This window comes from Enterococcus sp. DIV0970a (assembly GCF_051711265.1).
Lineage (GTDB): Bacteria > Bacillota > Bacilli > Lactobacillales > Enterococcaceae > Enterococcus_D > Enterococcus_D casseliflavus.
The window spans coordinates 2,742,410-2,800,080 of the sequence record NZ_JBIOMF010000001.1 but is presented as its reverse complement, the minus strand read 5'-3'; the positions used below and the strand labels follow the sequence as shown (position 1 = coordinate 2,800,080).

Here is a 57,671-nt window from a genome sequence, read left to right as displayed (position 1 = left end):
CGAGATGTAGACCAGCTGCGACATAGCGATCACTACACCTAAACTCAGCGCCATGGACAAAAGAAACAAGAACAAGGCAACGATGTTTGCTGGCAGAATTAAACGATAAGGTGCTGGCAGTAAAAAGGCAATCACAAAAATCGGTCCGCAACGCAAGACGGCTTTTGCTAAGCGATTGGCAGCCGATTGGCAAAACCAGCGATTGTATAGATCCATCGGCCGCACAAGTTCATAGGCAATCGACCCTGTGGTGATGGTGTTGAAAATTTCTGCCTCAAAGAACCACAACATAAATAAAGACAAGAAGGCTTGCTGGAGCCAAACATAGGAGACGGTTTGTTGAAAGGTCATGGGAAAGGCACTAGGATCTGCTTGGTAAAAGGCGTGGAATGCCAGAATTTCCATCAAGCCCCAAGCTAGTTGCGTAGCCATCCCGGCAATCGCCGCCGAGCGGTATTGCAAGGTGTTGATAAAGCGGATGCGGAAAAATGCCTGATACTTCCTCATATCTGATACTCCTGATACAGCTTGGCGACCATTTCTTCGGCGGTGATACTGGCAACGGCCAAATCGGTGATCTCGACTTGATTGCTGAGCAGACTGAGCAGCTGAGCGACTGACACTTCTTTGGGATCAAGTTTCAGAACAAGGCGACCAACGTCTTTTTGAAGCAGCTGGACGTTTTCTGGCAGATGAGGTTCATTCCCTTGATAGTCGATCTCCAGCGTTTTGACATCAGAAAAACGATGCTTTAGTTCATCGAGGCGACCATCCAGCAAAATTTGCCCTTTGCCGATTAACAGAATTCGCTGTGTCAGCGCCTCGATATCTTGCATATCGTGGGTCGTCAGGATGACTGTGGTGCCTTTTTCTTGGTTTCTTTTTTTAATAAACTGACGCACGGCAATCTTTGATACAGCATCTAAACCGATGGTGGGTTCATCAAGAAATAAGATTTTGGGGTCATGGAGTAAGGAGGCGGCGATCTCACAGCGCATACGCTGACCGAGACTCAAGGACCGAGCAGGGGTTTTTAAGATCTCACCTAAATCTAGTAAGGTGACTAATTCTTCTAGGTTGCGCTGATAACTAGCAGCGTCGACTTTGTAAATATCACGGATCAAATCAAAGCTGTCATTGACGGGGACATCCCACCAGAGTTGACTGCGCTGCCCGAAGACGACGCCGATGTCTTTGACATGTTGAATACGTTCTTGCCAAGGCGTACGACCATTGATGTGACAAATGCCTTGATCAGGGGTCAAAATCCCGCACATGATTTTTATGGTGGTACTTTTTCCAGCACCATTAGGCCCGATGTAGCCAACCATTTCGCCTTCATTGATGGTAAAGCTGATGTCTTGCAACGCATGGACGGTGGTGGTTTCACGAGAAAGAAAGGCTTTGGCTGCTTGGCGAAAGCCGCTTTTTCGCTTGGATACTTGGAAGGTCTTGCTGAGGTGTTCTACTTGGATCATTTGGATTCACTCACTTTCTTTTGACAAACGCGACAAAAAGAGCATTCGAAATCGAATACTCGCAACGAGTTGGTCCAAACGAACATGGTTGGGGCAGCGGTTCGTCAGCCAAACAAAAGTAGGAACAGTGTAGCATAAGAGAGCGCTTTTTTCAAATACTACTTATATTTTTTTGAGAGCAGCGAAAGAAAAAACGTGGTTTGTTGGATAAAATACGCAAAATAACTGTTTTTATTTTTTATTTGTTGTAAATACTGAGGAAACTCAGTATCATTAGAAACAAGCCGATAGCGGCTAAGCAGTTTCTGGATATATGGGGAACCAAGTGATGGGCTGTGTCATGGTTTGTCGTAACCCAATCCTGCAAAATGCAATGAGCAAACGATGGAGGAGAGCATGAAAGCAGTAAAGAACTTATTTATTTTGATTGGCTTATTCTTACTAAGTCAAGTAGGGATGACCGTATTCAGTGTGGTAAAAATCTATTATTTGGAAGCCGGAGAACCGAGGATTCCTGCGATGATGAGCTATGGGTTGATTGCCTTGCTTTTGGCAAACATTGGCCTACTGATGTATTTGGCTCGGAAGCTAGGACTTGCCACCTTTGACTTTGGCTGGTCAACGAAGCGCAACTGGCTATGGATCATCGGTGGTTTTGTTTTAGGTCGAGTCGTTGCTGTTGGTGGTACCATGTATCTGCAGTATATATCGGATCAAGAGGCGACCGCGAATGATGCATTGTTAGGGGAACTGTTTACAGGCGAAAATCCGCTTTTGATCTTCCTATTGATCGCTGTGGCGGCGCCAATCATGGAAGAAATCGTTTTCCGTGGTGGGTTTATCGGCCTTTTATTCAAGAAATACCCGATAGTCGGGATCATTTCAAGTGTAGCCGTTTTTAGTATCATCCATTCCGTCACCAATCTGGTCGAGTTTTTGATTTATGGTGCTATGGGACTGATAATGGCGTTGATTTATGTAAAAACTAAGCGTCTAGAAACAGCCATCGCCATGCATTTTCTCAATAACGCCTTGGCGGCGATCGCAATGATCTTGCTAGGATAAGAAAGTCAGCAAAAACCACCAAATCAAAACGATTCGGTGGTTTTTGTTTACTCTGGCAGCTGTCCTTGTTCAAAGGGCAATTGCGCCAGTTCTTCTGCAGTAAAGAGGAGGTCGCCTTCATCTTCGATAGAAAATGCGACACCAGCTGCTGATTTTTGATAGACGCGCGCTTTATTCATATTACGAAGATAAAGATCCTTGCCTGCATTTAATTCTGGTGCAGCTAAATTGTCTTCGCGATTACTGCGAATGACGATTTTGCTTGTTTGCGTGCCAAAATGAAAACCGCGATGACCAAAAGCCGTTAATTGACTGGCATTTTCGCTGCTGTATTCTTTATAACCCGACAGACGGCCCGTTTTTACCAGCGGCCGATCGATCGTATAAGTGATCAAGTATTCCGTATCTTCAGGCAGCTGAATCACTTGTCCGGTTTCCTGATTCGTTATCTCAGTGGCAGGCAAGTGGTACTTTTTAATAGAAGTGATCGCTAGGTCTTCTTTTGTGAAAAAGACTGGATCGATCCAAAATCCTGCCAGCAAAATCGTACTTAAGCTAATACTGAGAACAGTCAAAAGGGCGATCAATACGAGGCCAATTCGTTTGCGGTGGGTGGTCAGATTGAGTTCTTGGACCATCTGTTTGTCTTCTTTTAATAAATAGTCCAAGGTCAATTCAAAATAGTTGCTCAGCTTGACTACTTGATCTAGATCAGGATAGCTCTTGCCGTTTTCCCATTTTGAAATCAGTTGCCGAGTGACAAAAAATTCCTGCGCCAATTGTTCTTGCGTGAGATTTCGTTTGGTGCGTTCTTCTTTAATAATTTTCCCAATATCCATGTGTCTGTTTTGCCTCCATCATTCTTCTTATATATTATAGCAAACTCTTTTCTATGCGAACGAGGATCTATGAAATTAACGATGCAACAAAGGGTAACATCCTTTATTTATCAATGTTTCTACTTGTTGCACTGTCTTTCTATTCTGGAAGCTTTCAGTGCTGGTCATAAAAAGAAAGGGCCAGTAAAGTGAAGGATGTTTGATCAAATTTGACAGAGAAAGGAGAAACGATTGAATGAAGACAAAACAACCTATGGTTCCAATTGGCTACATCCAATTCATCGCTTCCTTACTGGTGATTCTCGTTCACTGTGGTCGACTGGCAGAAAACAACGGGCTTCATTTTTTGTTAAAGAGTCTCTTATGTCGTTTGGCAGTTCCTTTTTTTCTGCTGCTGAATGGCTATTTTTTTCAAAAGAGTACCTGTTCATGGCAGCAATGGTGCAAACGACAACTCAAGCTTTACTTGCGTTGGTCGATCGTGTATCTTCCCTTAGGCTGGTTTTATTTAGGGCAGCAAAATCTTGCTGATTCATTACGGGTCATCGGTTTGGCTACTGGCTTTTTTACAGTAGGGGTCTGGTACCATCTTTGGTATTTTCCAGCGTTGCTCTTTGGCATGTGGTTAGTACGAAAAACTCGCTTTCTTGGCTATCGGCGGCAGTTTTTACTGGCGATCAGTTTGTATGTGATTGGCTGTCTTGAAACGTACAGCAGTTATTTAAGTGGACCTTTATTGGTATGCTATCAAAGCTATCGGACACTATTTTTTACAACGAGAAACGGACTCTTTTATGGGTTTTTATTTTTACTGTGTGGGGTTTGTTTAAGAGAACACCAAAAACACCCTTTTTTTACGAAGCATCTTGGCAGAAAACTCGCGGTCTCTCTTTGCTTATTAGGCATTGAAGGTCGACTGGTGTATCTCAATCAGGGGGACGATAAGAATTTCATGCTGTTTTTTGTGCCGACGACTCTTTTTTTCCTTGCTTGGCTGATCAAGCAGCAACCCCCAAAGCGGACTTGGCAAGCAAAACAAGCAGCTGAGGCTAGTCGATTGATCTTTCTGAGTCACCCGCTGTTTCTAGAAACCGGGAAGGTCTTTTTTTCACTCGCAGGGTTTCCGTTGTTCTTTTATACGATAGCATTAACGGGAGCCTTTCTTGGTTTGAGGAAAGTGGGCAGCCGTTTGAAATCCTATACTGTTGGTTTTGCTAAAAAAACAGTTGATGAAAAGAAAAGCGTCTAAAGTATTGCTGTACCAAGGATAATACCAAAGTACGCCTTTTTTAAATAGCAGTAGAGTTCTAAGTTTTTCTTCATTTCAGACCCTAGACGTAGGCTTTGCAAGAAAACCTATAGTACAATTACAGCAGTAAGAGGGAAAAAATCCCTGAAAAAGAGATCAACACTTGGAGGATATAGTGATGAAAAAACAGACTCGAAAACCAGCGATGATTTTAGCGACTCTCTTGGTATCTAGCCAAGTTTTATTAGCAGCACCACAAGTTTTTGCTGACGAAACCAATTCAACGACCAGCAGTTCCACTGCAACGAGCAATTCTACCGCAACGACAGCCACTACCGATAGTCAAACAAGTACTTCTGACAGCAGTTCAGATCGTTTGCAAGTCAATGCCGTGGCGATCGGAAATGCCTTGACGAAAGCACAAGAAGACTACACACTTGAACGTCTGGGCATTCAAGGCGAAACACCGATTTATACGACAAACGGTGCTGACTTGATGAAATACATTCCCGATGGTGGCTTTACCGCAGATTGGGCGGTCTATAGCTCGGTCAGAATGCAGACGCTAGAAAGCGGGGCAGGAATCACTGTCGATATCGCGACACCAGATAACATTACCCGCATCACCGCAGCCCAGTATCAAAATGCGGCGCTGACGGCAGGGATCACTGATGCGAAGTTAACGGTTGCTTCTGCTGTACCGATCGACGGTTCCGGTGCGTTAGCTGGGGTTTACAAAATCGTTGAAGAATCAGGCGGCGTCATCAATCAGAATCGAGTAGCTGTAGCTCAAGATGAGATGGATGTGCTTTCTACGATCACCGAAGAGAACAAAGACAAAGAAGGCTATTCCGATGAAGCTTTGAATGCTGCGCAAGAACAAGCGAAAACCGATTTGGCTGCTCAAACCGCAGATGGTACGGAATTGACTCAAGCAGACATTCAAGAGACAGTAGAAAAAGCCTTGAAGGACAACGGACTTGAAGGAATCGTTACGGAAAATCAAATTTCTGAATTGACCTCTTTAATGAGCGACATGCGAGACAACAATATCTTCGATGACTTCATCAAAGAATTGGATCTGTCAGAAGCTCGCAAGCAAATCGAAGAAACCTCTAAGGGCCTTTGGGAAAATATCAAGAGCTTCTTTAGCGGCATCTGGTCTTCGATCACCGGTGTCTTCGGCAATGACTCAAATGAATCAAATAACAGCAGCGAATCAACCGTTGATTCTGGACAATAAGCATTTTACAAAATAACGTATTTCGCTTGTATTAAGAAAAAAGAGAAGCGCGCAGGGGAAGGTGCAGGGACGCTAGTGCACATCTGAGTGCTAACGATGTCCTCTGCTTTCTTTGCTAAAACAGGAGCAGTCTTTATTAAAAAAGAAGGAGGGTAATCAGATGAATTTTTTAGGCAACGTGATTTGGTTTGTCTTTGGCGGTTTAATCGGTGCGATCTCATGGTTTTTGGCTGGGTGTTTATGGTGTATCACCATCATCGGCATTCCCATTGGTCTGCAATGTTTTAAGTTTGCGACTTTGTCATTAGCACCATTTGGGAAAGACATCGTTTACCGTGGCGGTGGCGTGTCCGTGATTCTCAATATTTTATGGTTGATTTTTTCTGGTATACCACTGGCTTTAGGACATTTAGCTAGCGCAGTCATTCTAGCCATCACGATCATCGGCATTCCATTTGCGGCGCAATCATTGAAAATGGCGCGCTTAGCGTTGATGCCCTTTGGAGCAGAGATTGTGTCTAGTCGTTATTGATTTACCTAAAAAAAGATAGTCTTAAAAAACCACATTACAGAGCGGATAGCTTTGTGATGTGGTTTTTTTGCGAGAGTAAGGGACAAGATTTTTGGCAGGCTCAGCGCATTTGAGATTCAGAACTGAAAAAGTTGATAAGAAACCAAAGAAGAGTACAGAAAAAAGCACAAGTTTTTTTGCATATCAACTGTGATTCACAAAAGAATTAGCGAAACGCAGAAAAATCTAAGTTTTTTCTTCCCTTCTCAGGGTTCTTTGATTTTTGAAATGGAGCGCCGAATTTTGGCAATCGATTGTTGTGCTTTGTCTCGATTAATAAACATTAAGATGACATAGAGGGAATCCATGATGCTCAGTTGAGCGATTCTGGATGCCAATGCCTCTGAGCGAAACTCAGTTTCTTCGGAAATAGAGATGAAAACCACGTCGCCGAGTTTGGCTAAAGGGGAAGCAGCATGGCTAGTAATGACGATAATTTTGGCACCATTGTTTTTGGCAACTTGAGCTAGTTCAATGGTTTCTCTTGATTTTCCAGTATGAGAGATAAAAATGCCGCAATCATCTGGCGTCAACAATGAAGCCTCCATCAGTTGGATGTGATAATCACTGCTGTGAAAAACAGTGATCGGCGAGCGCAAAAATTTGTGATAGGCATCGGTTGCCACGATCTCTGAACCACCAACGCCGAAGAAAAAAAGTCGTTTAGATTGATTGATCATTGCAGCAGCAAGCTTTAAATCTTCTTCTTTCAAAAGATTTTTGGTATCAGTCAATGTGGTCATATTGGAATCAAATACTTTTTGAGCCATAGTCAATTCATTATCAGACTTCTGGATATTTTCATGGATCGAAATGGCAGAAAAATCATTTTCCTGCATCAGCATTGCCATTTTGAAGTCTTTAAATCCGTTGTAACCGAGTTTTTTTGTGAATTGAAAAAAGGTCGAATCAGCGATGCCTAATTCATTGGATAAATCACTGATTGAACTGTGGCTGACTTTACTAGGATTTTCCAAAATGTAGTCGGCAATCGCTTGTTCTTTGAGACTTAAGTCTTTATAAAGCGTTTTTATTTGCAGGCGAATCGAAACAGTCAAAGACGGTTACCTCCTTTATATGAACATTATTATCTTTGTATTGTTACGTTACCTCTTTTAAAGAAAAAAAGCAAATAAAAATTATTTTTATTTTTTATATTTACAAAAAAATATTTTTTTGTATAATGAAAGTATGAAATGGAGGCGCTGTTATGGAGATAGGAATTATCGGACTTGGAAAAATGGGATTGAACTTGGCCCTCAATTTAAAAGATCAAGGTTATCAAGTAAAAGGGCTGGATCTTTCGATACATGCGCAGAAAACAGCGCAAGAAGCTGGAATTACACTCTATCAAACGCTAGCTGATTTGACGAATTCTTTTAGCGGCCGACGGGTTTTATGGTTGATGCTTCCTGCGGGAACTGTGACTGAGGGGATTCTTGAAGAACTATGGCCCCTTGTATCAGCGAAAGACATCGTGATTGAAGGCGGAAATTCTAATTACAAAGATTCGATTCGCCGAGCAGCCTGGTTTAAAGAAAAAGAGGTGCATTACTTTGATTGTGGGACTTCTGGTGGGGTTTCCGGAGCTAGAAAAGATGCATGTTTGATGATTGGCGGGAATGAAATCGCTTTTTTAGAGGTGGAATCTTTGTTTGCAGATGTGGCTGTTTTAGGAGGCTACCTTTATGCAGGGGAATCAGGAAGCGGTCATTTTCTAAAGATGGTCCATAACGGTATCGAATACGGAATGATGCAAGCCATTGGTGAAGGCTTTCAATTGATTGAACAAAGTGCCTATGACTTTGATTTGGCTTCCGTCGCAGAGGTATGGAATCATGGATCGGTTATTCGCAGCTGGCTGATGGAAATCGCAGCGGCCCAATTTAATGAGAGCCCTAAGTTGGAGGAATATCGCGGGGTTGTTGCAGCTTCTGGTGAAGCTAGGTGGACAGTGGAAACGGCTTTGGAGATGAATGTTGCTGTACCGACGATCGCTATGAGTTTGTTTATGAGAAATTTGTCCCAAGAAGAAGACAGTTTCTCAGCAAAAGTCGTCTCTGCGCTAAGGAATGGTTTTGGTGGTCACGAGATTGTTGCAAAAGAATAAGGAGGAAGAATATGGAACAGTTTAAGATCGCTATAGTGAATTCCAGCAGCTTTGGAAAAATCTTTCCGCAACATATCGAGCGGTTGAAAGCAATCGGAACTGTCAGTCATTTCACGTTCGATAGCGAAATCAATGGGAAAGAATTGGCAGAAAAGCTTAAGGGATACAACATCATTATAGCAAGTGTTACCCCATTTTTTACCAAAGAGTTTTTTGAGTATAAAGATGAATTGCTACTGATCACACGCCACGGGATCGGCTATAACAATATTGATTTAGAAGCAGCGAAGGACCACCAAACGATTGTTTCGATCATTCCAGCTTTGGTCGAGCGAGATGCAGTAGCAGAAAATAATGTGACCAATCTATTGGCGCTTCTGCGCTGTACAGTTGAATCGAATACAAAAGTCCGCGAAGATCAATGGGAAAAACGAGCGAACTTTGTCGGACGGGCTTTATTTAACAAGACGGTAGGGGTGATCGGTGTCGGCAATACTGGAAGTTGTGTAGTAGAAATATTGAGAAATGGTTTCCGCTGCGAGGTTTTGGCATACGATCCATATAAGTCCGCTTTGCATATTCAAAGCTATGGCGGAAAAAAAGTCGAGCTAGACGAGCTGCTAGCAAAATCAGATATTATTTGTCTATGTGCTAACTTGACGGAGGAAAATTATCATATGATTTCCTTTGAAGAAATTTCAAAAATGAAAGATCAAGTATATCTCTCCAATAGTGCCCGTGGCGCACTTTTGAATGAAGAGGCAATTGTAAGCGGATTAAAAAGTGGGAAAATCGCTGGTCTTGCCACCGATGTCTTAGAGGAAGAGCCTGGTCATAAAGATCATCCGTATTTAGCTTTTGAAAATGTAGTTATGACACCGCATACATCGGCTTATACTATGGAATGCTTAGAAGAGATGGGAAACAAATGTGTAACGGATATTGAACGAATCGTTAAGGGGCTGCTGCCAGACCGTGCTGTTCAAGCGGAAAGTCGGTTTTTGGCTGTATAAAGGAGAGTGAAACTCGTGCTAACGGATTTAAAAGTAAAGGTTGGACCGCAAGTTTATCGTTACCATGAAGGCGCGATCGACTATGTGCCGGAAGTATTAAAAGAGTACAAAGTAAAACGACTGCTGCTCGTACATGGAACGGTTTCATGGGAAAAAGCAAAACCAAAATTACTCTTTTTAGAAGATGCGCATTTGGAAATTTTTTATCATCGCTACACGGGAGAATGCAGCTATTATGGCGCTGGGCTGATTGCTGATCTTGTTGAAGAACTGGCGATCGATTTTATTCTGGGGGTTGGCGGCGGGAAGTTAGCCGACTTAGTGGGATATGCAGCACATGTAGTCAATCGACCCTTTGGACTGATCCCAACATTGGCCAGTAATTGTGCACCATGGACACCCTTGTCTGTCATGTATAAAGAGTCGGGAGAATCTGAAGGAAAGTCGGAACACTATTTAAGACAGGCTGCTTTTTTGATTACCGATCCGACGTTAGTGATCGATGCACCAGTCTCCTACTTCATCGCCGGTTTAGCAGATACGTTGGCAAAGTGGATTGAATCGGAAGCAATCTTAGCCCAACCACATTTGAAAAATGAGCCCTTCTTGCAAATGGCAGGCTATACAGCAAAATTATGCGAAACAGCTATTTTGACACAATCGAAACAAGCGATTGAAGATATGAAGCGGCAGGAAGTGACAGACGCCTTTTGTCACTTGTCGGAGATCGTTATTGCAGTTGCTGGAATGGTAGGCGGGCTAGGCGATAAATATGCCCGCAATGCAGCGGCGCATGCGATGCATGATGCCATCAGTAAATATCTGCCTGAAAGTCATCGTTTTCTTCACGGGGAAAAGGTTGCCTATGGGATGTTTTATCAATTAGCCCTTGAAGAAAAATGGACGGTCATCGATCAGTTGATCCCCTTTTATCAAGAATTGCACTTACCAATGAGTTTACATCAAATGGGTATTTTTCCTGAAGATGCACAAGTCATCGATCAGTTGGTGCAGTTCATAGATTCGAAAGAAAAAGTACACTTGATTCCAGTCTTAATCACCAAAGAACGCTTGAAAGAAGCTGTTCTTGATTTAGAAAACTATTTGAAAGAAGTTTAGGAGGAGGAAAAATGGATACATTAAGTGTTACACAAAGTTTACTGATTGCGCTATGGGTTGCAGCAGTCATGTCTCGTTGGCTCGGCGGAGGCGCCACACTGACTTTACGTTTTTCACCATTGATGACGGGATTAGTTGTCGGACTGGTGATGGGAAATGTGGCTCAAGCCATGATCGTTACTGCCGCTTTACAAATGATTTACATGGGGGTATTTTCTCCTGGCGGATCCATGCCAGCGGAACCTTCAATTGCTGCGGCGATTGCCGTACCGGTAGCTTTGCTAGGAAATCTGCAACCAGAAGCAGCGATTGCTGTTGCCGTTCCTGTTGGGTTGCTAGGGAGTTATTTGTATCAGTTCCGTTTCTTTATCAATACCTTCTTAGGAAAGTATACGGATAAAGCAGTAGAAGATCTTAATGCCAAGGCCATGACGCGTTCAATTATTTTATACCCAACGCTGGCTTCATTTATTTTATTTGTTCCGCTGGTATTTATTGCACTTTATTTAGGCGCTCCGCTGATTGCTGATGTCATCAATGCTCTTGAGGGGACAGTCGTTATTCATATTTTAGAAGTAGTCGGCGGCGGATTGGCAGCGATCGGGATTGCAACTACCGTCTATGTGATCGGTCGAAAAGATTATATGGTCTTTTTCTTCTTGGCCTATTTCATGAGTGTAGTTTTCAGTTCGCTGGAAATTACCATGGTCACCTATGCGATTTTTGGCATTTTGATCGCGTTGATTTTTGTTCAGTCACAAAAAGGAAAATTGGTCCCAGCCCCAGAAACGAATACAGCATCACCATCCTTTGATGATGACGATGACTATGATGACGGGTTCTAATCGATAAGGAGGAGCAGTAATGACCGAAACAATTCAAAAAGCGCAAGGCGCACCAGAAGAAATCACGAAGAAAGATGTCACAAAAGCATACCTAAGATGGCATTTCGCCAATGAGATCCCGCATTCATTTGAACGGTATTTATCACCCTCGCTTTTATACGCCATGATGCCGATTTTGCGCAAACTTTACAAAGACGATGAGGCACTGAAAGCTGCCTACAAACGCCAACTGCTGTTTTTCAATACCCAACTGAGTTGGGGGGGCGGAGTCATCACTGGATTAATGTCTTCGATGGAACAGCAGCGAGCCGAAGAAGAGTATGAGAAAAAAGAAATTTTGATGCAAGATGATTTGATGTACAACACGAAAGCTGGTTTGATGGGTGCTTTAGCAGGAATCGGGGATGCCATCGACTCAGGAACCGTTCAATATATCTTTATTGCGATTGCTGTTCCTTGGGCACAGCAAGGAAGTCCACTAGGTGCGTTGTTCCCATTCATTTGCTTTGCACTGTATCAAGTTTCTCTAGGAATGTTTTTCGCCTGTCAAGCATTTTCGATGGGGCGCAATGCAACTGGTTTGATGCAGAGTACAGGCGTCCAAACCGCAATTGAAACACTGTCGGTTCTCGGTTTGTTTATGATGGGGGTTCTGGCTGGAAACTATGTCAAAGTCAGTTCTTCGCTACAGTTTGATATTTCTGGACGAGAATTTATTATCCAAGATATCCTTGATCAGATTGTACCAGGGATTTTGCCGTTAGCAGTTGTAATGGGCATCTACTGGTTCTATACAAAGAAAGGATTAAAAGTCACGCAAGCATTACTATGGCTGACCTTGATTCTGATTATTTTAGCCGGTGTCGGTATTTTATAAGAAAAGGAAGTGGAAAAAATGGGTGTAGTAAATTTAGCACGAGTAGATGAACGATTGATCCATGGGCAGGTCATGATGACCTTGTCACAAAAAAGCGGAGTCAACTCGATTTTTGTAGTGGATGAGGTAGTAGCTAAGGATAAGTTCATGCGGGAATTATACAAAAATGCCGGTAGCCGCACAGGGCAAAAAACGATCGTCGTTACACCAGAAAAAGCCAAATTTTACTGGGATGAATACAACTTCAAAGATTACAACTGTATTTTGATCGCTAAAACCATCAGTGTGATGTACGACTTAGTCAAACACGGCGTGCCAATGAAAGAATTGAACATAGGCGGTATCGCCCAAAAAGATCCCGAGAAAGATCTCTTGGTAACAAAATCTGTTTATTTAAATCAAGCTGATGCGCAAAAACTCAAAGAAATGAACGAAGCGTACGGTGTGGAATCAATCTATTTTCAAGCAACACCTTCTGCACCGAAATCAACCCTTAAAGATGTGTTGAAGCAGTTCAATTTGTAATCATTGAGCGCGTTCGTCATCTGTTGAAGAGGAAGGCGGAGGATCTTATAAAAATAGAGTTCCTCCTTCCTTGTGAGTAATTTGTGAATAGGAGAATTCACCATGAATCAAACAGAAACATTTCGTGATTGGCTTTTTCGTTATCGGTATGTCTACCGATCGCGTTCCACGGATAAAAGCAAACAAAGATTTTTGAAGGCACTCATCGCAGATATCATCCCGTTTCGCAAAGATCTTCAGGTGATCGAGTATGATCACACGAAAAAAAACGCCTCACGCAATTTGTATGTTGGCGATCTGACCAAAGCAAAACGGATCATCTGCACATATTATGATACACCGCCACAGCATTTCGGCGATTACCATTTTTTTGATCGGCAGGAGCAAGGCCGTAAAACAAATCAATTTATTCTGACTGCTTCAGCAGTGATGATTCTTTTAGGGCTGTTGGGAACTTGGCTTTATATCCACTTTGCTTCAGGGAGATTTCCCTTGCTGTCTTGGCAAACAGCACTTTTTGCTTCAGGGGTCGGTATTTATTTTCTGCTATTAAATCGCGTAAGCCGCGGGGCAGGATTTCAGCAAAATCTAACCCGCAATACCTCCTCTATCTTAGCGCTGCTGTCCTTGATCAGTCAAAACAGTCAAACAGCGACGGCCTTCGCATTTCTTGATGAAGGAAGTTACGGAGAACGCGGGTTGGAAGTGTTACGTGATTCAGTAAGGCCGAATGCGAAGATTTATTATTTAGATTCTATTGGTGCCGATGCTCCGATTCGAGCTATCGGCAAGCAATTCAATGAAGGGCAACTGCAGCAGTTGGCGATCGAACACAGTAGTGAAGCAATAGGCAGTATTAACTATTTATTTTGTGCAGAAAAGCAGCAGGATCAGACGTATGTGCTGCCTAGAAAACAATTAAAGCAAAAAGAGCTGAATCTGAGGAATATGCAAAAAGTTCTTGCGTTATTTGGTTAGGAAGCTAAAAAGGAGGAATAACATTTGTTAGGAATCGTATTGGCAACTCACGGACAGCTGAGTACTGGTTTTAAAGATGCTGCAGAGGTGATCATGGGCAGTGTCGAAAATATTGCGGTCGTTAATTTGAACCACGGAGAGGATATTCAACTTCTGGGAAACAAAATCCATGAAGCGATTCATGAAACAGATCAAGGGGACGGTGTCTTGGTGTTTGCTGATCTATTGAGTGCGAGTCCCTACAATCAGTCGGTTGTAACGATCAATCAATTAGAAGAACCACTTCAGGAAAAGACGTATGTGATCGGCGGAGTGAATCTACCGATGGTATTAGAAGCAATCAATCATCAATTTTTGGCGACACCGATTGAACAGGCGGTGGCAGCAGTGATCCAGCAAGGAGAAAACAGTGTAGCGCTTTGGCACAATTCTTCAGCAGATGATAGTAGCGAAGAAACTGATGAGGACGATGATTTTTAAAAACGAAAGGATGACAGCAAATGCAATGGGGGTTTCGATGGTACGGGGAAGGGGATACGATCCCGTTAACGAATATTCGACAAATTCCAGGAATGCACGGCATTGTAGGAACACTTCTGAATAAAATGCCCGGAGATGTATGGGAGGTTTCCGAAATCAACGCACTAAAAGCATCAATTGAAAAAGAGCATCTTTCGCTATTAGGGATTGAGAGTGTCGCGATCCACGATGCGATCAAAGCTGGAACAGAGGAACGGGATCACTACATCGATCAATATATTCAAACGATTCGGAATTTAGCAGCTTGTGATGTACATATGATCTGCTATAGCTTCAAACCGATCTTCGGCTGGGCAAAAACAAATCTATTTTATCAAAACGAGGATGGCAGCTTCTCTTTGCTCTATGATCAAGCCGTTGTGGATGATATGGAACCTAGTGAGATGTATACGCTGATCCATAGCCAATCAAAAGGCTTTAAATTACCAGGTTGGGAAGAAGAACGACTGAAAAAGTTCCAGCGTTTGATGGCAACTTATGAAGGGGTCACTCAAGAGATCCTCTTTGATAACTTAAGCTATTTCTTAAAGCGGATCATTCCTGTGTGTGAAGAAGTAGATGTGAAAATGGCGATCCATCCGGACGATCCACCTTGGGAAATTTTTGGTTTGCCACGGATCACCAAAAATTTAGAGGACTTGAAAAAAATCATGGCCATCGTGGATTCGCCTTATAATGGGGTGACGTTGTGCACCGGTTCGTTAGGTGCCGATCCAGAAAACGACATGGTGGAGATCGTTCATGGCTTAAAAGGCCGCATCAACTTTGTTCATTTTCGCAATGTGTTGTTTATGGGGGAACGCAAATTTAAAGAATCTGCCCATCTTTCCACTGAAGGATCGTTAGATATGTATGCCATTATGAAAGCCTTGGTTGAGGTCGGTTTTGATGGTGTCATCCGTCCTGATCACGGGCGGACGATCTGGGGGGAAGTGGCGATGCCAGGCTATGGTCTGTATGATCGCGCGATTGGTATCAGTTATCTTCAAGGGCTTCATGAAGCCGTCTTGAAAGAACAAATGCAATCGAGGGGAACGAAGGGAGGAGAGAGCGTATGACACTCTATGAACAATTGGCAAAAACAAGGGTGTTGCCTCTTTACACTGCAACAGACCTTACCTATTTGCCAGTAGTAGAATCACTGCTGATTGAGTATGAACTGTATTTTATTGAAGTGACCTTCCGCAGTGACCTTGCTTTAGAAGCGATTGAAAAACTCTCTCAATCGGGCAAATTGATCGTAGGCGCAGGCACGGTCCGCACCTTAGAACAAGCGAAAGCAGCGGTTGAGAAAGGGGCGCGCTTTATTGTTTCCCCTGCTCTTGTACCTGATGTGGTGGAATTTTGTCTTGCCGAAAACATTCCAGTGTTTCCAGGGACAGCTACGCCAAATGACATTCAACGGGCAATGGATTATGGCTTATCAGTTGTGAAATTTTTCCCTGCGGATATCTACGGGGGCTTGCCGGCAATCAAAGCCCTCAGTGGTCCGTTTTATGATATTCGATTTGTCCCAACTGGCGGAATCAACCTCGAAAATATGCAAGACTATTTATCTGATCCGCAAGTGCTAGCAGTTGGCGGCTCCTTCATTCTTTCAGAATCACTAGTAAAAGAAGGTCGGGAAAAGGCTGACAGCCATTTGGCGCATGTAAAATCATTGCTAAGTTGAGCAGTCAGCTGTAAATAAACAAGGTGAAGCAATGGGTTCCAGAGGATTTTGGTACCATTGCTTTTTTATTCGCAGAAAAGTAAAGGAGGCTATAGGATGAAAAAGATAAAACTGGTGATTTTTGATATGGACGGTTTGATGTTTGAAACAGGTCGTCTAGCTTACCGCGCTTATTTAAGAGCCGCGGAGGAATATGATTTTGAAGTTTGCCAAGAAGTTTATTATTACCTGACTGGCAGAACGGAAGCAGATATTCGTAAAGGGATGCAGGAACTTTATGGCAGTACGGTACCAACGGATCGATGGCGAGAAGCGATGAATCTTCAGAAAGAAGTGATTTTAGCTGAAGAAAAACGGGTATTCAAAAAGCCCGGCCTTCTTGAACTGTTGGAAGCATTAAAAAAACAAGATTGCTTGATGGCCGTGGCATCCTCTTCATCGAAAGAAAAAATCAAGGCGTACTTTGAAATGGAACAGATGCCAGATTGGTTTGATACAGTGGTTTCTGGGGATCAAGTGCGAAAGGGCAAACCTGATCCAGAAATCTTTCTAACAGCTTGCCAACAATTAAGCGTAAAGCCTGAAGAAGCCTTGGTATTAGAAGATTCTCTAGCTGGCATAAAAGCCGCAAAACAAGCCGAAATCCCAGCTTTTCTGATTGCGGATGATTTGAGTGCTTTGCCAGTCAAGAAAAATGGGAAGTATCCTTTGCTTAAACAGCCAAAACTTGAGCAAGAAGTAGCTGCACAGGTGAAAACTTTTTCTGATCTGACGGAAGTTAAAGACTGGCTAGTCGTGAATCATTTTTCTTGGGATTGATCAAATCGTACGGATTTTCCTGCATAGCATCTCGCAAAAACAGGTAGTCAGCGATCAATAAGTTTTTGGATGACTTTTTTCTATTGAAGTATAGAATTGGTATTATAACTGTCGCAGGATTCAAAGAATAGCGAAAGTTCTTTACTGTGAAAAGAGAAAACGCTGGACTGCTCCTTCAGTCCAGCGTTTATTTAGCGTATCAGTTGCTACAAATCAAGTGCCGCAAAGCGCAAATCGTTGATATTCAAGAAATGTTTCGCCACTAAAACGTTGCCGCCAAACAGCGGGGCCTGATCGCCTAATCGACTGTTTTTGATCTTCGTGTTTTTGGTGAACTGGCTGGTCAATTTTTGTTGCAGCGCCAGTAATAAATCAGGAATTTTGCGATAGACCGAGCTGTTGATATAGACTTCTTCGGGATCAGAAAAAGTGATGACATTGTTTAGCCCAATACTAAGAAACTCAACATTTTGTTGCGCCAATTCGACTGCTGACTTTTCTCCGACATGGTAGGCTTGTGCAAAGGTATCCGAATTAACGAACGCAGTTTTTGTATAGTGACTGTAGGTGTCAAACAAGACTTTGTTCGAGGCATATTGCTCTAAGCAGCCTCGATTGCCGCAAGGACACAAGTTGCCGTGAGGAAAGAGCGTAGAATGGCCAACTTCCCCCGCCATGCCGTGAGTACCGGTTTGTAGCTGCCCATCAACGATGATTCCGACACCGATCCCACTATGGACGCTGACGCTCAGTAAATTCGTGGAATCAGAAGAAAAACAGTACTCGCCTAAAGCCGTCAGATTGGCTTCGTTCTCTATATAGACCGCCGTATTGTATTTTTGGCTCAAAGGGGCGATCAAATCAAAGTGTTCCAAGTCGTAGTAGGGGGCAAAGGTGATCGTCTGATTGTGAACGATGCCGTGGATCGCCAAACAGATTCCTACTAATCCATGAGTGGTTTGCGGCATTTGCGGCCAAAATTCTTTCATCATAGAATCGATCGTCGCCAGTACATTTTCTTTGGTGATCAATTCATGGGAATGATCGGCGGAGGCGATCATCTCGCCATTGATATAAGAGAGCATTCCACGAACATAGTTATAGCCGATGTCAAAGGTAACAGCTAAGCTACTGCGGTGGTTGAATTGCAATTGAATCGGTTTGCGACCACCGATCGAAGTGGAATCCCCAATGCCGACTTCGCGCACGAAGTCCGTGTCGATCAGTTTTTTGGTTATTTGAGAAACAGACGCTTTATTGAGATGGGTCAAATTTGACACTTCCGCTCGTGACACATTTTCATTGTCAATGATCGTCTTCAATACAGCCGCTTCATTTTGTTCGCGTATGCCCATTTTATTGATAATCATGTATTCTCCTCTTCGTAGATGTGATTAGTGTTAGTTTACCGTGCAAATTAATATTGTGCAAGCTGAAGAATAAAGAAAAGACGCAGAATGTAGGAGCAGCAGTTTGAGAAGGAAAAACCATGAAAGATTCGTTGAAAGCGCTTGACAGGAATGCGAGAATCGTTTACTATCCAATTAGTTAGTTTTGAATGCTAATTAACCGATTAAGGGTCAATGGTTAACTGCTTCAAACAGAGGAAGGAGAGAAGAGATGGCTTATTTTTTGGGGTTGGATCTAGGAACAAGTGCGTTAAAAGGCTTAGTTTTTGATCAAACCGGGGAACTCCAAGGAACAGCAAGTGCTGACTATCCATTGTCATCCCCTAGACCGGGGTTCAGTGAGCAAGAGCCGGTGCATTGGCAAGAGGCGGCAGATAAGGTGATCAAAACCTTGATCCAGCAGCTTCCAACGCTGCAAAAGGAATTGATCGGCGTCAGCTTTTCTGGGCAAATGCATAGTCTTGTTTTATTGGATGAAGAAAACCGAGTCATTCGTCCGGCAATATTATGGAATGACGTTCGAACCACCAAACAATGCCAAGCGATCATGGCATCCTTTGGAGAGGAAATAAAAGCAATCACCAAGAATGTTGCTTTGGAAGGGTTCACCTTACCAAAAATTTTATGGGTCCAAGAACACGAGCCTGAACATTGGCAACAAGTTCGTCACATGATGCTGCCAAAAGACTACTTGGCTTTTTGGCTGACTGGGAACTATTCGATGGATTATTCCGATGCAGCGGGTACGTTACTGCTGGATATCGAAAAGAAGTGCTGGTCTGAAGCCATTCTAGAAAAATTCGCAATCGCATCGGATTTACTGCCGCCGCTTTTTGAATCAGCAGCGCCTGTGGGGCAAATGCGAAAAGAGCTGCAAGAAGCCTTTGGGTTTGAACAAGAGGTGACGATCTATGCAGGTGGCGCAGACAATGCCTGTGCTGCATTAGGTTCAGGGATCATCGCCGAAGGTGTCGGCATGGTGTCGATTGGCACGAGTGGTGTGTTCTTATCCTTTGAAGAAGCGCAAGAGGTTGATTATCAAGGAGATCTACACCTTTTCCGTCATGCGATCAAAGACAAGTTGTATTCAATGGGGGTCACGTTAGCCGCTGGAAATTCCTTAAGCTGGTATCGTGATACGTTTGCCCCCAACCAATCGTTTCAGGAATTGCTTTCAGCGATCAGTGAGGTAAACCCAGGGGCAGAAGGCCTGCTGTTTACGCCTTATATCGTGGGCGAACGCACACCGCATACCGACAGCCAAATCAGGGGTAGTTTTATCGGCATCGACACACGGCATCGCGAAAAGCATTTCAGTCGTGCCGTCTTAGAAGGGATCACCTTCTCTTTGAAAGATTCCCAAATGATCATGGAAGAACGGGCACAGCGGAAATTCACCCAGATCGTTTCTGTGGGGGGCGGTGCGAAAAATGCCGAATGGCTGCAAATGCAAGCCGATATTTTTAATGCAGAAATGCTGACTTTGTCTACTGAGCAAGGTCCAGGTATGGGCGCAGCAATGCTGGCAGCAATCGGCAGTGGCATTTATCCAGATGCAGCTGCCTGTGTTAACGCCTTTGTCAAATACGGCAAGGCCATTGCACCGATTCCTGAAAATGTCGCCAAATACCAAGAAATCTATGCGATCTACCGCACCGTCTACCAACAAACCGCACCTATCTGCCATGCATTGGCGCAAATCGAGTAGCGTAATGGCAGCAGGCAATCTACTTGATCAAAGCGAGGAATCGTTTTTGGTTCTAAATGATTGGAAACAAGTAAGTTAGTTTATTACACTAAAAAACATAAAATGGAGGCAACAACAATGACTTATTTCCCAGAGATCGAAAAAATCCGCTACGAAGGTCCTAAAACAGACAATATGTTTGCATTTCGCCACTACGATGCCGAAGAAGTTGTTTTAGGCAAGAAAATGAAAGATCATCTACGTTTTGCAATCGCCTATTGGCATACGATGACGCAAGACGGTTCTGATCCTTTTGGCGCACCTGTCAACAAACGGACGTGGATTGGTGACACCGAAATGGAAACGGCGAAAAATCGAGTAGAAGCCTTCTTCGAGATTTGCGAAAAATTAGGGGCAGAGTTCTTCTGTTTCCATGATGTAGACGTGGCACCTGCAGGAGAAACGTTAGAAGAATTTTTCCAAAACTTAGACGAAATCACCGATTTGATCAAAGAAAAAATGGAACAAACGGGGATCAAACTATTATGGAATACAGCAAATATGTTCTCACATCCTCGTTTCAATAACGGCGCTGCTTCCACCAATAATGCGGAAGTTTATGCGTATGCGGCAGCCCAAGTCAAAAAAGGCTTAGACATCTCGAAAAAATTAGGCGGCGAAAACTATGTCTTCTGGGGTGGCCGTGAAGGCTATGAAACCTTGTTGAATACAGACATGAAATTTGAACAAGACAACATCGCCCGTCTATTCAAAATGGCGATCGCTTATGGCGAAAAAATCGGTCATAAACCTCAGTTCTTATTAGAGCCGAAACCAAAAGAACCATCAAAACATCAATATGATTTTGATGCAGCGACAACGATGGCCTTCATTCAGCACTACGGCTTAGAAGGAGATTTTAAATTAAACCTAGAAGCCAATCATGCAACATTAGCTGGTCATACCTTTGAACATGAAATCGCTGTTGCCCGCAGCTATAACGCATTAGGCTCACTGGATGCCAACCAAGGAGATATGCTGTTAGGATGGGATACGGATGAATTCCCAACCAACGTCTTTGACTCGACACTTGCTTTATACGAAGTCTTAGAAAACGGCGGCATCGCACCGGGAGGAATCAATTTCGATTCTAAAGTCCGTCGTTCGTCATTTGAAATGGAAGATCTGTTGTTAGCCCACATCGCTGGTATGGATACGTATGCCAGAGCGTTGAAAGCAGCAGCGAAACTAAAAGAAGACCGCTTCTTAGACGAGTTGAAGGAAAAACGGTATGCTTCTTTCCAAGAAGGCATCGGAGCGAAGATCGTTGCTGATGAGGAAAACTTAGAAACACTGACAGATTACGCATTGGCTCATGATCAAATCGAATTAGAATCCAGCCACATTGAATATGTGAAATCTCGTTTGAATGATTACCTGTTTTAATAAGAAACGACTGTCGTTCTGAGGAGCGGCAGTTTTTTCACCTAAAAAATATCTTTTGGCAATTGTTACGAATCAACCAAATTATGATACGATAAAATGTAACCGATTTATTTCGGTTTAGGAAATGAAGGAGGCAACTTGATGTTTCACACAAACTTAGATCCTTTCCCAGAAAACTTCTTATGGGGGGCAGCTTCGGCGGCCTATCAAATTGAAGGAGCATGGGCAGAAGACGGCAAAGGTCCGTCGATTTGGGACACCTATGCCCAAATTCCTGGCAATACTTTTGAGGAAACCAACGGCAAAGTGGCGATCGATCATTACCATCGGTACAAAGAAGATGTTGCTTTGATGAAGCAAATGGGCTTGAAAGCCTATCGCTTCAGCGTGGCGTGGTCGCGAATCTTGCCTGATGGCGAAGGCGCGATCAATGAAGCGGGTGTGGCGTTTTACGAAAAGCTGGTGGACGAATTGCTTCGGCAAGGAGTAGAGCCGATTTTGACGCTGTATCATTGGGACCTTCCCCAGGCTTTGCAAGACAAATATCAAGGATGGGAAGGCCGAGAAACAGCAGAAGCATTTGAACGGTATTGCCGGATCCTTTTTGAACGCCTAGGAAAGAAAGTCACCTATTGGGTCACCATGAATGAACAAAATGTCTTCACTTCTCTTGGGTACCGTTGGGCGGCACATCCGCCGGGCTTGAAGGACTTAAAACGGATGTATGCAGCCAATCATATCATCAACCTTGCCAATGCTAAGGCGATCAATTTGTTCCATGAGCTGGTTCCTCAGGGCAAGATCGGTCCAAGTTTTGGCTATGGACCGATGTATCCGTTTAGCTGTGACCCAGAAGATGTGCTAGCAGCAGAAAATGGCGAAGCCTTCAACAACGCATGGTTTTTAGATGTCTATTGCAAAGGCGAATACCCGAAATTTGTGTACAAGCAATTAGCCAAAGTTGGCTTGGCTCCTGAAGTCACTCCAGAAGATCAAGCACTATTAAAACAGGCAAAACCTGATTTCTTAGGAATCAATTACTATCACGGTGGGACGGCCCAGCAAAACAATTTGCAAAAGCAGTCAGCTGAAAAGAAAGAATTTTCTAAAGTCGATCCGTATTTGATGCAAGCGGCAGCTGGTGAGTTCTCACCCGAAGAAACCATGTTTGCGACAGCAGAAAATCCTCACTTGAAAAAAACAGATTGGGGCTGGGAGATCGATCCCGTTGGTTTCCGTGTAGCCTTGCGGCGCATCCAAGCCAATTATGACTTGCCGATTTTTATTACTGAAAATGGGTTAGGCGCTATCGATCAATTGACAGAAGACAAACAGATCCATGACCCATATCGCATCACCTATTTGCAGGAACATCTGGTGGAACTGCAAAAGGCCATCACGGATGGGGTTGAGCTGATCGGCTATTGTGCTTGGTCCTTTACAGATCTACTGAGTTGGTTGAATGGATACAAAAAACGCTATGGGTTTGTTTATGTTGATCGCGACAATCAAAGCGAACGTCAGTTGGCGCGCATCCCGAAAGATAGTTTTTATTGGTATCAAGAGGTGATTCGCACCAACGGGGCAAGTTTGACAAGTGAAACATGATGTAACGAAGGAGTAGCTGAAAATGGAGGTTGGAAAATGCGTAAAGTGTTGATCGTTGACGATGAAGCATCGATCCGAAATGGGCTACCTCTGATCATCGATTGGGAACGTCTGGGGTATCAAATCGTCGGGTCGGCGGAAAACGGCGAAGCTGGCTTGGCAATGATCCGCGAATTGAAGCCAGATGTTGTGATCGCTGATATCCGTATGCCGGGAAAAAATGGTCTTGAGATGGTGCAAGCAGCATCGGAGGAAGGGCTTTTGTTTTTTGCCATTATTTTATCCGGCTACTCAGATTTTGACTATGCCAAGCAAGCTTTGCAACTGGGCGCTGTGACCTATTTGCTGAAACCAGTTGACGAAGAAGAGCTGATCGGTATTTTGACGAAAATCGATCAAAAAGCCAAGACCGATCAGCAGAAAAATCAGAAGAGTCAGTTGATGGAGAAATTGTTTGGCGGGGATCAAACGGGACTCAAAGACGCACAAGCCATCAAGCTATTGCGTCTTTCCGAGGAGGCAGATGCCCAAAAGCTGGTTGAGAAATTGCAGGAGCAAGTGGCGCAAGTCGTCACCTTGATCCATCGGCATCATCGGTATTTGGTTCTGTTGAACGAGGAACGCTTTCCTGACGAGGCGATCGATGCGTGGTGCCGTAAAAAAATGGCTCACCATGAAATCTTGATCTCCCGCTGGTTTGCGGCGCAAGATAACTTGAAGCCATTGATGATCGATATCCAGACATTAAGTAAATTGATTTTCTTATTTCCCAATCAAGTCATTTCTCACCATGTTTTGGATACGACGCAAGAAGCAGAAGAACGAAGCGATTTGCGTGAAGAATTAGTTAAGGCGATTTTGGCAAACAATCCGTTAGAACAGCCGTTATCCCGCTATTATCAAACCTTTTATCATTCATTGGCATTGGAAGAAGAGATCAAATGGCAAATCAATGGTGACATCGAATGGCTGCAGCATCAAATCAGTGAAAAAGTAGCCTTAGCAATCGAATGGTCGACAGACGAAGTACATCAGCAGATTTTTCTCGCCCAGACGTTTCCAATGCTGCAAGAGGTGATCACCGCAAAACTAGCTGACTTGCAAGCAACAGTCGCCAGCAGTTTGAACCAAATCGATATCATTGCAGAATTGATCCAATACACGAAAAAGCATTATCAAGAAGATTTGACCTTGAAAAAAATCGGGGAACGTTTCAATTACAATAGTGCCTATCTAGGCAAGAAGTTTCGCAAAGAAACTGGGAAAAATTATTTGGCGTTCTTGGATGAAGTACGAATGGAAAAAGCGGTGGAAATCTTACGTCATTCCAATCTAATGGTCTACGAAGTTGCTGAATTGGTGGGCTACAGCAATGTTGATTATTTCTACAAAAAGTTCAAACAATACCATCAGGTTTCACCGAATGAGTTTCGGAAAACATAAGAAAATTCGCTGATACATGAGCAGCTATTTTTCAGGAAAACAGTCCATCGCATAGGCAATGAAAAGAGAAATTTGTGAAAAGAAAAAGCGGCATTACAGGTTCGCATGGCGGCAGCAAGAGACAACACGTCTTTTTTTGTCGCCATTTTTTGAATAATCTCGTCAGAAGCTCATACAAGAAAATGCTTTAAAAAAGCTATTGACGTCGTTTTCATTTTGAAGTATAGTAAGTGCATCGGATCGTTACTGATAATGCAGGCGTGACCACAGGTATGAGATTTTCTCCATTCGTTTGTTTTGGAAAAAGATCATAGCTAGTTGGTGACGTTATTTTTTTGTTTTATTTTAGGAGGTGTTGACCATGGAAATCGTCAAAGTATTTAATAATAATGCTTCATTAGTCCTGAACGACAATCACCAAGAAGAAGTTGTGATGGGGAGTGGCATCGGCTTTGGTTTGAAGCCAGGCGACACTGTCGATCAAAAGAAAATAGAAAAGCGATTCATCATTAACGACCAAAAAAGCATTGCAGATTTGGAACAGCTGCTTAAACGGATTGAATATCGTGATCTGCAACTGGCCAGCGATATTTTAAAATTGTTTGAGGAAGCGTTTCAATGCGAAAGCAATCCTGCACTGCTAGTGGCACTTGCAGACCATATCGGTTTTGCTCTGACGAGAGCAAGAGAAGGGATGAAAATTCAAACACCCCTAGAATGGGAATTAAAGCAGGTGTACCCGAAAGAATATGAAATTGGTCTTCAAGCGGTTGAGCTGATGCAAAAGCGAACACATCTGAATATTCCGCAAGATGAGGCTGCTTTTATTACGCTGCATTTCGTGAATTTTTTAGGCGATAACAACGGAATGGAAGAAACAATGCTGATTTCCAAAGTCATGAAAGATATTTTGACGATCATCAATTATCATTATGGCAAAGAATTCAGACAAGACTCTATTTATTTTTCCCGATTCATCACTCACATTCGCTACTTTGTTAAACGACAGATGAGCAATGAGCTACCAGCTCAACCAGCGTCTAGTTTATTAGATGTGATTCAACTGAAATATCCGTTGGATTATGAGTGTGCTATGAAAATCAAGCAATTTCTGGAAAATAGGTATCAGTGGGAAATCACTGAAGATGAAGTGTTGTATTTAACCTTACATTTAAATCGATTGGCATCTTAACGGATCGTTACTGGTAAAGCAGGCGTGACCTAGAGTGAGCACTCAAACGAGTCTTTTGTTTGAGGTGTCTTCTAGATCACGCTTTTTATTATACGCAAAAGGAGAATAACTATGAAATTTGAAAACGAAAGTGCCGCGATCATTCGCTTGATCGGTGGTGAAAAAAATATCGATAGCTTGGTTCATTGTGCAACGAGATTGCGTTTTGGCTTGAAGGATGACGCCAAGGCCAATAAAGGGGAACTTCAAAAACTACCCTATGTGATGTCCGTTGTACAAAGTGGAGGACAATATCAAGTCGTAATCGGCAGCAATGTATCAGATTACTATGCGACGATCTCAGCTATGGCTGGGTTATCAGATCAAGAAACAGGTTCTTCGAAAAAAACAGGTTTTAATTTGAACGCCGTATTTGAAATTATCTCAGGTGCTTTTTCTCCTTTAATTCCTGCTCTAGCAGGTTCGGGGATGCTAAAAGCACTGCTGACGGTTTTGACCCAATTTAATTGGTTATCAGCAGAATCTTCTACTTATATCATTTTGAGTGCCGCGAGTAATGCAATATTTTATTTTTTACCGATTTTCTTAGGGATCACGTTGTCGAAAAGATTAGGTGCCAACATGTACGTTGGCGGCGTGATTGGTGCAGCATTGTTGGAACCTCAGTTTACTGGGTTGATTGGCGTGGAAAATACAAATTTCTTAGGGATACCAGTTCAAGCCGTGGACTATGCCACAACCCTATTTCCGATTTTTGCGGCTATTTTCATTTATCAATTTGTAGATAAATTTTTGAAAAAGATTATTTATAAAGACATTCAATTGTTTGCCGTACCAATGCTTAGTTTGATGATCATGATTCCATTGACCGTTATCCTTTTTGGTCCATTCGGCACCTTTTTCGGGGATCTTTTATCAGGAAGTGTAATGTGGTTATTTGAAAAAAGCCGAATCCTTTCAGGTATCGTTTTAGGGGGCGGGATGACCTTCATGGTTATGTTTGGTTTGCACTGGGGCTTTACACCTGTAACGTTAGATAATCTGACAAGATTAGGTGGAGACCCCATTGAAGGAATGGCATTGGCCGCTGTTTTTGCTCAAATCGGGATTGCAGTTGGCTTCTTCTTACGAGCGAAAAAACATTCGAAAATGCGGGCTTTGGCAGGCCCAGTTGCATTGACTGGCTTCTTTGCCGGCGTGACAGAGCCCATCGTCTATGGGATTATTCTTCGTTACAAAAGACTTTTGCCGATCGTAGCTATTTCCGGTGGTTTAGGCGGAGCAGTGTTAGGCGCTTTTGGTGTGACGATGAATGCGTATGTTTTCCATAATATTTTTTCCTTACCTGTTTACAGTCCTTTGGTGGGTTATCTGATCGGAATCACCGTTTCATTGTTGTCAGGAGCTCTACTGGCTTATTTCTTCGGCGTGAAGGAAAGTGAACTAACAGAATTTGAAGCAGAGCCTGAATCAGAGGTAGAAAGTATCTTAACCAATGCAGCAACTCCGATTTATTCACCGGTAAAAGGACAAGTGATGCCTTTAGCAGAAGTGGAAGACGATGTCTTCGCCAGCGGAATCGCTGGACAAGGAATTGCGGTCATCCCCGATGAAGGAATCATTCGGGCACCTTTTGCAGGTACTGTTGTTGCTGTTTTCCCTTCTAAGCATGCGATTGGTATCAAATCTGATCAAGGGGTTGAATTATTGATCCATGTCGGATTGAATACCGTGAATCTAAATGGTGAGTTTTTTGATGTTAACGTCGAAAATGGTGCGACAATTGCACGAGGAGATCGTTTGTTGACCTTTGACCGGCAGGCGATTCTGGATAAAGGCTATCAATTATCGACACCCGTGATCGTTACAAATTGTGGACCAGATACAGTAATCGAGTACGAAACAACGGCCGGAACAATTGAAGCAGAAGGGATTCTGTTTACCGTAAACAACGAAGGATAGGAGTTTGAAAATGAAAGAAAACTTTTTATGGGGCGGTGCGATCTCCGCTCATCAAGTGGAAGGTGCTTGGCAAGAAGGCGGGAAAGGGATCAGTATTGCCGATGTGATGACAGCAGGAACGAAAGACCGGCCTCGGAAAATTACCAACACAATCTTGCCTGAGGAATATTACCCGAATCATGAAGGCATTGATTTTTACCATCGTTACCCGGAAGATATCAAACTTTTTGCGGAAATGGGTTTCAAAGCTTTGCGAATCAGTATCGCATGGACACGAATTTTTCCTTTAGGAGATGAACAACTACCGAACGAAGAAGGGCTGTATTTTTACGATCAGGTCTTTGACGAGATGCAAAAATATGGAATAGAACCTGTTGTGACGTTGTCTCATTTCGAGATGCCCTATCATTTAGTTGAAACCTATGGGGCTTGGCGCAACAGAAAGATGATCGGATTTTTTGAACGTTTTGCGCAAACTGTAATGGAACGCTACAAAGAAAAAGTGCGGTATTGGCTAACATTTAACGAGATCAACAATCAGCGGATCATCGATAATCCAATTTACAGTTTTACCAATTCTGGTGTGATCTTTGACGAGGATGAGGAGAAACTAGCAGGCATGTACCAAGCCGCTCACTATCAGTTTGTTGCTTCAGCTCGGGTCGTCACAGCTGCGAAAAAAATCAATCCTGAGTTTCAAATTGGCTGCTGTTTAGCTGCCACACCTAATTACCCGCTGACTTCTGATCCTCGTGATCAATTGTTAGCACAACAAGAAGATAATAATCAACTCTATTTCACAGATGTACATGTCCGTGGACACTACCCAAAAAGAATTCTCAATGAATGGCAGAAAAAAGGGTACACGATCGATGTGACAGAAGCCGATCTTGATGATTTGGCAAACGGCACCGTTGATTATATCGGTATTACTTATTATTTAAGCAATACAGTATCTACCCGCTCAGATGCAAACTATCTACATGATCCTTTGTTGGGCAGCAGTGTGCTAACAACGAATCCTTATGCAACGATGACGGAATGGGGCTGGACGATTGACCACATGGGATTGCGCTATATGCTGAATCTCTTGCAGGACCGTTATGAACTGCCGATTTTTATTGTGGAAAATGGCTTTGGTTTTAATGACCAAATGACAGAAACCGGCATTCATGATCCCGAACGGATTGACTATTTAGCTGAACACATCAAACAAATGATGCTTGCCATCGAGGAAGACGGCATTGATGTGATTGGGTATACAGCATGGGGCTGTATTGATCTCATCTCATTTACTACAGGTGAAATGCGAAAAAGATATGGGTTCATCTATGTAGACCGTGACAATGAAGGGAATGGTTCGCTTGATCGAATCAAGAAAGATTCTTTTGATTGGTATAAGGAAGTCATTGCTTCAAATGGAGCAATGCTTAAATAAAAAAGAAGTATCCTATTGCCTATCGGAGACAGAAAAAAGCTAATTTTTATAGTAAGAAAGTCTATTCTAAGAAGTAGGCTTTCTTTTTTTTCTTTTATATAATTTAAATGAAACTGTAAGCGCTTTTCGAACGGAGGAGGAGAAATGACAGATGTACGCCTGTGCTTTGATGTAGGGGGGACCTATATCAAATTCGGGGTTTTTACGGAGAAGAATCAATGGCTGGACCGAGGCAAAATCAAAACCCCGAGTAATACGCGGGATGAATTTTTTGCTGCCTTAGCTGCCAAAATAAAAGAAGTCGAGCAAGTGCATGTCATCGAAGGGATCGGGCTGAGTTTTCCTGGTTTCATTGATTCAGTCAATGGCCGAGCGATCATGGCGGGGGCGTTGGCTCCTTTACACGGCTGTGCTGTTGTACAAGAGCTGCAGCAGCGTTTAAACAAGTCCTATCCGATCTGGATCGAAAATGATGCGAAATGTGCTGCTTTAGCAGAACTTTCTACCGGCAATGCTGCTGACGTACAAGATTTTGTCATGATCACATTAGGCACCGGTATTGGTGGCGCGCTCGTTCATCAGCGCCAGTTGATTCACGGACATGGGTTTCGGGCAGGAGAATTCGGAATGATGATCACTGATTTTCAAGCATCTTCTTTTGCGACCCTCCATGATCTAGCTTCAACGAGAGGACTGATTGCTGCCTATCGGCGGGCAAAAGCGATTCCTGAATCAGAGGAGATTTTAGGCGAAACCATCATGCAACAGCGGTCGAGTGATCCTGAAACGCAGGAGATCCTGAAACAGTGGGCACGTTATGTCGCACTTGCGATTTACAACCTAGCTGTCACGATGAATCCCGAAAAAATACTGATCGGCGGCGGCATCAGCCAACACCCTGATCTATTAGCTATAATCAAACAAGCAATCAATGAGAACCCCCATTGGCCAGATTTCCAAGTGCCGATCGAGACTTGTCGTTACTATAATGATTCTGGTCTGTTAGGGGCGTTGACATTGATCCAACAAGGAGGAAAAAAATGAAATTTTCAGATGGCGGTTGGTTATTTCGTGAAGGATTTGATGTGAAATTTGCGGTGCATGTCTACGATGCCCGTAAAGAAGAAAACAAATTGGTTTTATATCTGCCTTATAGCTATGTCGGACATAAAGGGGCAACGCTGGATGGCGGATTGTTAACGATGGAAGTCACTACCCCTAGAAGCAATATCATTGGGATCACCCTCTATAACTATAAAGGGGTCCAAGCCAAAGCCCCCGATTTTGAATTGATGACAGAAGCGATCACTCCTGATATTTCAGAAGACGAGCAATCATATGTTTTTCGCTCGGGAGACTTGCAAGTCGTAATCACCAAAGAGGAAAATGTGACAGCTTCGTTTTATTACAAAGAACAGCTGATTACCCAAAGCAAGCCTCGCAGCAAAGCCTTAGTGATCGATCCGCAAGCAAATACCCATATCAGCGAACAGTTGACCCTGGATGTGGGAGAAACGATCTATGGTTTAGGGGAACGCTTTACAAATTTCGTGAAGAACGGCCAGAGTGTTGATATCTGGAATGCCGACGGGGGCACTGGTACAGAGCAAGCTTATAAAAATATTCCTTTTTATGTAAGTAATAAAGGGTATGGCGTCTTTGTCAATTCACCAGATCGGGTGCAATTCGAAGTGGGGAGTGAAAAAGTTTCGCGTGTTCAATTCAGCAATCCAGGACAATCGCTGCAGTACTTTGTGATTGCCGGCGATGAGTTAAAACAAGTGATTCAGCGCTACACTGATTTGACGGGGAAACCGTCGTTGCCGCCTGCGTGGTCCTTTGGTTTGTGGCTAAGTACCTCGTTCTTGACGGATTATGATGAACAAACCGTGACGTCTTTTGTAGACGGTATGGCAGAACGTGATATCCCTCTTGAGGTCTTTCATTTTGACTGCTTATGGATGAAAGAATACGAGTGGTGCAACTTCACATGGGATGAACGAACTTTCCCAGAACCTGAAAAAATGCTGCAGCGCTTGAAAGCCAAAGGATTGAAAATCTGTGTCTGGATCAATCCTTACATTGGGCAAAAATCACCCTTGTTTGATGAAGGGATGGCCAATGGCTACTTTTTGAAACGCGCCAATGGAGATGTCTGGCAATGGGACAAATGGCAAGCCGGTTTGGCGGTCGTCGACTTCACCAACCCTGAAGCGATCGCTTGGTACAACAGCAAGCTGCGTGCCTTATTAGACATGGGGGTGGATTGCTTCAAAACGGATTTTGGTGAACGGATTCCCACCGATGCGGTGTACTATGATGGCTCTGATCCAGAAAAAATGCACAATTATTACGCCTATCTATACAATAAGGTCGTCTTTGACTTGCTGAAAGAAGTCAAGGGAGCAGAAGAAGCCATCGTTTTTGCGCGGGCAGCTTCGGTTGGTTCACAACGCTTGCCTGTACACTGGGGCGGCGACAGTACCTCAGATTATCCATCGATGGCAGAGTCGCTGCGGGCAGGTCTGTCCTTTGGGTTAGGCGGCTTTGGGTATTGGAGCCACGATATCTCAGGGTTTGAAGCTGGCTCAACTCCAGACCTCTACAAGCGCTGGACACAATTTGGTCTGCTGTCTTCCCATAGCCGTTACCATGGCAGCTGGGAATACAAAGTGCCATGGGTCTATGACGACGAAGCCGTGGCGGTAGCTAAAGCCTTTACCAAGTTAAAACTGTCCTTGATGCCTTACTTGCAAGCCCAATCGGTGCTAACCGCTCAAACGGGGATTCCGATGATGCGGGCAATGGTCTTAGAGTTTCCTGAAGACGAGATGACCCATCATTTGGATCGCCAATACATGCTGGGGGAACACCTTTTAGTGGCGCCCATTTTTAATGATCAAGGAACAGTCTCCTTTTACGTACCGAAAACGAAGGGGCATTGGATCGACTATTTATCTGGCAAAGCATACGAGGGCGGACGCTGGTACCAAGAAACCTATGACTATTTCCACTTGCCACTGTTAGTCCGACCAAATCAAGTCATTATCGAAGGCCATGAACAAACCAAAGCAGTCTATGACTATGCCCAACATCCAACGATCCATCTTTTTGATCCGCAAGACAAGACCGCTGCCGCTATCTATGATCACCATGGTGAGTGGATTGGTGAGGTGGCTGTCGAAAGAGTCGATCAAGAACTGATCGTCAAGCTGACTGGCATCCAGCAAGCATTCTTGCAGATACACACGACTGCTGGAAAAACGAGCCATGAGCTGACGGCTGACCAAACCACGATAAAGGAGTTCTAGATGCCCATGCGAACCATCACGAATCCAATTTTACCTGGATTTCATCCAGATCCCAGTATTTGCCGTGTCGGTGAAGACTTTTATCTGGTGACGAGTACCTTTGAATATTTTCCTGGATTACCAATCTATCACAGTAAAAACTTGGCAGACTGGCAGCTGATTGGCCATGGACTTTCGCGACCTGAGCAGTTGCAGCTACCGACGAAAAACCCCAATGCTTTTGGTCTGTATGCCCCAACCTTGCGTTTCATCAAGGACCGCTTTTACCTCGTTTGCACCAATGTTGGCGCAAACGAAGGAGGAGAAGGCAATTTTCTGATTTGGACGGATGACATCGCTGGTGAATGGTCTGACCCGATTTGGCTGGACACCCCTGGGATCGACCCAACAATTTTCGCAGATGACGATGGACAGACCTATTACTTAGGCACCCATAAGGAGATCTATCTGCGGACGATCGATTTGGCTTCTGGAGATCTAGGCCCGCGGCAAAACATTTGGACGGGCAGCGGAGCGGCTGATCCAGAAGGCCCCCACTTGTATAAAAAAGACGGTTATTACTACCTGTTGATCTCCGAAGGCGGAACGTCCTATGGGCATATGCTGACCATGGCCCGCAGCCGTTCCTTGACGGGACCCTATGAAGCATGCCCCAACAATCCAGTGATGACCAATCGCAGTACGAATCTGCCGCTGCAAGCCGCAGGGCATGCGGATCTCGTGCAAGATACTAAAGGCAACTGGTGGGCAGTCTGTCTAGCAGTACGCCCCATCAGCTATCCTTTGAGGCATTTGTTAGGGCGGGAAACATGCCTGCTGCCAGTAGACTGGTCAAACCCATGGCCGGAGTTTGGCGAAGAAGGTCATTTACCAGAAAGCATTCAGGTAGACACAGCGGCGGCACCAAAGGAAACACAAAAGAAGAGCAGCAAGCCTGATTACGTGACTTTATTCGAATGGGACCCGACGTTGATTGAAGAAGAGCCGCATGGCTTCTTGCTGCATCCTAATCAGACGGGTCTGTCTGATCAAGGCAAACTTGCGGCTGTGTTCCAACGGCAAACCGCCTTTGATCAACAATTTCAAGCAACCTTTGATTGTCGGCAACTAACGGATGGACAAGCGGGATTGACGGTTTTCTTAAATGCCACCCATCACTATGAGGGCTACTTGGAAAAAACGGCGTCCAGTCAGCAGCTAGTTTTCCGCCGACAAATCGGTTCCCTATGGAAAGTGGAAAAGAAACTGACTTATGCAGCAGATACAGTCACCTTGCAGCTGAGCGCCGATAAAGAAACTTATCGTTTTTCTGTTGTTGATGAGCAAGGACAAGCACAGCCTTTAGGTAGGGGAGAAACAAAATATCTGACTACTGAAGTTGGTGGTGTCTTTACTGGGATCATGGTAGGCTGCTATGCCAGCGCCTCTTCATCCCAACAAACCGTTCATGTGCGGGATTTCTAATCAATCAAAAGCCCCCCTTCGATTCCTGTTTCAGAAATCGAAGGGGGGCTTTGCTGTTTTAGTGAGGAGAAGATGAATCTTGGCTTAGATCGTGGATCCGCAAGGTGACTTGTGTGCCGCTGCCCAACACACTCTCGATCGTCAAGCCGTATTCAGGTCCATAAAACATTTTGACCCGATGATTGACGTTGGCTAGCCCAATGTTCTTTTTGGCATGGGTGGAGGGCGTCTTGATTTTTTGCTGCAAGTGTTCGAGTTTTTCTGGCGGTATCCCGCTGCCGTTGTCTTGTACCACGATCACCAGATCATGGCCGTCTTTGGTGATCGTCAAACGGACAAACCCTGGATAGGTGATGCCTTCCAAACCATGGGAGATGGCATTTTCCACCAATGGTTGAATCAGGAGGGGCAATATTTGGACTTCTTTTTGGTCGATCTCATTGGAGACTGAATAGGAAAAGTTGACTCGATCGCCAAAGCGCATCCGCTGGATCTTGACATACACGTGAACCGCATCTAAGGACTCTTCTAAACTCGTTCGCTTGGTTCCGTGGGCTTCTAGCGTATAGCGCATCGATTTTGCCAGTAACTTGATGGCATAAACGACGTCAGAATTGCCAGAAGTCAGCGCCATCATACGAATCGTTTCTAATGTATTGAACAAGAAGTGGGGGTTGATCTGCCCCGCTAAGATATTAAATTCCATTTGCTGCTGCTGAGTCAACAGCTCTTGCTGTGCCAAACGTGAACGGTAGATCTCTTCTTCTTTTTTCTTGATTCGTTGAATGATCTTGTGGAAATCAAGAGAGATCTGTGAAATCTCGTCTTCGCCGCTGATATTTTGAAAGAAATCATAATCCTCGATCGAGGCAAAGTAGACCGCCTGCTGCAGTTGAGAGATTCGTTTAGTAAAGAATCGAGCAAAGAGAAAGACGATGATGAAAGTAGTGATCAAAATCACCAAAACGATCGTGCTCCACCGGATCAGATTGGTGCGTAGATTGCTGTAGGCATTGGTATCCGCACTATAAATCGTGATGATGTCTTCTTTGTTACTCATGGGTAAGGTGCTTTTGGTGAGCATCACCTTGGTACCATCATTTTTTAAAAAGGCAGCACTCGATTGCGGCTCAGAAAGAGCTGTCAGCTGTCCCGGTTCCCCAACTTGATTGATTTTGTCGCTATAAAAGATGACATCATCATTTAACTGTAATTCCAATTCATAGGATGAATTACGAAGTCGGTTGCTGAGATAATTGTAATCGACTTGGATCTCCAAAACGGCTGTTTCTTTTGATAAAGGCAAAGGTAACGTTTTATAAAGACTCAAACGATTTGCTTTGTAATCCTCTGGCATCGTCATCAAAAAAGCATCGGGTTGCTTGAGCGCTCGTTGGTACCAGGCGGTCGCTTGAATCGTGTCATCTGCCTGTTGAAAATATTTATAGTTCGGAATGGTTTGATTCGTCGTATAGATAGTTAATTTCGCAATCGAGGTTTGAAGATTTCTGATCTCATCTAGCTGATCATAGCTATTGATGTCCACAATCGCTTCTTGATCGTCAAGGTAATTGGCAGTTAAAAGTTGACGTAGATGGGTATCGTTTGATAAGGAACTCGCCGTGTTGGTCAGCGTGTTTGTTGTATCAAAAAGAACAGATTTGACACGCTGAGCATTCAACTCTGCCAAGTGTTGGTAATTGCCTGTCAGCTGTTTGGTTGAATCGTAGACCAATAAGAGACCTATAGTCACTGTGGATAAAAAAACAACAGGTAGATAAAGAATGAACAATTGTCGCCGAATGGAAAACTGACTCAGACGACGAAAAAGTGAGAGATGACTGATTCTTTTCATGCTTGTTGATTACGAAAGATAGAAAGCAACAGGAACGAACTACAATAAATAACAAAAGAAAAGCCGAAAATCAACAAGAGAAATTTAAACAACGGAAATAAAACAACAAAACAAAACGCAGCGATAGGAATAAGTGCGAGAGCTAACGAACGGACAGGGTCCGCGATCGGTAACAGAAACGCATTTTTTAGTGTTTGCCTAAAACTGTTTTCATAACGTCCAATTAAGGCAAGGCAATAGACTAACACAATAAACAGATAAATAGCTGTAACAATTAGAACGAAAGCAAAAATACTGGCAAGAATGGTTTTTGAGGAAAACCAAAACAAGCTACTATACAGTAGTGCTACCATGGGGAGCCCAAGAAGGAGAAAACTACCGGTGGCTTTCATAAAGTTTGCTCGTAGCGCTCGCACATAGCCTACGATCAATTCACCACGCTCCTCATCCGCATAACGAATCGTCACTTCATAAAGGGCAGCTGTCGCAGCACCAATCGTAATAATTGGCAAACAGCTAATGATATATAGTAAATTTAACAATGTAAATTGTGAAAAAACGGTGGTTATTTTGTACAGTTGACCATCAGGATTGTACTTCATTTTTATCCCTCCAAAATTGATATATTCCTATAGTACTCGCAAAAAACAAATTTTGAAAGCCTTACCATTCGAGCGGTTTCTAGCGAAAACATTGATAGATCAACGTTCTTTATAAATAAAAGAAAAATGAAGTCTAAAATGTACGGATTGACCTCTATTTTTCACAGGTGGCAAATAAGCATTCAGGTGCTAGTATTAAAAATGTAAAAGCGGTTACAAAAAAAGGGGGAGGAAAATGGAAAGTAAACTAAGCAGTGTCCCAAGAAAAAATAAGCGGGTGACACGAGAAGGGAAGATTTTGTTTTTATGTATCGTTCCCTTTCTGATTCTCGTGTTTTTGTTCTCTTATTTTCCTTTGCACGGATGGATTTATTCACTTTATGATTACAAACCAGCATTAGGTTTAGCGCGCAGCGAGTTCGTAGGCTTCAAATGGTTTCGACTTCTTGTCTCTAGTCCAACACAAGTGGATCAGATCGTACAAGTAATGAAAAACACCTTTGCCATGAGTTTTTTAGGGATCGCCACTTCGATCCTACCAGTAGGCTTCGCCATTTTACTGAACGAAATCAAGTGCAAATGGTTTAAAAATTTGGTCCAAACGCTGACCACGCTGCCGAATTTTATCAGTTGGGTTTTGGTGTATACGATCGCCTTTAGCTTGTTTTCTTCAACAGGGCTGGTAAACACGCTGCTGCAAGAATGGGGCTTCGTTACCGATCCAGTCAAATTTTTGGATAGCGGCAATCATACGTGGCTGATGATGTGTCTTTGGAATATTTGGAAAGGCTTGGGCTGGGGTGCAATCATGTATCTTGCAGGCATTTCAGGAATTGACCCCGAATTGTATGAATCGGCACGAATCGATGGGGCGAATCGTTTCCACCTGATGCGTCATATCACACTACCTGCTTTGATGCCGACGTTCCTTGTGATGTTGATGCTGTCTATCGCCAACTTGCTGAATAACGGAATGGATCAGTACTTTGTCTTCCAAAATGCATTCAATCGAAATACGATCCAAGTCCTCGATTTGTATGTCTACAATTTAGGGATGGGCGGAAATAGTCTATCGCTAGCGACCGCGATCAGTATGCTAAAAAGTGTCATTTCTGTTGCCTTGTTAGCCATCGTCAATATTGCTTCGAAAAAAATTCGGGGGACATCCATTATTTAGAAGAGGAGGATATCAATGGAACTATCGATTAGTGAAAAGAAAAAGGCGAAAAAAGTACGCAAACGTGAAAACCTGACGTTTAGTATCCTCAACTATACCTTTTTCTTTCTGATTACGTTAATTTGCGCGTATCCCTTTTATTACTTGATCATTAATTCAATCAGTAATAATGAGTTGAGTGCGTTAGGCCAAATTCGCTTTTTTCCACAAGAGATCCATTTTGAAAACTATAGTCAAGTGTTACAGCTAAAAGGATTGCCTCTAGCCGCAACGGTTTCGGTGGCTAGAACGGTGATTGGTACCGCCGCGACTGTCTTAGCTTCAGCCTTCTTAGGCTTCATGTTTACCCAAGAAAAAATGTGGAAACGAAAATTTTGGTATCGCTTTGTCGTGATTACAATGTATTTCAATGCAGGGTTGATTCCATTATTCATCACGATGAAGACATTAGGTTTAACGAATAACTTTTGGGTCTATATTTTGCCTGCTGTCGTTCAGCCCTTTAATATCATCTTGGTGAAAACCTATATTGAGTCGATCCCCAAATCATTGCAAGAAGCAGCTGAAATGGATGGAGCTGGCATCATTCAAGTATTCTTTCGGGTAATTTTACCCAACTGTACGCCGATTTTAGCAACAGTAGCGATTTTCTCGGCAGTGGGTCAATGGAATTCCTTCCAGGATACATTGATTTACATTACGGATCAAAGTCTCTACTCCTTGCAATACCTTCTTTACACGTATATCAATCAAGCCAATTCGTTGGCACAAATGGTCAAAAATACCTCGGGATCACTTTCTAGCATCGCTTCAGCAGCAACAACGCAGACGCCGACGTCGATCCGCATGACCGTTTCAGTCATTGTTGTTTTACCAATCATGTTCATTTATCCGCTATTCCAGAAGTATTTTGTTAAAGGAATTATGTTGGGTGCGGTGAAAGGCTAATAAAAAGAAAGAGGGAAGAAAATGAAAAAAATGTCCAAATATGTAACAACAGGTTTGTTAGGCATGACATTGCTAGGTAGTTTAGCCGGCTGTGGAGGAGCGGCTGAATCTGAGACAGACGCTGCTTCCAGCGAAAGTGGCTACGATGAAACGATCACGATCGATGTCTATAATGGGCTAGCCAACTATATGGGGATGCAAGAAGGTTGGTTTGCCAAAATCGTGCGGGATAAATTCAATATGGAATTGAACATCATCGCACCAAACGTTGCTGGAAACGGTGATACCCTTTATCAAACGAGAACAGCAGCAGGCGATTTGGGTGATTTGATCATTGTTGATAATGGCCAACAATACAACGAATTGGTTGAAGCAGGTTTGTTGACCGATGCGAGCGAGTATTATGAAACTATGGAAAACGTTCAGCGCTTCGATGCGGCTGTTCAAAATCTAAACAAAGATGCCGATGGGCTGTATGGCTTTCCAACTTCTGTTTCTACCTTAAAAGCCACCGATCCTTCAGAAGGATTAGACCCTACATTTGGTGCTTACGTGCGTTGGGATCTTTATGGGGAGCAAGGATATCCAGAAATCGGTACATTGGAAGACCTGCTTCCTGTGATTCAAAAAATGCAAGAAGACAATCCAACAACAGATTCTGGCAAAAAAGTTTATGGGTTTTCTCTATTCAGCGATTGGGACGGCAACATGATGAATGCAGGCAAACAGCTTGTCACCTACTATGGGTACGATGAATCAGGATTTGTCTTGGCAAAAGCCGATGGATCTGATTATCAAAGCATTCTCGATAGTGACTCTGAATATATTCGTGCACTTAAGTTTTACTTCGAAGCCAATCAAATGGGCTTAGTTGACCCAGAATCAACGACGCAAAATTACGATACACTTTTTGCAAAATTTCAAGAAGGACAAGTGTTATTCTCATGGTGGCCTTGGTTAGGTCAAGCGGCCTTTAATACGACCACGAACTTGACTGAAGGAAAAGGCTTTATGTTGGCACCGATCCAAGACCAAAAAATCTTCTCTTATGGTGCGGAAGTATACGGGGGCAAACAATTTATCGGGATCGGTTCTAATGCCGAAGACCCAGAACGAATCGCAGCCTTCATTGACTGGCTCTACTCATCAGAAGGTGTGTTAGCAAATTCTTCTCAAACAAGCGGCAGTAGTGGTCCAGAAGGGTTGACTTGGGAAATGAAAGACGGCGAGCCTGTCTTAACTGAGTTCGGAAAACAAGCATTGCTAGATGGTGATGGGGATGTGCCAGAAGAATACGGTGGCGGAAGTTACAAAGATGGCGTATCTGCACTCAACGTCAATACGGTATTACCGATCGATGTCAATCCTGATACAGGCTTCCCTTATGCTTATACGATGTGGGAAAGCTACCAAAATGAAACAACCGATCCTGTAAAAGAAGATTGGTCAAAAAATATGGGTGGTGCAGAATCCACCATTGGCTATTTAGAGGAGAACGACCAATTGTTAGTTGCCCCTGGTGCCAGCTATGTAGCGCCAGAAGATAGTTCAGAGATCTCTACGTTGCGTAACCAAGCCAAAGCGACGATCATCGAGTACTCTTGGCGAATGGTTTTTGCCAAAGATGAAGCAGAATTTGATCAATTGCTAAAAGAAATGCAAGAAACAGCAGATGGTCTTGGCTATCAAACCGTTTTGGAATTTGACATGAACAATGCAAAAGATCAAAACGAAAAACGGATAGAAGTAGCGAAAGAATTTGGGGACTAATCAAAAACAAACAAAGAATCGCTCGAGTGATTTGCCAACGGTTCCTTGGCAAAAGTGAGTATACAGCCTTTGGATAAGCAATCACTTAAGAAGATTGATCCAGCACCAGCGGATCAGTCTTCTTTCTTTAAGGAGGAAAACAATGATAGTGGATAAAAAAGATCGTTTGCTTTTTATGGGGGATTCGATCACAGATAGCAATCGAAATTATCAAGCGATACCCGCAGGTTGGTCTTCATGGGGGGACGGCTATGTTCATCTGATCAACGCCTATACCACAGCATTACTCCCGCAAATGGAATTAATGATCGTCAACCGGGGTGTCAGTGGGGATACGGTTGTCGATTTGAAGAAGCGCTGGAAGGATGATGTGTTGGCATTTCATCCAGATTGGGTAACGATCATGATCGGTGTGAATGATGTGTGGCGGCATTTTGATGGAACCTTTGCTCAAACGGAACTAGTGGGGATCGAGAGATTTGAATCAGAGCTGCGTGATTTGATCGAGCAGACCTTGCCAAATGTCAAAGGGATGATTCTTTTGAGCCCGTTTATGGTTGAAGCCAACAAAGAAGATCCATTAAGAAAAATGCTTGCCAATTACCAACAAGTGCTTGCCAAAGTAGCGCAAGAGTATGGTATCCTTTTAGGGGATACGCAGGAAAAGTTTGATGATTTTTTGCTTTATCAATCATCCTATGTCTTAAGCAGTGATCGCGTGCACCCCTCGACTGCAGGACATGTGTTGATTGCAAAAACATGGCTGGAAACAGTCGGTATTTTGGAGGAAAAACAATGATCACAGTAGAAACGATCCAGCAAGTCGCACATCAAGGCCCCTTTTTTCCAAATTGGCAGTCATTGGGCGCTTTTGTTCTACCGGAATGGTTCCGCAAAGCAAAATTTGGGGTCTTCATTCATTGGGGACTGTACAGTGTTCCAGCCTTTCACAATGAATGGTATTCAAGAAATATGTACATCAAAGGCCATCCAGAATACGATCACCATATTGAAACCTATGGTCCACAAAAAAACTTTGGCTACAAAGACTTTATTCCGATGTTTACCGCAGATAAATTTGATGCAAATGAATGGATTCGCTTGATTAAACAAGCCGGTGCCAACTATCTTTTTCCCGTTGCAGAACATCACGACGGGTTTCAGATGTATAAAAGCGAACTGTCTGAATGGAATGCGTCAGTTATGGGGCCGAAAAAAGATATTCTTGGGGAACTAAAAGAAGCAGCAGAGGAGCAAGGCCTGCATTTTTGTACCTCATCTCATCGTGCCGAACATTGGTTTTTTATGGGACACGGTAAGGATTTTGACAGTGATATCAAGGAGCCGTTGGCAAAAGGCGACTTTTACTGGCCAGCGATGCCAGAGCCAGACCATGAAAGTCTCTTTAGCGAGCCATACCCGTCAAAAGAATTTTTAGATGATTGGCTGCTTAGAACCTGTGAACTCGTCGACAACTATCAACCAGAGCTGCTGTATTTTGATTGGTGGATCCAACATGAAGCCTTCAAGGAGCATTTGCAACTTTTCGCTGCTTACTATTACAATCGTGGGGCTGAATGGGGCAAACAAGTTGGTATTTGCTACAAGCACGATGCCATGATGTTTGGTAGCGGTATCGTGGAGATTGAACGGGGGAAATTTGCCGAACCACAACCTTTTTACTGGCAAACAGACACAGCAATCGCTCGTAATTCATGGTGCTATACCACGACATTGGATTATAAAACAACACGTGAGATTTTACAGGATTTGATCGAAGTCGTCAGTAAAAACGGCAATCTCCTTTTGAATATCGGGCCGAAAGGGGATGGTTCGATCCCAGAAAAAGATCAAGCGATCTTAAAAGAAATCGGTGCGTGGCTGGATGTAAATGGTGAAGCCATTTATGAAGCGAAACCATGGCGCAAAGCAGGGGAAGGGCCCACGACCGTAGTTTCGGGCCAATTTCAAGAAGCACAGGCGACGACATACACGAGCCAGGATTTCCGCTTTACGGTTCAGGGGGATTCGTTGTATGCGATTGGCATGGCAAGTCCTGAGAATGGACACGCAAGGATCCAAGCACTGGCACAATCCAAAGACCAAAATTTGCCAGAATTTCACGGCATCATCAAAACCGTCACGATTCTAGGATACGAAGAACAGCCTGTTGATTGGCAAGTGACCGATGAAGGCTTGCAACTAACTTTTGAACCAATTGAAACCGACCAACCAATTGTCTATAAAATTACAATGAAATGAGGCGCAACCCGTGATACATGAAAAAAGATCTGCACTTTTACCAGAAAGCCAAGCAAGTTTAACTACCTATGTCATCGAAAATTCTCCTGAAATGGAACCAGATCGTGTCCGACCAGCGGTCATCATCTGTCCTGGCGGCGGCTATGAAATGTTGTCGGATCGAGAAGCGGAACCTATCGCCATCAAAATGATGAGCTTTGGTTTCCAAGCCTTTGTGTTGCATTATAGTATCAAACCGGCTGTCTATCCGTTAGCCTTAAAGGAATTGGCTGCTGCCGTTCGTCTTGTCCGCACCAATCATGACACCTGGCACGTCGATCCTGAAAAAATCATCGTTGCTGGTTTTTCAGCTGGTGGCCATTTAGCTGCTAACTTGGGTGTGTCTTGGCAGCAACCTTTTCTAGCAGAGGCTTTACAAGGAGCCAATGAAGAATGGCGGCCTAACGGGTTACTGTTGAGCTACCCGGTATTATCTAGTGGAGAACTTGGGCATCAAGATTCCTTCCGTTCATTATTAGCAGATCGCTACGAAACAGAAAAAGCCGCCTTGTCTTTAGAGACTTTAGTCAATGAACAGACACCACCAACGTTTCTTTGGCATACGTTAGAAGATGGATTAGTCTTGGCGGAAAACAGCCTCCTTTTTGCCGAACAGCTGCGCAAATTTAATATACCTTATGAGCTACACATTTTCCCTCGGGGCGGTCACGGGTTAAGTTTAGGAACGCCAGAAACCGCCAACAGCGATCAACACGGGATCGAAGCGTCGGTTGTCCGTTGGCCAGAATTATTTGCTGATTGGGTAAAATGGAATTTTTGAGAAACGTTTAATGATCGAAAGAAACAAGCCATTGTCTGCTGAGTTCAGACAATGGCTTTTCTTTTCGTTGTTATCAGATAGTTTATTCAGCTGAAAAGACAACCGTTCCTTGATAAAAACTTTTGCTGACGAAGCCTTTGCGGGCGACAAATTCTGCCGTACAAGCAGCTGGTGTCAGCAAGAAATCAGCCGAATCACCAACCTTAGGCCATTGCTGCGCACCGTTTTTATCTAATGGCACTTTGCCATCAGTAACCAGACCTAGGGCTTGCGTCAAGTCTTCCTGACTTTTGACAGCAAAAATCTCTAAATAGCGCGCCAGCTTTTCTTGTAAAGAACCGTCGCCAAGAGAAGACCAAGAATCATAGACATTGTCGCAACCGATATGAACAGCCACGCCATAACTTTGCAATTCCTTCAGCGGCGGGATCGTTCCTAGGCTGATGGGAATACTTGAAATGATGTGGATCTCTAAGTCTGCTAAGGCTTGAAAGATTTCTTTGCGTTCTTCTCCCTCAAAGTCATTTAGACCAAAGGCGTGACTGATCGCCACTTTTCCTTGCATATTGAATTCCTTTGTCAAACGAATCATTTCTTTAACGGTCGCTCTGCCAGCTTCTTGCCGATCATGAAGATGGAGGTCAATACCGACATGCCCTTTTTGAGCAAGTTCAAAAGTTGTCCGTAAGGAAGTTTTATAATCTTGATCGAGTGTATAAGGATCAACACCGCCAATATAAGAAGCTTTGCCCGTTGCTAAGGCTTCTTCAATCAAAGAAGCTGCATTTGAGCGCAATAAGCCATGTTGTGGGAATAAGACCAACTCCGAGCCAAAAGGTTGTTCGGCGACTAATTCAGTGATCGCATCAAAATAACGCAGCTGAGTCATTGGTTCAATATCGATATGTGAGCGGAACATCACCGCACCGTGAGGTAGTTCTAAATCAATCAGCGCTTGTCCGCGTTCTTTGATCGATAACGGTAAGGCATCTAATTGGGGAATCTCAGTTTCAAATCGTTCCACCAAGCTAGCTGCTGGCGTTACTGGACGCCAAGGAGTACCTAATTTACTTTTGTCCAAATGACAATGTTTTTCGATCAATCCTGGCAACAATAACTGATTTTCCCCATCAATGATCGTCGCTCCGCTTGCTGCCTGCCATTCGGACATCGGCACGATCTCCGCTATTTTTCCATCATTGATCCCGATTGCTGTATTTTCTGTTTTGGTTCCATAAGACCAGTCGCCTTCTTTTAAATAACTCGTCTCAAGTTGTACATTTGTAAGCCATAAATCCAAGAAATCGCCTTCTTTCGTGTTTGCTTCATGGTATCATACATTCGCTGCTCGGCTCTAAAGAGATGCTTGTGGCAAAAGGACTAAGAGCTGAGCCTTGCAATCATTGGCTAGAAGTGTAGGATAGAAACTAAGTGAAGATAACGAGGAATAAACCAAAAGACTTGGAGGATAAAGGATGAAGAAAAACGACTTTCTATTGACAGCTGATGAGCTGTCCCATCAGAAAATGGAGTATCTAGAAACATTGTTCGCTTTAGGAAATGGGCAAATCGGCGTCCGTGCAGGGCATCCTTTGAAGGTCAATCAACTGTATCCAGGAAATCCTGGGGCGTTTGTCAACGGCTTTTTTGACAGCGAGCCGATTCAGTATGGCGAATGGGCTTATGGGTATGCAAAAGAACATCAAACGATTTGCAAATTGCCAAACTTGCGTGGAGTTATTTTGAAAATCGGCGAGGAGGATTCTTCGGTTGAGGAATGGCAAGTCGAACGAACGCAAATGAGTCTTGCATTAGCTGACGGGATTCTGACGGAAAGTTATCGGATCACTACTCCGACCGGAAAGTCTTTTGAGTTGGGGTTAACTTCGTTTGCGTCAATGACGCGTAGTGAACTCTATGTTTGCCGCTATGAAGTGATAACAGCCGATTTTTCAGAACCGATCGAACTATCCCACACATTAAATCAGCAATTCTCTGTCAATAAAACAGATGATCCTCGAGTTGCCAGTAAGAATCATCAATTGGAAAAAGAACAAATGGGCGCATACCAAGTATGGACAGCACCAAATAGTCAAAAGCAAATCGCTATTCGGCTGCATCAAGAAAAGCAGTATTTGACAGTTGGAGAACCGTCAACTTCGATTTTTCAGGTCAAATTGCTGCAAAGGTCTGGTGAGACACCATTTGAGCAGAAAGTCGCCGAGTTTTCTGTCTTATCAAAAGAACAAGCGGATTACTATCGATCTTTCTGGCAAGCCAGCGATATACAAATCGTGGGGGATGACTATTTGCAAAAAGGGATCCGTTTCAATTTGTTTCATTTGAACCAAGGTGCAGGGCGTGATGGGAAAACGAATTTCGCCGCAAAAGGGCTGACGGGTGAAGGATATGAAGGACATTATTTTTGGGATACAGAAATGTATCTACTGCCTTTCTTCATTTATACGAACCCCGAGATAGCCAAAAGCTTACTTTCCTATCGTGCAAGTATTTTGCCGCAAGCCAAAAAACGAGCAAAAGAATTGAATCAAGCTGGGGCATTGTTTGCTTGGCGTACGATTGACGGTAATGAAACGAGTGCCTATTATCCAGCAGGTACAGCACAACTGCATATCAATGCCGATATCGTTTATGGTTTTCAATTATATGAACGTATCACGGGTGATCAACCCTTTATTGAAGAAATTGGTAAAGAAGTCGTTTTTGAAACAGCGAAATTCTGGTTTCATTATGGCACGTTTGTTGTAAAAGAAGGACAAGAGCGGTTTTGTATTCATGGAGTGACAGGACCAGACGAATACAGCGCTTTGGTAAACAACAATTTTTATACAAACAAAATGGTACAAAATAACTTACGCTATGCGGTCGAATTGGCCAAACGATACCATGTCTATCAAGAATTGATTGCCGATTGGGAAAAAGCAGCTGACTTGATGTACTTCGGTTACGATGAAGAGCGGCAGCTAACGAAACAAGATGATTCCTTCTTAGATCAAGCGCTGTGGCCATTTGAGGAAACACCTGCTGAGAATTATCCGCTTCTGCTTCACTATCATCCAATGATCATTTATAAGTATCAAGTATGCAAGCAAGCAGATACTGTTTTAGCAGAGATGCTGTTTACCCATGAATTTTCAGCAGATCAATTAACAAGAGACTATGACTATTACGAGCAGGTGACGACCCATGACTCCTCGTTGTCTCGTTCCATCTTTAGTGTGATGGCTAGCCGAATCGGCGACACTGAAAAAGCGTATCGCTACTTCATGGATACCGCACTGATGGATCTCAATGATTTGCAAAAGAATGTTGTAGACGGTGTTCATGCTGCCAATATGGGCGGCAGCTGGTTGAGTTTGATTTATGGTTTTGCTGGTCTGACCTATGATCGCGGACTTCACTTGGCGAATCATTTGCCACAGAAAATCGAATCACTGACATTTACGATCACTTATCAGCAAGAAGCAATCAGAGTGAAGCTTCAAGGGGGAGAAATCGAATGCCGGTTGCTGCCTGACAGCAAGTTGCGTATTGTCAAAGAGGGGCATGGACTTTGGATTCAGCAACACACCACGACTATCGATGCCTATCCACAAGAAGACTGATCAATCGGATAGAACCAGAACCGCCGCAAGGATTTTCGCCTGCGGCGGTTTTTTTTGACTCGTTCCATAAATCTTCTTGTAGAAATTTCCCTTAATGAAAGGGAAGATATACCTATGGAGGTTGCTTGAGTTTGACTCTAAACTAGTAAGCGAGGGAGAGAGAGATGGAAAAATTAAGCCTATTGTTGTTAAGAACACTTTCGAAGCATGACGGTTTTATGACGAGTAAAGCGGCTGCTGCCGAGTTGGGTGTTAGCAGGAAAACCGTTCGCCGTTATGCAGAAGAAATCAACCAGCATCAAGAACGATACGGTTGTATGATCCAAGCGAAAAAAGGGAGTGGGTTGTATTTACAAATAACGAACGAAGAAGCTTTTCAGCGAAGGAAAGAACAAGCGTCACACAATGACGACTTTGTTTCTAGAATTATTGAATTCTTTATTCAAGAAGAAACGTATATTAAGTCCGAAATGCTTTGCGAACGCTTATTCATTTCTCAGAGTAAGCTATCTCAAGAATTGAAAAAGCTGCGACGTATACTAAGCCATTACCAGCTCTCCATTCAAACGAAGCCGTATTACGGAATGAAACTTAGCGGCAGCGAATTTGACTTGAGACGGTTTATGGCTAGTAATTATTTGCAAAGAACCCATATCAAGCAGTTAGAAGAGGGCACAATCAGCGAAGATACACCGTCGCTTCTTCATCAGCAGATAAAAGCGATCGTTTCGTCGGAGTTTTCGCAAAAAGCCTACCCCATGTCGGAGGCTATTTTGAACAATCTGGTGAATCATTTAGCGATCGCTGTCTTACGCATGCAAAGCGGCCGCTACTTGGATCGAAATCTGCCAATCAGCGGCAGGACCAATGATGAACAGACGTTACTAGGAGAGCGAATCATAGCCAGAATTGAAAAAGAATGTGCTGTACACTTTACCGAATACGAGCGAAATTATGTTTTAGGGCAAATCGTTGGTAAACGAGTAGTCCCTAGAAATGAAAAGATGACTGTTTCAGATGAAGCAGCAGAATTGGTCAGCAAAATTTTAAAAGCGATCAAGGAAAGCCGCCAAATCGATTTCAGCAAAGACTTGGATCTGCAAACGATGTTGATGTTGCACTTTGCTCCGCTGATCGATCGGATCGAATTGGGGATCGAGCTGAAAAATCCTTTGTTGAATGAGGTGAAGGTACACTGTAATGTCGCTTATGATTTAGCCATCATTGCCGGTCAAGTCATTGCAAAGCAATTTGAAAAGACCATCAGTGATCATGAACTCAGCTATTTGGCGATGCACTTTGATGTGGCTTTAAATAAGAAAAATTCGCAAACACAGCGCAAGTATATTTTAGTGGTCAATGACCTAGGCCGAGCGGCCAATACCTTCCTTAAAGAGAAATTTGAGTTTTATTTTCGCAATTATATCAAGAAAGTCACGGTATGCAATCAATATGAATTTTTGCAAATGATCGAAGAGCAGGAGTTCGATTTCATCTTTTCTTCGATTCCGCTTCCTTACGAAGGAACGATTCCTGTTATGAATGTTGATTATTTTATGCAACCGGATATGATCAAAAAGATCGAAACCGCATTGGCCGCTGTCTTCACAGAAGAAGTGCTTTTGAACTACTTTAAGGAATCATTATTCATCTGTGAACAAGAATTTGAAACAAAAGAAGCGGTATTGCATTTTTTATGCCAACAAATCAAAGAACAGTATTCAATGCCTGAGAATTTTGAAACATTAGTTTTTGAACGAGAAGCCTTTTTTGGAACCGATTTCTTACCGTCGGTCGCTTTCCCTCATCCCAATGCACTGATTGGTTCAGAAACGGTGATTGCTGTTGCAAACTTGAAAAAGCCAGTGTTCTGGTACAAACAGTCGGTTCGTCTCGTTTTCTTATTAGTGATTGCTGAACAAGATCACTTAAAAGTGAAACCGCTGAATGATCATTTGATCAAACAATGTTCTTCGTTGGATAAAGTTAACAAACTAGCTGCAACAACGGACTTTATGTCGTTCATTAATTATTTAAAGGAGTAGTATATGACAAATGAAAAAGTAACCTTAGAAGGTGCATATAATTTTCGCGATTTTGGCGGCTGTCGGACCAAAGAGGGAAAATATGTGGTGACTGGAAAACTATACCGCTCAGACGAATTGAGCAAATTGACAGAAGCCGATCAGAAAAAATTAGCAGCTCTGGGAATCGAGAAAATTATTGACTACCGTAATGCCCAAGAAAGAGTAGACAATGAAGACAAACCCATTGGGAATGCTCAGGTGCTTTATTTGACACCGATTGCTGATATTGCTGCTTTAGCTTCTTCAGAAGAAGGGGAGCCAATGGCGCTTTCTGCAGAAGAAATCACCGCCGAAGTTGCAAAAGAATTGATGATTCGGCAAAATCATGAATTTGTTGAAAACAGTCAATGCAAGACCGTTTTTAAAGAAGTATTGGACATTCATTTGGAAGCTGAAGGTGCAGTGGTTCAGCACTGCCGTGGTGGCAAAGACCGCACCGGTTATGGGGTTGCCCTGATTCAGTTACTGTTGGGTGTCAGTTATGAAGAGGTCATGGAAGATTATCTGCTGACCAACGAGTACAAAAGAGAGAAAAATACCAAGAGTCTCAAGCAGATACAAGAAGAAACGAACAACCCCGATTTTGTGGCAGCAATGCGATACTTCAAAGAAGCTGATCGGTGTTTTTTACAAACCGCTTTGGATTTGATTGAGGCTCATGGGGGGATTGAAACGTATGTAAAAGAAGAACTGGGTTTTTCACAGCAGAAAATCCAGCTGCTTAAAGATAAATACTTGCGGGATTAAGTGAAGGAGGACCTTATGAATACACTGAAAGATAAAATACTAGCTGCAGCCGTTCAAGTACAAAACAATATTTATATGAAAGCCATTGCCAATGCAATGATGGGCTTAATGCCCGTCATGATGATCAGTTCCATTGCTTCCTTGATCAATGCGATCGACATTGGGGCAACGCAACAGATAATGGAACAAATTGGTTTGAAAGCATTATTAACACAAGTCAACGCGATGACGATCGATGTCGTTTCCGTTTATGTCGCCTTTCTAGTTGGCTATAAATTAGCCGAACATTTAAATGCGGATCAACTAAATGCCGGTATCATGAGTTTGGTCTCATTTTTGATCTTGAGTCCGATTTCGACTTTAGAAGAAACTCGTACGATGGAGTTGTCGACCCTTGGCTCCGGTGGGATGTTTGTCGCCATGTTTGGTGGATTGTTGGGTGCCAGAATTTACATTTTATGTGTACAGAAGAATCTGATGATCAAAATGCCGGATTCGGTACCGCCGATCGTCAACAAATCCTTTGCAGCGATCGTGCCAGCAATTATTGTTTCAGCCATTATGGGCATCATCTACGTGGGCATGGCGGCAACCCCTTATGGCACGCTGACAGATATGATCTATACTTGGGTACAAGCTCCACTGACCTTGCTAGGAGCGAATATTCTTGCCTGCATGATCATTGTGGCTTTTATCGAATTTCTTTGGTTCTTTGGCATTCACGGAGTGTTGGCTGTTTATCCGATCTTGATGCTGGTCTTTTACCAACCAGGACTTGATAATCTGGCGGCGTACAGTGCCGGTCAAGCATTACCACATTTGTTTACGATTGGTTTTATTTTGAACAATCGCGGGGCTCGTTCATTTGCAGTCGCTTTACTGGCTATTTTTGGCTGCAAATCAGAGCAACTAAAAGCTGTTGGTAAAATTGGTTTGATCCCTTCCATGTTTGGTATTTCTGAGCCAATCAAATTTGGGATTCCTCAGGTGATGAATATCAGAATGCTGCTTCCCTTGATGTTAACACCGGCTGTTTCCGTGTTGTCAGCATATCTCTTAACAATTGTGGGCTTTTTGCCTTATCACAATGGAGTCAATATCCCAACTGGATTTCCGATTATTTTCGGTGGCTTCTTAGTGAATGGCTGGCAAGGAATCATTGCACAATTGATTCAATTTGTCTTATGTGTCCTCATCTATATCCCTTTTATGCGTCTGCAAGACAAAGCAGCACTAGCTGAAGAAAAGAATCTGCAAACCCAAGCGACAGTCGTTGAGTAACAAATAACGAGAAAATGGAGGAACAATGATGAAAAAAATAGTATTAGTTTGCGCTGGCGGCATGTCTACTGGTGTCTTAGTAAATAATATGAAAAAAGCAGCGCAAGAAAAAGGAGAAACGGTGGCGATCGATGCGTTCTCCATTGAATCAGTAACGACTGCAGCAAAAGATGCTGATTGCGTACTGTTAGGACCGCAAGTTTCATACCGATTAAATGAAGTTCAAGGTTTAGTTGCTTGTCCAGCAGCCAGTATCGACATGCGCACCTATGGCATGATGGATGGAAAAAAAGCATTGGAACAAGCACTTGAACTAATAGGAGAGTAGAATGGAAGAAAAAGAACAAATTTGTTTTCAGATTATTTCGCAAGCGGGTATGGCAAGAAGTTGCTTTTTTGAAAGTATTCAAAAAGGAAGAGAAGCCCAGAATCTGGCTGCACTGCAAGCAATCGAAAAAGGAAAAGAACATTATCATGAAGCCCATTTGGCACATCGGAAGTTAGTTCAACAAGAAGCCCAAGGGGAAAAAGTCTGGATGTCCTTACTATTAAGTCATGCGGAAGATCTTTTGATGAGCGCAGACATCATGAGTGAGCTTGCAAAAGAGTTTCAAGGGTTGTATGAAGAAATTCAGGCAATTAAGCAAACGATTCAGTCTACTGGCTCCTAACCGAAAATCGCAATAAGAAAAAGAAACGAAGTGTCAGTCCTTTGACAAAACACTTGGTTTCTTTTTGCTTAAATTTGGTACGCACGTTGACAGGATTGCTTGAAGGTGTAGGATAGAAGAAAGATGGAACCTTAAATCAAACCAAGGAGTCGGACGATGAAAGCTTTCAAATCCCATACCGCACTTTTGATCATCAGCAATACGATCACGATCATCCCGTATCTTTATTTTTTATCTTTGAGCAAAGAGCAGTCGCTAAGTGCAGCATTAGCCTTTGCGCTCTTTTATACCTTTCGCATGACAGGGGTCTTTTTCTTACAGACGCTTACGGCGCTTTTTGCACCATCGCTGTTAGCAGCAAGTGTCTTGATCGGCGGCGCCGGCGCATTGGTGGGTATCTTGAGCACTTGGTGGAGCGTGGCACTCTTGCCAGCTGCTGGTTTGTTGGGGATCAGTGCTTCTTGGCTGCCCCCAGCTGATCTGATGGTACGCCAAAAAGCCAAGCTCACTGAACAGCCGCTGAAAAATGATTGGAAGGAGGCGCTGTTCTTTCTTTTCGTTTTACTGTTTGCCTTACGGTTGCCTGATGACCTTCAAGGCGTTGGCCTATTTGGCAGTTATTTTGCACTCTTTGTGCTGGCAGGTAAGAGTAGTCAAACCTTCAACAACCTCCCAAAAAGACCGTTGATGCAGCGCAACCAGTTATTCAACAAGCAGTTTTTGTTGTATTTCTTTTTCTTTCTCTTACTGTTTGGCTTGCGATCAGCAAGGCTGATCAAGTCGAATGCCCTGTTTGAATGGGCGATTACTGGCTTCTTGTTTCTCTTTGCTTTGCTGCTGATCACTTTAACGAAACGCAGCCGCTTGTGGAAACAGCCACTTCATCTAAATGTGCTCACCTTCATTCGTGGGGTGATCGGAAACTTTCTTTTTCTTTTCGGCTCGGTGTATGTTACCGGTCGACTTGGAGCACAAGCGTTAAGCACGCACGTTTACTTACCATATGCACTGGGCCTTTTTGGCGCGATGTTTCTCGGAGGAAAACTCGCTCATCGTTTAGAAAAACAGCTGGTACCAACATATTTACTTGGGCTGATGGCAGGTGTTCTTCTGTTCAGCAGCGACACACTGATTCCAATAAGTTTATTCGTCATTAGCTTCTTTAATGCGGGATTGAATCAATGGCTTACGAAACAGTATTTGGCGGCAAAACCCGAAGCAATCGAGCAGCAGAGTTTAGCCAAGTATGCCACACAAAGCAAAGGGAGTCTGGTACATCAATTTCTTTTGATGACACTCCTGTTTGTCATTCTTCGTTTTGAACATCAGCCGCTGGCTTTCTTGTTTCAGCTATCAGGAACGACGGCAACGAATCAGACCTCAAGGATCCAAAGCTTTTTAGAGCCAGCAAAATGGGGCTCGATTGCAGGAGTACTCTGTTTGCTAGTAGGTGGACTGGTGGTATTTTATCGGCAACTAAAGAAAACAAAAGTATAAGCGTCGTTAACTGACACTGTCTTATTTCTAGACGGTGTCTTTTTTTGAAATCGCATAAAAACCGAACGTTCAGCGTTTTATCTTCCTTTATGATAGTGAATTTTATTGCACTATTTTCGAATAGCGTTAAAATAAGAACATCGTGTTAGTGAAAAAGGAACATTAAACGAACGGCTTTTTCCTGACAATGTCTTAGAGAACGGGGGAAATCAAACAAATGGCAACCATTCGCTATTTTAAAGGAGATGTTTTCCATACGCCAAGTGATGGAAAATTGGAGTATATAGAAGAAGCTTTGATTCAAGTCGATGACGCAGGGATCATCACGAAAGTCACTGCCAAAACAGATCAAGGGTATGAGGCAGAGCTGGCAAAAGCATCAGAGAATCTTCAGGCTTTATCTGAAGGCCAGTGCTTTTTACCAGGGTTTGTCGATCTGCATGTCCATGCACCGCAATGGCCGCAAGCAGGGATCGCGTTAGATGAACCGTTAAATGTCTGGTTAGATGAATGCACGTTTCCGCTGGAGGCAAAATATGCCGATCCAGCATTTGCCAAAGCTGTCTATCAGGATTTGGTGGCACAGTTGTTGGCAAGAGGAACGACAACGGTTCTTTATTTTGCAACGATCCATCTAGAAGCGAGTCTTCAATTGGCGAAGACTTGTGCCGCTCTTGGTCAACGGGGATTAGTCGGAAAAGTCGTTATGGACGATCCTCAAGCCAATCCTGCTTTTTATCGGGATGCGTCAACAGAAGAGGCATTAGCGGATACAGAACGTTTTATTCAAGAAGTACAAGCAATCGCAAAGACCGCACCTCAAGGCGTTTATCCTGTGGTCACTCCGCGATTTGTCCCCAGCTGTAACGATGAAGGCTTGGCAGGGTTAGGCGCATTGGCTCAAAAATATGATGTCCATGTTCAGACCCACTGCAGTGAAGGGCAATGGGAACATGACTTTGTCCAAGAACGATTTGGCAAAACGGATACCGAAGTGCTGCAAGATTTTGGCTTGTTGCGTGAAAAAGCAGTGATGGCTCATGGCAATTTCATCAGCCCAGCTGACGGCGCCCGTTTTGTCGAAACCGGCGCCGCAGTTGCGCACTGTCCCATTTCAAATGCCTACTTTGCCAATGGCGTGATCCCAATCAAGCGCTTGAAAGAACAAGGGGTCACGATTGGTTTAGGAACGGATATCTCCGGCGGTTTTTCACCGAGTTTGTATGACAACATCAAACAAGCTGTGATGTCTTCGAGAATGTTAGAAGATGGCGTGGATGTCACGCTTCCTCAAAACACACGAGGAGTAGCTGATTCTCGTATATCCGTGATCGATGCGTTCTCATTGGCGACAAAAGGCGGCGGTGAGGCACTGAGATTACCAGTAGGTGTCATCAAAGAAGGGTATGCGTTTGATGTGCAAGTGATCGATACGCGACAAAAAGAAAATCCTTTGCCTGACTTCGGTGTGTTTACTTCACCCGAAGCAAGATTACAAAAAATCCTGTACTTAGCAACGATGCAAAATATTCGCCAAGTCTGGGTCCAAGGAAAAAAAGTACACGAAAAATGAGGAGAATGAGACAGTGGAATCAACGAAAAACAAACATTTAACGATCGGAATGAACGAAGACATTCCCTTTGGTCAAGCAGTACTTTTAGGATTACAGCATGTGTTGGCAATGGACGTGTATGTGCCGCCATTTATTATCGCAACCGCGGTGGCGATGTCCTCTTCAGACGCATCAGGTTTGATCCAATCGACCTTTTTAGGAGCAGGGATCGCTTCTTTGATCCAAGTCCTCTTTTTCTTGAAATTACCCGTATGTCAAGGACCATCCTTTGTGCCCGTTGGAGCGATCATCGGTATTTATTTTGGTGCCAACGGCATGGACACGGTGTTAGGTGCCAGCATTGTTGGTGCCGCAGCAGTCATTTTACTAGGCTTTACTGGCATCTATAAGTATATCGTTCGTCATTTTATTCCTACGATCGTCAGTGGGACGATCATCATGATCGTTGGTTTGACGCTGCTGCCAACGGCATTTACTAGCAATATCTATCCTGCCACTGAAACACTAAGTGCCAATCAAAACATGTTGCTAGCTGCGATTACTGCGGCGATTTTGATCTTGTTTTCCATGTTAGGCGATTATTTTCCAGGAATGGGAAAATACTTCCGAATCAGTTCGGTCATTATTGCTTTGGTTATCGGTACCGTGATTGCTTCCTTTATGGGAGGCGTTGATTTTCAGTCGGTGGCGGACGCTTCTTTCTTTAGTCTGCCAAAACTGGTATTTCTAAACTATGGCCTGCATTTTGATGTTTCAGCGATCTTAACGATGCTAGTGATCTATATGGTTCTCCTAGCAGAAACAACAGGAACTTGGTACGCGGTCAGTTCTGTGACAGAAGAACCTGTTACGGATGAACAGATCAATAAAGGCGTGATCGGTGAAGGGTTAGGCTGCTTGGTTGCCGCCTTAGTTGGAACGACACCTGTAACTGGTTATTCTACCAATGCAGGGATCATTTCGATCACAGGGGTTGCTAGTAAAAAAGTCTTTGTGATGGCGTCCGTCTGGTTTATCCTATTGTCCTTCATGGGAAAACTTTCAGCCTTGATTCACGCAGTACCTTCTGCTGTCATCGGCGGCGTGTTCGCGGTCGTCTGCGTCATTATTTTGTTGAGCGGCTTTCGGGTCATTAAGAATGAAGAGTTTTCCGAGCGGGAGTTGTATATTATCGGGGTACCGTTGATTATTGCCATCGGCTTGTTGTTTATGCCAGCAGAAATCAAAGAATCCGCGCCTCAATTCTTACAATATTTATTAGATTCACCGATTGCTTTAAGCGCTATTGCGGCGATCGTCATGAATAAATTGATCCCAGTGAAGAAAAAATTGAAAGTAAATGAGGAATGAGACCTTGTCTCGTTCCTTCTTTTGTTACAATCCTGTGTAAAAAGAGGGGTTTTTGTAATATAGGAAAGGTTTTCTAAGGTTAACTGGTTTACCTGAAAACAAAATAACTGTAATGTTAAAAATTACAGCAGAGCAAAGCTTGATATGATAGGATTCTCAAATTCTTACGAAACGTAAGGCAACTGTCGTTTTCGTAATCATCTGTAATGAATTCTTTACCTATGAAATATTCTTCGATGTTAGACTTGTTTATGCGCTTGAGTCATCTCAAATGACGCAAAATGAGTTTCAAAGAAGGAGATTTAATTATATGAAGTCTTTAAAAACTGTTTTACTTAGTACAGCTGTCCTTGCCGGTTTCGGCCTTTTCTTAGGTGGGAAAGACGCCTTTGCAGACGAACAATACACTGTTCAATCTGGTGATACATTATCAACAATCGCTACTAACTTTTATGGTTATAGCTCTGATGATACGATCAATGCGATCGTTGAAGCAAACGAGATTGCTGATAAAAACTTGATTTTTGTTGGGGAAGCATTGATCATCCCTACAGATGGCACTGCAACTTATACAGAATCTGCAAGCACGACTGCTGCAGCAAGTGTACAACAACCAAGTGAACCAGCAGCTTCACAATCAAGCAACACACAATCTGCTGCAAGCACACAAAGCAGCTCAAGCTACAGCTCTTCAGCTAGCGGCTCAGAAGCTTCAGCAAAAGAATGGATCGCAAACAAAGAATCTGGTGGTTCTTACACAGCGACAAACGGACAATACTATGGCCGTTACCAATTAACCAACTCTTACTTAAATGGTGACTATTCAGCTGCTAACCAAGAAAAGGTTGCCGATGAATATGTTGCATCACGTTATGGTTCTTGGTCTGCTGCCAAAGCATTCTGGGAAGCAAATGGTTGGTACTAAGATTCTCAAATGAATCTTGTCCGTGACATCTAGTAATCAATTGCCCTTATTGGCGAGTACAACTTACTCGCTGATGAGGGCTTTTTTGTGTCTTCTGAGAAAGGTGAATGAATGTAACGCTGCTTTCAGCTGCATGTAACATCATTATCAGTCGATATGCCACTGATAAAAAATCCCTTTTTCCACGACAACCATGTATAATAGTAGGAAATAGAGCAGCAAGCGATTCAATCTGTCAAAATTGAGACAGAAAATGGCGAATTTGATAGCAGAAAGTGGGGGAAACACAATGAGTACATCGATTGAAGAAAAAATTGCACAAAAAATGCAGCGATTTCAAGCATTTGGGGAAGGCTTGCCGGGAGCCAAAGTCTATTATCGCGAAGATTGGGATGCAATCTACTTTGATTTAGTAGGAAAGCAGTTTGGAATCATGAGTCCACAACCAGAAGAAACAGCGTTTTTGACTTTGAAAAATCTGCCCGAGGTCAACGAAACGCTGCGAGAGCAATTTCCTGACGTCATCATTCCAGGGTATTATGCCAATAAGACCCATTGGAATACCATCAAGTTGGC

At 43.3% G+C, this 57,671-nt stretch carries 50 protein-coding genes (2 of these 50 running past the window's edge); 42 read left to right on the top strand and 8 right to left on the bottom strand.

What is annotated here, in order from left to right; genetic code table 11:
• Window positions 1-507: the 5' portion of an ABC transporter permease gene (locus IGK14_RS13460; RefSeq protein WP_010749956.1), read on the bottom strand. It extends 297 nt beyond the left edge of the window; only the first 507 of its 804 coding nucleotides appear in the window; it begins with the start codon at window positions 505-507; its stop codon lies off the left edge, out of view.
• On the bottom strand, window positions 504-1,478 hold the full coding sequence (locus IGK14_RS13455) for an ABC transporter ATP-binding protein (protein ID WP_005234036.1): 975 nt from the start codon (window positions 1,476-1,478) through the stop codon (window positions 504-506). Before IGK14_RS13455 ends, IGK14_RS13460 begins: the two co-directional genes overlap by 4 nt.
• Window positions 1,479-1,874: 396 nt before the next feature.
• Between IGK14_RS13455 and IGK14_RS13450 the strand changes: the two genes are divergently transcribed.
• Window positions 1,875-2,543: a CPBP family intramembrane glutamic endopeptidase gene (locus IGK14_RS13450; protein ID WP_010749955.1), complete on the top strand. Its 669-nt coding sequence runs from the start codon at window positions 1,875-1,877 to the stop codon at window positions 2,541-2,543.
• A gap of 47 nt (window positions 2,544-2,590) precedes the next feature.
• Here IGK14_RS13450 and IGK14_RS13445 read toward each other — a convergent pair whose 3' ends face one another.
• Window positions 2,591-3,382, bottom strand: coding sequence for a helix-turn-helix domain-containing protein (locus IGK14_RS13445; RefSeq protein WP_010749954.1), 792 nt, complete (start codon window positions 3,380-3,382; stop codon window positions 2,591-2,593).
• Window positions 3,383-3,617: 235 nt separating this feature from the next.
• On the opposite strand from IGK14_RS13445, the gene IGK14_RS13440 reads away from it, so the two are divergent.
• From IGK14_RS13440 to IGK14_RS13430, 3 genes are all read left to right on the top strand, one after another.
• Entirely contained in the window at window positions 3,618-4,631 is a 1,014-nt protein-coding gene (locus IGK14_RS13440) for an acyltransferase family protein (RefSeq protein WP_010749953.1), read from the top strand.
• A 178-nt stretch (window positions 4,632-4,809) separates the two neighbouring features.
• Window positions 4,810-5,874, top strand: coding sequence for a DUF1002 domain-containing protein (locus IGK14_RS13435; protein ID WP_081116047.1), 1,065 nt, complete (start codon window positions 4,810-4,812; stop codon window positions 5,872-5,874).
• A 160-nt stretch (window positions 5,875-6,034) separates the two neighbouring features.
• Window positions 6,035-6,406, top strand: a complete 372-nt coding sequence (locus tag IGK14_RS13430) for a YccF domain-containing protein (protein WP_010749951.1) — start codon at window positions 6,035-6,037, stop codon at window positions 6,404-6,406.
• Window positions 6,407-6,651: 245 nt separating this feature from the next.
• On the opposite strand, the gene IGK14_RS13425 is transcribed toward IGK14_RS13430, so the two are convergent.
• A complete protein-coding gene (locus IGK14_RS13425) occupies window positions 6,652-7,503 on the bottom strand; it encodes a MurR/RpiR family transcriptional regulator (RefSeq protein WP_005228428.1) in 852 nt (283 codons plus the stop codon).
• Window positions 7,504-7,655: 152 nt separating this feature from the next.
• On the opposite strand from IGK14_RS13425, the gene gnd reads away from it, so the two are divergent.
• The 11 genes from gnd to IGK14_RS13370 all read left to right on the top strand — a co-directional run bounded on the left by gnd (window position 7,656) and on the right by IGK14_RS13370 (window position 16,943).
• Window positions 7,656-8,555, top strand: coding sequence for a phosphogluconate dehydrogenase (NAD(+)-dependent, decarboxylating) (gene gnd, locus IGK14_RS13420; RefSeq protein WP_438712422.1), 900 nt, complete (start codon window positions 7,656-7,658; stop codon window positions 8,553-8,555).
• A gap of 11 nt (window positions 8,556-8,566) precedes the next feature.
• A complete protein-coding gene (locus IGK14_RS13415) occupies window positions 8,567-9,568 on the top strand; it encodes a D-isomer specific 2-hydroxyacid dehydrogenase family protein (protein ID WP_010749950.1) in 1,002 nt (333 codons plus the stop codon).
• 15 nt (window positions 9,569-9,583) lie between these two features.
• Window positions 9,584-10,687, top strand: a complete 1,104-nt coding sequence (locus IGK14_RS13410; RefSeq protein ID WP_005228431.1) for an iron-containing alcohol dehydrogenase family protein — start codon at window positions 9,584-9,586, stop codon at window positions 10,685-10,687.
• An 11-nt stretch (window positions 10,688-10,698) separates the two neighbouring features.
• A complete protein-coding gene (locus IGK14_RS13405; RefSeq protein ID WP_005228432.1) occupies window positions 10,699-11,532 on the top strand; it encodes a PTS mannose/fructose/sorbose/N-acetylgalactosamine transporter subunit IIC in 834 nt (277 codons plus the stop codon).
• A 19-nt stretch (window positions 11,533-11,551) separates the two neighbouring features.
• Window positions 11,552-12,409: a PTS system mannose/fructose/sorbose family transporter subunit IID gene (locus tag IGK14_RS13400; RefSeq protein WP_010749949.1), complete on the top strand. Its 858-nt coding sequence runs from the start codon at window positions 11,552-11,554 to the stop codon at window positions 12,407-12,409.
• Window positions 12,410-12,427: 18 nt separating this feature from the next.
• A complete protein-coding gene (locus IGK14_RS13395) occupies window positions 12,428-12,934 on the top strand; it encodes a PTS system mannose/fructose/N-acetylgalactosamine-transporter subunit IIB (protein ID WP_010749948.1) in 507 nt (168 codons plus the stop codon).
• A 102-nt stretch (window positions 12,935-13,036) separates the two neighbouring features.
• A complete protein-coding gene (locus IGK14_RS13390) occupies window positions 13,037-13,912 on the top strand; it encodes a hypothetical protein (protein WP_010749947.1) in 876 nt (291 codons plus the stop codon).
• Window positions 13,913-13,936: 24 nt separating this feature from the next.
• Window positions 13,937-14,392: a PTS sugar transporter subunit IIA gene (locus tag IGK14_RS13385; protein WP_010749946.1), complete on the top strand. Its 456-nt coding sequence runs from the start codon at window positions 13,937-13,939 to the stop codon at window positions 14,390-14,392.
• A 20-nt stretch (window positions 14,393-14,412) separates the two neighbouring features.
• A complete protein-coding gene (gene uxuA / locus IGK14_RS13380) occupies window positions 14,413-15,510 on the top strand; it encodes a mannonate dehydratase (RefSeq protein ID WP_010749945.1) in 1,098 nt (365 codons plus the stop codon).
• On the top strand, window positions 15,507-16,124 hold the full coding sequence (locus IGK14_RS13375; RefSeq protein WP_438712418.1) for a bifunctional 4-hydroxy-2-oxoglutarate aldolase/2-dehydro-3-deoxy-phosphogluconate aldolase: 618 nt from the start codon (window positions 15,507-15,509) through the stop codon (window positions 16,122-16,124). Before uxuA ends, IGK14_RS13375 begins: the two co-directional genes overlap by 4 nt.
• Before the next feature lie 96 nt (window positions 16,125-16,220).
• Window positions 16,221-16,943 (top strand): HAD family hydrolase, encoded by a 723-nt coding sequence (locus tag IGK14_RS13370; protein WP_010749943.1) that lies wholly within the window; start codon window positions 16,221-16,223, stop codon window positions 16,941-16,943.
• A gap of 206 nt (window positions 16,944-17,149) precedes the next feature.
• Here IGK14_RS13370 and IGK14_RS13365 read toward each other — a convergent pair whose 3' ends face one another.
• Window positions 17,150-18,313 carry an ROK family transcriptional regulator gene (locus IGK14_RS13365; protein ID WP_010749942.1) on the bottom strand — a complete coding sequence of 388 codons (1,164 nt, stop codon included), beginning with the start codon at window positions 18,311-18,313 and terminating at the stop codon, window positions 17,150-17,152.
• 250 nt (window positions 18,314-18,563) lie between these two features.
• Between IGK14_RS13365 and xylB the strand changes: the two genes are divergently transcribed.
• From xylB to IGK14_RS13315, 10 genes are all read left to right on the top strand, one after another.
• Entirely contained in the window at window positions 18,564-20,060 is a 1,497-nt protein-coding gene (gene xylB / locus IGK14_RS13360; protein ID WP_010749941.1) for a xylulokinase, read from the top strand.
• A gap of 117 nt (window positions 20,061-20,177) precedes the next feature.
• A complete protein-coding gene (gene xylA, locus IGK14_RS13355) occupies window positions 20,178-21,485 on the top strand; it encodes a xylose isomerase (RefSeq protein ID WP_008380597.1) in 1,308 nt (435 codons plus the stop codon).
• Between the two features lie 141 nt (window positions 21,486-21,626).
• On the top strand, window positions 21,627-23,093 hold the full coding sequence (locus tag IGK14_RS13350) for a glycoside hydrolase family 1 protein (protein ID WP_010749940.1): 1,467 nt from the start codon (window positions 21,627-21,629) through the stop codon (window positions 23,091-23,093).
• Window positions 23,094-23,129: 36 nt separating this feature from the next.
• A complete protein-coding gene (locus IGK14_RS13345; protein ID WP_438712417.1) occupies window positions 23,130-24,536 on the top strand; it encodes a response regulator transcription factor in 1,407 nt (468 codons plus the stop codon).
• A 361-nt stretch (window positions 24,537-24,897) separates the two neighbouring features.
• The gene (gene licT / locus IGK14_RS13340) at window positions 24,898-25,728 is read left to right on the top strand and encodes a BglG family transcription antiterminator LicT (protein WP_010749938.1); all 831 of its coding nucleotides are present in this window, start codon (window positions 24,898-24,900) and stop codon (window positions 25,726-25,728) included.
• A 111-nt stretch (window positions 25,729-25,839) separates the two neighbouring features.
• Window positions 25,840-27,690 (top strand): beta-glucoside-specific PTS transporter subunit IIABC, encoded by a 1,851-nt coding sequence (locus IGK14_RS13335; protein ID WP_010749937.1) that lies wholly within the window; start codon window positions 25,840-25,842, stop codon window positions 27,688-27,690.
• Between the two features lie 10 nt (window positions 27,691-27,700).
• Window positions 27,701-29,128 carry a 6-phospho-beta-glucosidase gene (locus IGK14_RS13330; protein ID WP_010749936.1) on the top strand — a complete coding sequence of 476 codons (1,428 nt, stop codon included), beginning with the start codon at window positions 27,701-27,703 and terminating at the stop codon, window positions 29,126-29,128.
• Window positions 29,129-29,272: 144 nt separating this feature from the next.
• The gene (locus IGK14_RS13325; RefSeq protein WP_005228453.1) at window positions 29,273-30,172 is read left to right on the top strand and encodes an ROK family protein; all 900 of its coding nucleotides are present in this window, start codon (window positions 29,273-29,275) and stop codon (window positions 30,170-30,172) included.
• Window positions 30,169-32,439, top strand: coding sequence for an alpha-xylosidase (yicI, locus tag IGK14_RS13320; RefSeq protein ID WP_010749935.1), 2,271 nt, complete (start codon window positions 30,169-30,171; stop codon window positions 32,437-32,439). The genes IGK14_RS13325 and yicI overlap by 4 nt, the downstream gene beginning before the upstream one ends.
• The gene (locus IGK14_RS13315; protein ID WP_081116049.1) at window positions 32,440-33,903 is read left to right on the top strand and encodes a glycoside hydrolase family 43 protein; all 1,464 of its coding nucleotides are present in this window, start codon (window positions 32,440-32,442) and stop codon (window positions 33,901-33,903) included.
• A 58-nt stretch (window positions 33,904-33,961) separates the two neighbouring features.
• On the opposite strand, the gene IGK14_RS13310 is transcribed toward IGK14_RS13315, so the two are convergent.
• Both IGK14_RS13310 and IGK14_RS13305 read right to left on the bottom strand, forming a co-directional pair.
• Window positions 33,962-35,758 (bottom strand): sensor histidine kinase, encoded by a 1,797-nt coding sequence (locus IGK14_RS13310; protein WP_010749933.1) that lies wholly within the window; start codon window positions 35,756-35,758, stop codon window positions 33,962-33,964.
• Window positions 35,755-36,360: a YesL family protein gene (locus IGK14_RS13305; protein ID WP_010749932.1), complete on the bottom strand. Its 606-nt coding sequence runs from the start codon at window positions 36,358-36,360 to the stop codon at window positions 35,755-35,757. The genes IGK14_RS13310 and IGK14_RS13305 overlap by 4 nt, the downstream gene beginning before the upstream one ends.
• A 235-nt stretch (window positions 36,361-36,595) precedes the next feature.
• Between IGK14_RS13305 and IGK14_RS13300 the strand changes: the two genes are divergently transcribed.
• The 6 genes from IGK14_RS13300 to IGK14_RS13275 all read left to right on the top strand — a co-directional run bounded on the left by IGK14_RS13300 (window position 36,596) and on the right by IGK14_RS13275 (window position 43,337).
• The gene (locus IGK14_RS13300) at window positions 36,596-37,537 is read left to right on the top strand and encodes an ABC transporter permease (protein WP_005228459.1); all 942 of its coding nucleotides are present in this window, start codon (window positions 36,596-36,598) and stop codon (window positions 37,535-37,537) included.
• 15 nt (window positions 37,538-37,552) lie between these two features.
• The gene (locus IGK14_RS13295) at window positions 37,553-38,485 is read left to right on the top strand and encodes a carbohydrate ABC transporter permease (protein ID WP_005228460.1); all 933 of its coding nucleotides are present in this window, start codon (window positions 37,553-37,555) and stop codon (window positions 38,483-38,485) included.
• Window positions 38,486-38,506: 21 nt separating this feature from the next.
• The gene (locus IGK14_RS13290; protein WP_010749931.1) at window positions 38,507-40,255 is read left to right on the top strand and encodes a hypothetical protein; all 1,749 of its coding nucleotides are present in this window, start codon (window positions 38,507-38,509) and stop codon (window positions 40,253-40,255) included.
• Window positions 40,256-40,397: 142 nt separating this feature from the next.
• Window positions 40,398-41,054, top strand: coding sequence for an SGNH/GDSL hydrolase family protein (locus IGK14_RS13285; RefSeq protein ID WP_010749930.1), 657 nt, complete (start codon window positions 40,398-40,400; stop codon window positions 41,052-41,054).
• Window positions 41,051-42,517 carry an alpha-L-fucosidase gene (locus tag IGK14_RS13280; RefSeq protein WP_005228463.1) on the top strand — a complete coding sequence of 489 codons (1,467 nt, stop codon included), beginning with the start codon at window positions 41,051-41,053 and terminating at the stop codon, window positions 42,515-42,517. The genes IGK14_RS13285 and IGK14_RS13280 overlap by 4 nt, the downstream gene beginning before the upstream one ends.
• Window positions 42,518-42,527: 10 nt before the next feature.
• The gene (locus tag IGK14_RS13275; RefSeq protein WP_010749929.1) at window positions 42,528-43,337 is read left to right on the top strand and encodes an alpha/beta hydrolase; all 810 of its coding nucleotides are present in this window, start codon (window positions 42,528-42,530) and stop codon (window positions 43,335-43,337) included.
• Window positions 43,338-43,419: 82 nt separating this feature from the next.
• On the opposite strand, the gene IGK14_RS13270 is transcribed toward IGK14_RS13275, so the two are convergent.
• Window positions 43,420-44,637, bottom strand: coding sequence for an amidohydrolase family protein (locus tag IGK14_RS13270; RefSeq protein ID WP_010749928.1), 1,218 nt, complete (start codon window positions 44,635-44,637; stop codon window positions 43,420-43,422).
• Between the two features lie 175 nt (window positions 44,638-44,812).
• Here IGK14_RS13270 and IGK14_RS13265 point away from each other — a divergent pair, with 175 nt between their 5' ends.
• From IGK14_RS13265 to IGK14_RS13215, 11 genes are all read left to right on the top strand, one after another.
• Window positions 44,813-46,963 (top strand): glycoside hydrolase family 65 protein, encoded by a 2,151-nt coding sequence (locus IGK14_RS13265; RefSeq protein WP_438712411.1) that lies wholly within the window; start codon window positions 44,813-44,815, stop codon window positions 46,961-46,963.
• Window positions 46,964-47,127: 164 nt separating this feature from the next.
• Window positions 47,128-49,008, top strand: coding sequence for a BglG family transcription antiterminator (locus IGK14_RS13260; RefSeq protein WP_010749925.1), 1,881 nt, complete (start codon window positions 47,128-47,130; stop codon window positions 49,006-49,008).
• A gap of 3 nt (window positions 49,009-49,011) precedes the next feature.
• Window positions 49,012-49,797 (top strand): tyrosine-protein phosphatase, encoded by a 786-nt coding sequence (locus tag IGK14_RS13255; protein WP_010749924.1) that lies wholly within the window; start codon window positions 49,012-49,014, stop codon window positions 49,795-49,797.
• Window positions 49,798-49,812: 15 nt separating this feature from the next.
• Entirely contained in the window at window positions 49,813-51,078 is a 1,266-nt protein-coding gene (locus tag IGK14_RS13250) for a PTS sugar transporter subunit IIC (protein WP_010749923.1), read from the top strand.
• Between the two features lie 28 nt (window positions 51,079-51,106).
• Window positions 51,107-51,406 carry a PTS sugar transporter subunit IIB gene (locus IGK14_RS13245; protein ID WP_010749922.1) on the top strand — a complete coding sequence of 100 codons (300 nt, stop codon included), beginning with the start codon at window positions 51,107-51,109 and terminating at the stop codon, window positions 51,404-51,406.
• 1 nt (window position 51,407) lies between these two features.
• Window positions 51,408-51,749, top strand: a complete 342-nt coding sequence (locus tag IGK14_RS13240) for a PTS lactose/cellobiose transporter subunit IIA (protein WP_010749921.1) — start codon at window positions 51,408-51,410, stop codon at window positions 51,747-51,749.
• Between the two features lie 156 nt (window positions 51,750-51,905).
• On the top strand, window positions 51,906-53,246 hold the full coding sequence (locus IGK14_RS13235) for a hypothetical protein (RefSeq protein WP_010749920.1): 1,341 nt from the start codon (window positions 51,906-51,908) through the stop codon (window positions 53,244-53,246).
• 217 nt (window positions 53,247-53,463) lie between these two features.
• Window positions 53,464-54,819, top strand: a complete 1,356-nt coding sequence (guaD, locus tag IGK14_RS13230) for a guanine deaminase (RefSeq protein WP_438712408.1) — start codon at window positions 53,464-53,466, stop codon at window positions 54,817-54,819.
• Between the two features lie 49 nt (window positions 54,820-54,868).
• The gene (locus IGK14_RS13225; protein WP_051095412.1) at window positions 54,869-56,170 is read left to right on the top strand and encodes a uracil-xanthine permease family protein; all 1,302 of its coding nucleotides are present in this window, start codon (window positions 54,869-54,871) and stop codon (window positions 56,168-56,170) included.
• Window positions 56,171-56,480: 310 nt separating this feature from the next.
• The gene (locus tag IGK14_RS13220) at window positions 56,481-57,095 is read left to right on the top strand and encodes a LysM peptidoglycan-binding domain-containing protein (RefSeq protein ID WP_005228480.1); all 615 of its coding nucleotides are present in this window, start codon (window positions 56,481-56,483) and stop codon (window positions 57,093-57,095) included.
• 289 nt (window positions 57,096-57,384) lie between these two features.
• Window positions 57,385-57,671, top strand: the 5' portion of a protein-coding gene (locus IGK14_RS13215) for an MmcQ/YjbR family DNA-binding protein (protein ID WP_010749917.1). 115 nt of this gene lie beyond the right edge of the window; 287 of the gene's 402 nt are visible here — the first part of the coding sequence; the start codon lies at window positions 57,385-57,387; its stop codon lies off the right edge, out of view.

Coding starts and splice junctions, on each gene's coding strand:
- licT (WP_010749938.1), top strand. CDS start 24,898: ATGGAAATCGTCAAAGTATTTAATAATAATGCTTCATTAGTCCTGAAC.
- IGK14_RS13315 (WP_081116049.1), top strand. CDS start 32,440: ATGCCCATGCGAACCATCACGAATCCAATTTTACCTGGATTTCATCCA.
- xylB (WP_010749941.1), top strand. CDS start 18,564: ATGGCTTATTTTTTGGGGTTGGATCTAGGAACAAGTGCGTTAAAAGGC.
- IGK14_RS13305 (WP_010749932.1), bottom strand. CDS start 36,360: ATGAAGTACAATCCTGATGGTCAACTGTACAAAATAACCACCGTTTTT.
- IGK14_RS13220 (WP_005228480.1), top strand. CDS start 56,481: ATGAAGTCTTTAAAAACTGTTTTACTTAGTACAGCTGTCCTTGCCGGT.
- IGK14_RS13290 (WP_010749931.1), top strand. CDS start 38,507: ATGAAAAAAATGTCCAAATATGTAACAACAGGTTTGTTAGGCATGACA.
- IGK14_RS13400 (WP_010749949.1), top strand. CDS start 11,552: ATGACCGAAACAATTCAAAAAGCGCAAGGCGCACCAGAAGAAATCACG.
- IGK14_RS13235 (WP_010749920.1), top strand. CDS start 51,906: ATGAAAGCTTTCAAATCCCATACCGCACTTTTGATCATCAGCAATACG.
- IGK14_RS13440 (WP_010749953.1), top strand. CDS start 3,618: ATGAAGACAAAACAACCTATGGTTCCAATTGGCTACATCCAATTCATC.
- IGK14_RS13335 (WP_010749937.1), top strand. CDS start 25,840: ATGAAATTTGAAAACGAAAGTGCCGCGATCATTCGCTTGATCGGTGGT.
- uxuA (WP_010749945.1), top strand. CDS start 14,413: ATGCAATGGGGGTTTCGATGGTACGGGGAAGGGGATACGATCCCGTTA.
- IGK14_RS13330 (WP_010749936.1), top strand. CDS start 27,701: ATGAAAGAAAACTTTTTATGGGGCGGTGCGATCTCCGCTCATCAAGTG.
- IGK14_RS13265 (WP_438712411.1), top strand. CDS start 44,813: ATGAAGAAAAACGACTTTCTATTGACAGCTGATGAGCTGTCCCATCAG.
- IGK14_RS13245 (WP_010749922.1), top strand. CDS start 51,107: ATGAAAAAAATAGTATTAGTTTGCGCTGGCGGCATGTCTACTGGTGTC.
- xylA (WP_008380597.1), top strand. CDS start 20,178: ATGACTTATTTCCCAGAGATCGAAAAAATCCGCTACGAAGGTCCTAAA.
- IGK14_RS13435 (WP_081116047.1), top strand. CDS start 4,810: ATGAAAAAACAGACTCGAAAACCAGCGATGATTTTAGCGACTCTCTTG.
- IGK14_RS13375 (WP_438712418.1), top strand. CDS start 15,507: ATGACACTCTATGAACAATTGGCAAAAACAAGGGTGTTGCCTCTTTAC.
- IGK14_RS13250 (WP_010749923.1), top strand. CDS start 49,813: ATGAATACACTGAAAGATAAAATACTAGCTGCAGCCGTTCAAGTACAA.
- IGK14_RS13240 (WP_010749921.1), top strand. CDS start 51,408: ATGGAAGAAAAAGAACAAATTTGTTTTCAGATTATTTCGCAAGCGGGT.
- guaD (WP_438712408.1), top strand. CDS start 53,464: ATGGCAACCATTCGCTATTTTAAAGGAGATGTTTTCCATACGCCAAGT.
- IGK14_RS13405 (WP_005228432.1), top strand. CDS start 10,699: ATGGATACATTAAGTGTTACACAAAGTTTACTGATTGCGCTATGGGTT.
- IGK14_RS13345 (WP_438712417.1), top strand. CDS start 23,130: ATGCGTAAAGTGTTGATCGTTGACGATGAAGCATCGATCCGAAATGGG.
- IGK14_RS13455 (WP_005234036.1), bottom strand. CDS start 1,478: ATGATCCAAGTAGAACACCTCAGCAAGACCTTCCAAGTATCCAAGCGA.
- gnd (WP_438712422.1), top strand. CDS start 7,656: ATGGAGATAGGAATTATCGGACTTGGAAAAATGGGATTGAACTTGGCC.
- IGK14_RS13450 (WP_010749955.1), top strand. CDS start 1,875: ATGAAAGCAGTAAAGAACTTATTTATTTTGATTGGCTTATTCTTACTA.
- IGK14_RS13255 (WP_010749924.1), top strand. CDS start 49,012: ATGACAAATGAAAAAGTAACCTTAGAAGGTGCATATAATTTTCGCGAT.
- IGK14_RS13430 (WP_010749951.1), top strand. CDS start 6,035: ATGAATTTTTTAGGCAACGTGATTTGGTTTGTCTTTGGCGGTTTAATC.
- IGK14_RS13260 (WP_010749925.1), top strand. CDS start 47,128: ATGGAAAAATTAAGCCTATTGTTGTTAAGAACACTTTCGAAGCATGAC.
- yicI (WP_010749935.1), top strand. CDS start 30,169: ATGAAATTTTCAGATGGCGGTTGGTTATTTCGTGAAGGATTTGATGTG.
- IGK14_RS13445 (WP_010749954.1), bottom strand. CDS start 3,382: ATGGATATTGGGAAAATTATTAAAGAAGAACGCACCAAACGAAATCTC.
- IGK14_RS13300 (WP_005228459.1), top strand. CDS start 36,596: ATGGAAAGTAAACTAAGCAGTGTCCCAAGAAAAAATAAGCGGGTGACA.
- IGK14_RS13390 (WP_010749947.1), top strand. CDS start 13,037: ATGAATCAAACAGAAACATTTCGTGATTGGCTTTTTCGTTATCGGTAT.
- IGK14_RS13370 (WP_010749943.1), top strand. CDS start 16,221: ATGAAAAAGATAAAACTGGTGATTTTTGATATGGACGGTTTGATGTTT.
- IGK14_RS13365 (WP_010749942.1), bottom strand. CDS start 18,313: ATGATTATCAATAAAATGGGCATACGCGAACAAAATGAAGCGGCTGTA.
- IGK14_RS13225 (WP_051095412.1), top strand. CDS start 54,869: ATGAACGAAGACATTCCCTTTGGTCAAGCAGTACTTTTAGGATTACAG.
- IGK14_RS13415 (WP_010749950.1), top strand. CDS start 8,567: ATGGAACAGTTTAAGATCGCTATAGTGAATTCCAGCAGCTTTGGAAAA.
- IGK14_RS13350 (WP_010749940.1), top strand. CDS start 21,627: ATGTTTCACACAAACTTAGATCCTTTCCCAGAAAACTTCTTATGGGGG.
- IGK14_RS13395 (WP_010749948.1), top strand. CDS start 12,428: ATGGGTGTAGTAAATTTAGCACGAGTAGATGAACGATTGATCCATGGG.
- IGK14_RS13310 (WP_010749933.1), bottom strand. CDS start 35,758: ATGAAAAGAATCAGTCATCTCTCACTTTTTCGTCGTCTGAGTCAGTTT.
- IGK14_RS13280 (WP_005228463.1), top strand. CDS start 41,051: ATGATCACAGTAGAAACGATCCAGCAAGTCGCACATCAAGGCCCCTTT.
- IGK14_RS13325 (WP_005228453.1), top strand. CDS start 29,273: ATGACAGATGTACGCCTGTGCTTTGATGTAGGGGGGACCTATATCAAA.
- IGK14_RS13295 (WP_005228460.1), top strand. CDS start 37,553: ATGGAACTATCGATTAGTGAAAAGAAAAAGGCGAAAAAAGTACGCAAA.
- IGK14_RS13285 (WP_010749930.1), top strand. CDS start 40,398: ATGATAGTGGATAAAAAAGATCGTTTGCTTTTTATGGGGGATTCGATC.